This is a genomic window from Campylobacter sp. BCW_6465, assembly GCF_001762815.1.
Lineage (GTDB): Bacteria > Campylobacterota > Campylobacteria > Campylobacterales > Campylobacteraceae > Campylobacter_D > Campylobacter_D jejuni.
Map to the genome: position 1 here is coordinate 145,104 of NZ_MJXN01000112.1, position 56,886 is coordinate 201,989.

Annotated in this window: 60 protein-coding genes and 2 pseudogenes (1 of these 62 cut by a window edge); 40 read left to right on the forward strand and 22 right to left on the reverse strand. The window is 29.0% G+C overall.

The window, feature by feature from the left end:
• The 4 genes and pseudogenes from AJ886_RS10925 to argS all read left to right on the forward strand — a co-directional run.
• Positions 1–747: pseudogene (locus AJ886_RS10925) on the forward strand (highly acidic protein); the annotation flags it as partial.
• A gap of 2 nt (positions 748–749) precedes the next feature.
• Positions 750–1,367, forward strand: coding sequence for a guanylate kinase (gene gmk, locus AJ886_RS08875; protein ID WP_070286622.1), 618 nt, complete (start codon positions 750–752; stop codon positions 1,365–1,367).
• 1 nt (position 1,368) lies between these two features.
• Positions 1,369–1,608: a twin-arginine translocase TatA/TatE family subunit gene (locus AJ886_RS08880; RefSeq protein WP_002852866.1), complete on the forward strand. Its 240-nt coding sequence runs from the start codon at positions 1,369–1,371 to the stop codon at positions 1,606–1,608.
• Positions 1,609–1,619: 11 nt separating this feature from the next.
• Complete coding sequence (argS, locus tag AJ886_RS08885; RefSeq protein WP_070287573.1) at positions 1,620–3,212, forward strand: arginine--tRNA ligase; 1,593 nt, start codon at positions 1,620–1,622, stop codon at positions 3,210–3,212.
• A gap of 17 nt (positions 3,213–3,229) precedes the next feature.
• On the opposite strand, the gene AJ886_RS08890 is transcribed toward argS, so the two are convergent.
• Together AJ886_RS08890 and AJ886_RS08895 are read right to left on the reverse strand one after the other, a co-directional pair.
• Positions 3,230–3,538 (reverse strand): DMT family transporter, encoded by a 309-nt coding sequence (locus AJ886_RS08890; RefSeq protein WP_002861886.1) that lies wholly within the window; start codon positions 3,536–3,538, stop codon positions 3,230–3,232.
• On the reverse strand, positions 3,538–3,879 hold the full coding sequence (locus AJ886_RS08895; protein ID WP_002777281.1) for a DMT family transporter: 342 nt from the start codon (positions 3,877–3,879) through the stop codon (positions 3,538–3,540). Before AJ886_RS08895 ends, AJ886_RS08890 begins: the two co-directional genes overlap by 1 nt.
• A gap of 105 nt (positions 3,880–3,984) precedes the next feature.
• On the opposite strand from AJ886_RS08895, the gene AJ886_RS08900 reads away from it, so the two are divergent.
• From AJ886_RS08900 to AJ886_RS10355, 12 genes are all read left to right on the forward strand, one after another.
• Positions 3,985–4,692: a YebC/PmpR family DNA-binding transcriptional regulator gene (locus AJ886_RS08900; protein WP_002787769.1), complete on the forward strand. Its 708-nt coding sequence runs from the start codon at positions 3,985–3,987 to the stop codon at positions 4,690–4,692.
• Positions 4,693–4,702: 10 nt separating this feature from the next.
• Positions 4,703–5,176, forward strand: coding sequence for a peptidylprolyl isomerase (locus AJ886_RS08905; RefSeq protein ID WP_070287574.1), 474 nt, complete (start codon positions 4,703–4,705; stop codon positions 5,174–5,176).
• Between the two features lie 145 nt (positions 5,177–5,321).
• Complete coding sequence (locus AJ886_RS08910) at positions 5,322–6,770, forward strand: DUF3373 family protein (protein WP_070287575.1); 1,449 nt, start codon at positions 5,322–5,324, stop codon at positions 6,768–6,770.
• Between the two features lie 10 nt (positions 6,771–6,780).
• Positions 6,781–7,008: a hypothetical protein gene (locus tag AJ886_RS08915; protein ID WP_044779097.1), complete on the forward strand. Its 228-nt coding sequence runs from the start codon at positions 6,781–6,783 to the stop codon at positions 7,006–7,008.
• Between the two features lie 81 nt (positions 7,009–7,089).
• Entirely contained in the window at positions 7,090–7,689 is a 600-nt protein-coding gene (locus tag AJ886_RS08920; RefSeq protein ID WP_070276646.1) for a DedA family protein, read from the forward strand.
• 81 nt (positions 7,690–7,770) lie between these two features.
• Positions 7,771–8,547, forward strand: a complete 777-nt coding sequence (locus AJ886_RS08925; RefSeq protein WP_002881600.1) for a threonine/serine exporter family protein — start codon at positions 7,771–7,773, stop codon at positions 8,545–8,547.
• The gene (locus AJ886_RS08930) at positions 8,544–9,038 is read left to right on the forward strand and encodes a threonine/serine exporter family protein (RefSeq protein ID WP_002831613.1); all 495 of its coding nucleotides are present in this window, start codon (positions 8,544–8,546) and stop codon (positions 9,036–9,038) included. The genes AJ886_RS08925 and AJ886_RS08930 overlap by 4 nt, the downstream gene beginning before the upstream one ends.
• Positions 9,039–9,109: 71 nt before the next feature.
• On the forward strand, positions 9,110–9,373 hold the full coding sequence (locus tag AJ886_RS08935) for a zf-TFIIB domain-containing protein (RefSeq protein ID WP_002861877.1): 264 nt from the start codon (positions 9,110–9,112) through the stop codon (positions 9,371–9,373).
• A 74-nt stretch (positions 9,374–9,447) separates the two neighbouring features.
• On the forward strand, positions 9,448–10,398 hold the full coding sequence (gene czcD / locus AJ886_RS08940; protein WP_070286619.1) for a CDF family cation-efflux transporter CzcD: 951 nt from the start codon (positions 9,448–9,450) through the stop codon (positions 10,396–10,398).
• Complete coding sequence (locus tag AJ886_RS08945) at positions 10,388–10,582, forward strand: heavy-metal-associated domain-containing protein (protein WP_070233533.1); 195 nt, start codon at positions 10,388–10,390, stop codon at positions 10,580–10,582. The genes czcD and AJ886_RS08945 overlap by 11 nt, the downstream gene beginning before the upstream one ends.
• Entirely contained in the window at positions 10,582–12,681 is a 2,100-nt protein-coding gene (gene copA / locus AJ886_RS08950) for a copper-translocating P-type ATPase CopA (protein ID WP_070287576.1), read from the forward strand. The genes AJ886_RS08945 and copA overlap by 1 nt, the downstream gene beginning before the upstream one ends.
• 96 nt (positions 12,682–12,777) lie before the next feature.
• Positions 12,778–13,179, forward strand: a complete 402-nt coding sequence (locus AJ886_RS10355; RefSeq protein ID WP_261663033.1) for a DUF2165 family protein — start codon at positions 12,778–12,780, stop codon at positions 13,177–13,179.
• On the opposite strand, the gene AJ886_RS08960 is transcribed toward AJ886_RS10355, so the two are convergent.
• Positions 13,176–14,702 (reverse strand): DNA polymerase III subunit gamma/tau, encoded by a 1,527-nt coding sequence (locus AJ886_RS08960; protein ID WP_070287577.1) that lies wholly within the window; start codon positions 14,700–14,702, stop codon positions 13,176–13,178. The two genes, AJ886_RS10355 and AJ886_RS08960, sit on opposite strands and share 4 nt — an antisense overlap.
• 3 nt (positions 14,703–14,705) lie before the next feature.
• Complete coding sequence (rho, locus tag AJ886_RS08965; protein WP_002853705.1) at positions 14,706–16,004, reverse strand: transcription termination factor Rho; 1,299 nt, start codon at positions 16,002–16,004, stop codon at positions 14,706–14,708.
• 108 nt (positions 16,005–16,112) lie between these two features.
• On the opposite strand from rho, the gene AJ886_RS08970 reads away from it, so the two are divergent.
• Together AJ886_RS08970 and ccoS are read left to right on the forward strand one after the other, a co-directional pair.
• Positions 16,113–18,470, forward strand: a complete 2,358-nt coding sequence (locus AJ886_RS08970; protein WP_083267260.1) for a heavy metal translocating P-type ATPase — start codon at positions 16,113–16,115, stop codon at positions 18,468–18,470.
• On the forward strand, positions 18,467–18,673 hold the full coding sequence (gene ccoS, locus AJ886_RS08975) for a cbb3-type cytochrome oxidase assembly protein CcoS (RefSeq protein ID WP_002852798.1): 207 nt from the start codon (positions 18,467–18,469) through the stop codon (positions 18,671–18,673). The genes AJ886_RS08970 and ccoS overlap by 4 nt, the downstream gene beginning before the upstream one ends.
• A 22-nt stretch (positions 18,674–18,695) precedes the next feature.
• Here ccoS and AJ886_RS08980 read toward each other — a convergent pair whose 3' ends face one another.
• A complete protein-coding gene (locus tag AJ886_RS08980) occupies positions 18,696–18,998 on the reverse strand; it encodes a c-type cytochrome (protein WP_002870485.1) in 303 nt (100 codons plus the stop codon).
• Positions 18,999–19,078: 80 nt separating this feature from the next.
• Between AJ886_RS08980 and gmhB the strand changes: the two are divergent.
• The 4 genes and pseudogenes from gmhB to gmhA all read left to right on the forward strand — a co-directional run bounded on the left by gmhB (position 19,079) and on the right by gmhA (position 22,529).
• Positions 19,079–19,640: pseudogene (gmhB, locus tag AJ886_RS08985) on the forward strand (D-glycero-alpha-D-manno-heptose-1,7-bisphosphate 7-phosphatase).
• The gene (rfaD, locus tag AJ886_RS08990; protein ID WP_070287579.1) at positions 19,641–20,594 is read left to right on the forward strand and encodes an ADP-glyceromanno-heptose 6-epimerase; all 954 of its coding nucleotides are present in this window, start codon (positions 19,641–19,643) and stop codon (positions 20,592–20,594) included.
• Positions 20,587–21,972: a D-glycero-beta-D-manno-heptose-7-phosphate kinase gene (gene rfaE1 / locus AJ886_RS08995; protein WP_070287580.1), complete on the forward strand. Its 1,386-nt coding sequence runs from the start codon at positions 20,587–20,589 to the stop codon at positions 21,970–21,972. The genes rfaD and rfaE1 overlap by 8 nt, the downstream gene beginning before the upstream one ends.
• Positions 21,969–22,529 (forward strand): D-sedoheptulose 7-phosphate isomerase, encoded by a 561-nt coding sequence (gmhA, locus tag AJ886_RS09000; RefSeq protein WP_002868599.1) that lies wholly within the window; start codon positions 21,969–21,971, stop codon positions 22,527–22,529. Before rfaE1 ends, gmhA begins: the two co-directional genes overlap by 4 nt.
• Positions 22,530–22,532: 3 nt before the next feature.
• Here the strand turns inward: gmhA and AJ886_RS09005 are convergent, their stop codons facing one another.
• The 3 genes from AJ886_RS09005 to waaF are packed head-to-tail and all read right to left on the reverse strand — an operon-like array spanning position 22,533 to position 26,160.
• Positions 22,533–23,648 carry a hypothetical protein gene (locus tag AJ886_RS09005; protein ID WP_070287581.1) on the reverse strand — a complete coding sequence of 372 codons (1,116 nt, stop codon included), beginning with the start codon at positions 23,646–23,648 and terminating at the stop codon, positions 22,533–22,535.
• A gap of 9 nt (positions 23,649–23,657) precedes the next feature.
• Positions 23,658–25,157 (reverse strand): MBOAT family O-acyltransferase, encoded by a 1,500-nt coding sequence (locus tag AJ886_RS09010; RefSeq protein ID WP_070287582.1) that lies wholly within the window; start codon positions 25,155–25,157, stop codon positions 23,658–23,660.
• Positions 25,158–25,209: 52 nt separating this feature from the next.
• Positions 25,210–26,160, reverse strand: coding sequence for a lipopolysaccharide heptosyltransferase II (gene waaF, locus AJ886_RS09015; protein ID WP_070287583.1), 951 nt, complete (start codon positions 26,158–26,160; stop codon positions 25,210–25,212).
• Positions 26,161–26,218: 58 nt separating this feature from the next.
• Here waaF and AJ886_RS09020 point away from each other — a divergent pair, with 58 nt between their 5' ends.
• Entirely contained in the window at positions 26,219–27,037 is an 819-nt protein-coding gene (locus AJ886_RS09020; RefSeq protein ID WP_070287584.1) for a glycosyltransferase family 2 protein, read from the forward strand.
• A gap of 2 nt (positions 27,038–27,039) precedes the next feature.
• Here the strand turns inward: AJ886_RS09020 and wlaTC are convergent, their stop codons facing one another.
• Genes wlaTC through AJ886_RS09035 form a run of 3 tightly spaced genes read right to left on the reverse strand, consistent with a single transcriptional unit; the run spans position 27,040 to position 29,718 of the window.
• Positions 27,040–27,999, reverse strand: coding sequence for a class E lipooligosaccharide biosynthesis protein WlaTC (gene wlaTC / locus AJ886_RS09025; RefSeq protein ID WP_070287585.1), 960 nt, complete (start codon positions 27,997–27,999; stop codon positions 27,040–27,042).
• A complete protein-coding gene (wlaTB, locus tag AJ886_RS09030; protein WP_070287586.1) occupies positions 27,996–28,952 on the reverse strand; it encodes a class E lipooligosaccharide biosynthesis protein WlaTB in 957 nt (318 codons plus the stop codon). Before wlaTB ends, wlaTC begins: the two co-directional genes overlap by 4 nt.
• Complete coding sequence (locus AJ886_RS09035) at positions 28,945–29,718, reverse strand: glycosyltransferase family 25 protein (protein WP_002891857.1); 774 nt, start codon at positions 29,716–29,718, stop codon at positions 28,945–28,947. The genes wlaTB and AJ886_RS09035 overlap by 8 nt, the downstream gene beginning before the upstream one ends.
• 71 nt (positions 29,719–29,789) lie before the next feature.
• Between AJ886_RS09035 and AJ886_RS09040 the strand changes: the two genes are divergently transcribed.
• Both AJ886_RS09040 and AJ886_RS09045 read left to right on the forward strand, forming a co-directional pair.
• The gene (locus tag AJ886_RS09040; RefSeq protein WP_070287587.1) at positions 29,790–30,812 is read left to right on the forward strand and encodes a hypothetical protein; all 1,023 of its coding nucleotides are present in this window, start codon (positions 29,790–29,792) and stop codon (positions 30,810–30,812) included.
• A complete protein-coding gene (locus tag AJ886_RS09045) occupies positions 30,809–32,062 on the forward strand; it encodes a DUF2972 domain-containing protein (protein ID WP_057100367.1) in 1,254 nt (417 codons plus the stop codon). The genes AJ886_RS09040 and AJ886_RS09045 overlap by 4 nt, the downstream gene beginning before the upstream one ends.
• 33 nt (positions 32,063–32,095) lie before the next feature.
• On the opposite strand, the gene wlaRG is transcribed toward AJ886_RS09045, so the two are convergent.
• From wlaRG to waaC, 11 genes are read right to left on the reverse strand one after another with little or no spacing between them, the layout of a single operon-like run.
• Positions 32,096–33,181, reverse strand: coding sequence for a class E lipooligosaccharide biosynthesis aminotransferase WlaRG (wlaRG, locus tag AJ886_RS09050; RefSeq protein ID WP_070287588.1), 1,086 nt, complete (start codon positions 33,179–33,181; stop codon positions 32,096–32,098).
• Positions 33,178–34,254 (reverse strand): glycosyltransferase family 2 protein, encoded by a 1,077-nt coding sequence (locus tag AJ886_RS09055; protein ID WP_070287589.1) that lies wholly within the window; start codon positions 34,252–34,254, stop codon positions 33,178–33,180. Before AJ886_RS09055 ends, wlaRG begins: the two co-directional genes overlap by 4 nt.
• An 18-nt stretch (positions 34,255–34,272) precedes the next feature.
• On the reverse strand, positions 34,273–35,091 hold the full coding sequence (gene wlaRD, locus AJ886_RS09060; protein WP_002866154.1) for a class E lipooligosaccharide biosynthesis sugar-formyltransferase WlaRD: 819 nt from the start codon (positions 35,089–35,091) through the stop codon (positions 34,273–34,275).
• Positions 35,092–35,120: 29 nt separating this feature from the next.
• Entirely contained in the window at positions 35,121–35,555 is a 435-nt protein-coding gene (locus AJ886_RS09065) for an N-acetyltransferase (RefSeq protein ID WP_032603537.1), read from the reverse strand.
• Positions 35,545–35,949, reverse strand: a complete 405-nt coding sequence (wlaRB, locus tag AJ886_RS09070; protein WP_070287590.1) for a class E lipooligosaccharide biosynthesis 3,4-ketoisomerase WlaRB — start codon at positions 35,947–35,949, stop codon at positions 35,545–35,547. Before wlaRB ends, AJ886_RS09065 begins: the two co-directional genes overlap by 11 nt.
• Before the next feature lie 7 nt (positions 35,950–35,956).
• Positions 35,957–36,388 (reverse strand): class E lipooligosaccharide biosynthesis 3,4-ketoisomerase WlaRA, encoded by a 432-nt coding sequence (wlaRA, locus tag AJ886_RS09075; protein WP_070287591.1) that lies wholly within the window; start codon positions 36,386–36,388, stop codon positions 35,957–35,959.
• Between the two features lie 2 nt (positions 36,389–36,390).
• Positions 36,391–37,422, reverse strand: coding sequence for a dTDP-glucose 4,6-dehydratase (gene rfbB / locus AJ886_RS09080; protein ID WP_070274343.1), 1,032 nt, complete (start codon positions 37,420–37,422; stop codon positions 36,391–36,393).
• Positions 37,422–38,300, reverse strand: coding sequence for a glucose-1-phosphate thymidylyltransferase RfbA (gene rfbA / locus AJ886_RS09085; RefSeq protein ID WP_070274432.1), 879 nt, complete (start codon positions 38,298–38,300; stop codon positions 37,422–37,424). Before rfbA ends, rfbB begins: the two co-directional genes overlap by 1 nt.
• Positions 38,301–38,310: 10 nt before the next feature.
• Positions 38,311–39,012 (reverse strand): glycosyltransferase family 2 protein, encoded by a 702-nt coding sequence (locus tag AJ886_RS09090; RefSeq protein WP_070261248.1) that lies wholly within the window; start codon positions 39,010–39,012, stop codon positions 38,311–38,313.
• Entirely contained in the window at positions 39,009–39,887 is an 879-nt protein-coding gene (locus AJ886_RS09095) for a lipid A biosynthesis lauroyl acyltransferase (RefSeq protein ID WP_070287592.1), read from the reverse strand. Before AJ886_RS09095 ends, AJ886_RS09090 begins: the two co-directional genes overlap by 4 nt.
• On the reverse strand, positions 39,877–40,905 hold the full coding sequence (waaC, locus tag AJ886_RS09100) for a lipopolysaccharide heptosyltransferase I (protein ID WP_070287593.1): 1,029 nt from the start codon (positions 40,903–40,905) through the stop codon (positions 39,877–39,879). The genes AJ886_RS09095 and waaC overlap by 11 nt, the downstream gene beginning before the upstream one ends.
• Before the next feature lie 65 nt (positions 40,906–40,970).
• Between waaC and AJ886_RS09105 the strand changes: the two genes are divergently transcribed.
• From AJ886_RS09105 to AJ886_RS09175, 15 genes are all read left to right on the forward strand, one after another.
• A complete protein-coding gene (locus tag AJ886_RS09105; RefSeq protein ID WP_070276511.1) occupies positions 40,971–41,765 on the forward strand; it encodes a 3'-5' exonuclease in 795 nt (264 codons plus the stop codon).
• A gap of 58 nt (positions 41,766–41,823) precedes the next feature.
• On the forward strand, positions 41,824–42,810 hold the full coding sequence (gene galE / locus AJ886_RS09110; RefSeq protein WP_002874249.1) for a UDP-glucose 4-epimerase GalE: 987 nt from the start codon (positions 41,824–41,826) through the stop codon (positions 42,808–42,810).
• Positions 42,804–44,498 carry an ABC-type lipopolysaccharide transporter PglK gene (gene pglK, locus AJ886_RS09115; RefSeq protein WP_070210270.1) on the forward strand — a complete coding sequence of 565 codons (1,695 nt, stop codon included), beginning with the start codon at positions 42,804–42,806 and terminating at the stop codon, positions 44,496–44,498. Before galE ends, pglK begins: the two co-directional genes overlap by 7 nt.
• Positions 44,495–45,574: a GalNAc-alpha-(1->4)-GalNAc-alpha-(1->3)-diNAcBac-PP-undecaprenol alpha-1,4-N-acetyl-D-galactosaminyltransferase gene (gene pglH, locus AJ886_RS09120; RefSeq protein ID WP_079860516.1), complete on the forward strand. Its 1,080-nt coding sequence runs from the start codon at positions 44,495–44,497 to the stop codon at positions 45,572–45,574. The genes pglK and pglH overlap by 4 nt, the downstream gene beginning before the upstream one ends.
• Positions 45,567–46,496 (forward strand): GalNAc(5)-diNAcBac-PP-undecaprenol beta-1,3-glucosyltransferase, encoded by a 930-nt coding sequence (gene pglI, locus AJ886_RS09125; RefSeq protein WP_070276518.1) that lies wholly within the window; start codon positions 45,567–45,569, stop codon positions 46,494–46,496. The genes pglH and pglI overlap by 8 nt, the downstream gene beginning before the upstream one ends.
• Positions 46,484–47,581 (forward strand): N-acetylgalactosamine-N,N'-diacetylbacillosaminyl-diphospho-undecaprenol 4-alpha-N-acetylgalactosaminyltransferase, encoded by a 1,098-nt coding sequence (gene pglJ / locus AJ886_RS09130; protein WP_002861842.1) that lies wholly within the window; start codon positions 46,484–46,486, stop codon positions 47,579–47,581. Before pglI ends, pglJ begins: the two co-directional genes overlap by 13 nt.
• Positions 47,582–47,584: 3 nt before the next feature.
• Positions 47,585–49,726: an undecaprenyl-diphosphooligosaccharide--protein glycotransferase gene (gene pglB / locus AJ886_RS09135; RefSeq protein WP_070276520.1), complete on the forward strand. Its 2,142-nt coding sequence runs from the start codon at positions 47,585–47,587 to the stop codon at positions 49,724–49,726.
• A gap of 9 nt (positions 49,727–49,735) precedes the next feature.
• Entirely contained in the window at positions 49,736–50,866 is a 1,131-nt protein-coding gene (pglA, locus tag AJ886_RS09140) for a N,N'-diacetylbacillosaminyl-diphospho-undecaprenol alpha-1,3-N-acetylgalactosaminyltransferase (protein ID WP_002861840.1), read from the forward strand.
• Entirely contained in the window at positions 50,859–51,461 is a 603-nt protein-coding gene (gene pglC / locus AJ886_RS09145) for an undecaprenyl phosphate N,N'-diacetylbacillosamine 1-phosphate transferase (protein ID WP_002861839.1), read from the forward strand. The genes pglA and pglC overlap by 8 nt, the downstream gene beginning before the upstream one ends.
• A complete protein-coding gene (gene pglD, locus AJ886_RS09150; protein WP_032603433.1) occupies positions 51,448–52,038 on the forward strand; it encodes a UDP-N-acetylbacillosamine N-acetyltransferase in 591 nt (196 codons plus the stop codon). Before pglC ends, pglD begins: the two co-directional genes overlap by 14 nt.
• Before the next feature lie 97 nt (positions 52,039–52,135).
• A complete protein-coding gene (pglE, locus tag AJ886_RS09155) occupies positions 52,136–53,296 on the forward strand; it encodes a UDP-N-acetylbacillosamine transaminase (RefSeq protein WP_002880712.1) in 1,161 nt (386 codons plus the stop codon).
• A gap of 1 nt (position 53,297) precedes the next feature.
• On the forward strand, positions 53,298–55,070 hold the full coding sequence (pglF, locus tag AJ886_RS09160; protein WP_053872407.1) for a UDP-N-acetylglucosamine 4,6-dehydratase (configuration-retaining): 1,773 nt from the start codon (positions 53,298–53,300) through the stop codon (positions 55,068–55,070).
• Positions 55,070–55,963: a PDC sensor domain-containing protein gene (locus AJ886_RS09165; protein WP_053872406.1), complete on the forward strand. Its 894-nt coding sequence runs from the start codon at positions 55,070–55,072 to the stop codon at positions 55,961–55,963. The genes pglF and AJ886_RS09165 overlap by 1 nt, the downstream gene beginning before the upstream one ends.
• A gap of 113 nt (positions 55,964–56,076) precedes the next feature.
• Positions 56,077–56,469, forward strand: a complete 393-nt coding sequence (locus AJ886_RS09170) for a chemotaxis response regulator CheY (protein ID WP_032603349.1) — start codon at positions 56,077–56,079, stop codon at positions 56,467–56,469.
• Positions 56,470–56,491: 22 nt separating this feature from the next.
• Positions 56,492–56,886, forward strand: the 5' end (the start) of a protein-coding gene (locus AJ886_RS09175) for a 50S ribosomal protein L11 methyltransferase (RefSeq protein WP_002861833.1). It continues 454 nt past the right edge of the window; only the first 395 of its 849 coding nucleotides appear in the window; it begins with the start codon at positions 56,492–56,494; the stop codon falls past the right edge of the window.

The following is a 56,886-nucleotide window of genomic DNA, read 5'->3' on the forward strand; positions in this document are numbered from 1 at the left end:
TTAACTTTGGAAGATCGCGAAAGCGAAAAAGAAGACTTAAGCCAAGAACATACAGCTTTGGATTCTGAGCCTAGTATAGATGAACTAGATGATAAAAATGATGAAGATTTAGAAGATAACAAAGAATTGCAAGCTAATATAAGCGACTTTGATGATCTTCCTATGGTCGAAGAGCAAGAAAAAGAAATGGATTTTGATGATATTCCTGAGGATGCTGAATTTTTAGGTCAAGCAAAAGATAATGAAGAATCAGAGGAAATTTTAGAGGAGTTTACTCCTGTTGTGGAAGAAGATGTTCAAGATGAAATGGATGATTTTATTTCAAATTTGAGCACTCAAGATCAAATCAAAGAAGAACTAGCTCAACTTGATGAGCTTGATTATGGTATTGATAGTGATAATAGTAGCAAGATTTTAGAAGATTTTAAAGATGAGCCAATTTTAGACGATAAAGAATTAGGAACAAATGAAGAGGAAGTGGTTGTGCCAAATTTAAATATAAGTGATTTTGATGCATTGAAAGAAAGTGATATACAAGAAGCTCTTGGAGAGGAAATTGTAGAAAAAAATGAAGAGCCTATAGTAAGTAATGCAACTAAAGATGATAATAGTGAAGAGATAGTTAATGAGCTTAGCCAAAGTATAGTAGGAGCGATCACTTCAAGTATTAAGGATGATACCTTAAAAGCTGCTCTTAAGGGTATGAATATGAATATAAATATAAACATTAGTTTTAAAGAGGATTAAAATTGCAAGGTTTTATTTTGTTGATTTCAGGTCCTAGTGGAGCTGGAAAATCAACTCTTTTAAAAAAACTTTTTGATGAATTTGAAGATGAGCTTTATTTTTCTATTTCTTCAACAACTCGCAAACCAAGAGAGGGTGAAAAAAATGGAATACATTATCATTTTATATCTCATGAAGAATTTCAAAAAGGTATAGATGGTGATCATTTTTTAGAATGGGCTAAAGTGCATGAAAATTTTTATGGCACTTCTTTAAAGCACACTCAAGATGCTTTAGATAATGGAAAAATAGTTGTTTTTGATATTGATGTGCAAGGATTTAAAATAGCCAGACAAAAAATGGCTGATAAGATTGTTTCTGTTTTTATTACTACAAAAAATAAAGATGAGTTAAAAAAAAGACTTATTAAGCGAAATACTGATACAATAATACAACTAGAAAAAAGATTACAAAACGCTAGTGATGAAATGAAAGAGCTTAGCGAGTATGATTATCTTATCATTAATGATGAGCTAAAGCAAAGCTATGAAGCATTGCGAGCGATTTTAATTGCCCATAAATTTAGAATCAAAGGGCAGAATCTAGGACAAATTCAAAATATTTGGAATGAAGGAGAATAAAATGGGTGGTTGGTCAAGTCCAAGTCATTGGTTGATTATTTTATTGATTGTTGTATTGCTTTTTGGAGCAAAAAAAATTCCAGAACTTGCAAAGGGTTTAGGCAAAGGTATTAAAACTTTTAAAGATGAAATGAATAATGATGATGAAGTAGCAAAAAATACTCAAAAAATAGAAGAAAACAAAAACACAACTAATAATACAAATGCTGATGCAAGTATAGACGAAACAAAAAAAGCTTAAGGTTTAGTCTTTTGAAAAGTATTATTTTTAATGAAATTAAAAAGATTTTAGAGTGTGATTTTACACTTGAAAATCCAAAGGATAAAAATTTAGCACATTTTGCTACCCCTTTGGCTTTTTCACTGGCTAAGGAATTAAAAAAATCTCCTATGTTGATTGCTAGCGACTTAGCGAGCAAATTTCAAAATCATGATTGTTTTGAATCGGTTGAAGCTGTAAATGGGTATTTAAATTTTAGAATTTCCAAAACTTTTTTAAATGAACTTGCAAATCAGGCTTTAGCAAATCCAAATGATTTTTCTAAAGGAGAAAAAAAACAAGAAAGTTTTTTGCTTGAATATGTGAGTGCAAATCCTACTGGACCTTTACATATAGGACATGCAAGAGGCGCTGTTTTTGGAGACACCTTAACAAGACTTGCAAGACATTTGGGTTATAAATTTGATACAGAATACTATGTCAATGATGCGGGCAATCAAATTTATTTACTAGGGCTTTCTATTTTACTAAGTGTGAAAGAAAATATACTTCATGAAAATGTTGAATATCCAGAGCAATATTACAAAGGCGAGTATATAGCAGATTTGGCAAAAGAAGCTTTTGAAAAATTTGGTAAAGAATTTTTTAGTGAAGAAAATATCCCTAGTTTAGCTGATTGGGCAAAAGATAAAATGCTTGTTTTGATTAAACAAAATTTAGAACAAGCAAAGATTAAAATTGACAGCTATGTAAGCGAAAGATCGTATTATGACGCTTTAAATGCAACTTTAGAATCTTTAAAAAAACATAAAGGAATTTACGAGCAAGAAGGTAAAATTTGGCTTGCTTCTTCGCAAAAAGGCGATGAAAAAGATAGGGTAATTATCCGTGAAGATGGACGCGGGACTTATTTGGCAGCAGATATTGTTTATCATAAGGATAAAATGAGTCGTGGTTATGGCAAGTGTATTAATATCTGGGGAGCGGATCATCATGGTTATATCCCTAGAATGAAAGCTGCGATGGAGTTTTTGGGATTTGACTCTAATAATCTTGAGATTATTTTAGCACAAATGGTTTCCTTGCTTAAAGATGGAGAGCCTTATAAAATGAGTAAAAGAGCAGGAAATTTTATCTTGATGAGCGATGTGATTGATGAAATAGGAAGTGATGCTTTGCGTTATATCTTTTTGAGTAAAAAGTGCGATACTCATTTGGAATTTGATATTAGTGATTTGCAAAAAGAAGATAGCTCTAATCCTGTGTATTATATCAACTACGCACACGCTAGAATTCATCAAGTGTTTGCTAAAGCTGGTAAAAAAATCGATGATGTAATGAGAGCTGATTTACAAAGTTTAAATCAAGATAGCGTAAATTTGCTTTTTGAAGCTTTGAATTTAAAAGCTATTTTAAATGATGCTTTTGAGGCTAGAGCTTTGCAAAAAATTCCTGATTATCTTAAAAATTTAGCTGCAAATTTTCATAAATTCTACAATGAAAATAAAGTTATAGGCTCTGCAAATGAAAATGATTTACTTAAATTATTTTCTTTGGTTGCTCTTAGTATTAAAACCGCATTTTCTTTAATGGGTATTGAAGCGAAAAACAAAATGGAACATTAAAACAGCATTTTGCTGTTTTAATAATTTAGTAAAAATACTGCTATTATTACGATAATGATGCCTAAAATTCCTATTTTGTTTAATTTTTCTTTATATAAAATCCATCCACCAAGACAAGTTCCTATGATGCCTATAGCACCCCAAGTTGAGTAAGCTATGCTTAAAGGAACGTATTTTAAAGAAAAAGAAAGTAGAAAAAAAGCAAGTATAGCATTGACAATCGCAGCCAAGCCCCAAATTTTATGTTTAAAACCATCTGATTTTTTTAGCAATAAATTTGCTATGATATCTAAGAATGCTGATAAAACAATGATAAAAATATACATTATTCTTTAACCTCGCCTATATTAATCATGATAATTCCAACGATAGAAAGAACAATGCCTAGAATTTGAGTTAAGGTTAAACTCTCTTTAAAAACTATAAAAGAAACTAAAAGTATAAGAATAATCCCTAAAAGTTCCCATACAGCATAGGCTATGCCTACTTGAATTTTTTTAATTGCCTTGCCCATAAAAAAATAAGAAAAAGCTATAAATAAAGCCATAAATATATAGCCTAAAATTTGATTTTCCATTTTTAAAAAACTAGTACCTAAAACTTCAAATACAATAGCAGCAATCAAGAAAAACCAAGCAACAAAAAGTTCTTTTTTTGCGATATTCAAAAACTTCTCCTAAAATAAATGGTAAAATCATACCATTTAAAGCTTTAATTAGCCTTTTTAGTTTATACTTTTAAGTTTGAAAATCTTTAAAGAAAGTGAGAATTTATGGGACGAGCATTTGAATACCGAAGAGCTTCTAAAGAGGCTAGATGGGATAAAATGAGCAAGCTTTTTCCTAAGCTTGCTAAAGCCATACAAGTAGCTGCTAAAGAAGGTGGCACTGATCCTGATATGAATCCAAAATTAAGAAGCGCTATAGCTACAGCAAAAGCAAATAATATGCCAAAAGATAATATAGATGCAGCTATTAAGCGTGCGAGTGGAAAAGATAGTGCAGATATTAAAAACATTCATTATGAAGGAAAAGCTGCGCATGGAGCTTTAGTTATAGTTGAATGTATGAGTGATAACCCTACACGCACCGTGGCCAATGTAAAAGCTATTTTTAGCAAGAATGGTGGAGAAGTTTTACAAAATGGATCTTTAGGCTTTATGTTTACAAGAAAAGCGGTTTTTCATCTTGAAAAATTTGCAGGAGATTTAGAAGAATTAGAACTTGATTTGATCGATGCAGGGCTTGAAGAATTAGAACAAAATGAAGAAGAGTTGGTAATTAGCGGTGATTATACTGCATTTGGTGAGCTAAGCTCTGCTATAGAAACTAAGGGTTTAGTTCTTAAAAAAGCAGGACTTGAGTATATACCAAACAATCCTGTAAGCTTTAGCGAAGAACAGCTTAGTGATATAGAAAAACTTTTAGATAAGTTAGAAGATGATGATGATGTTCAAGCTGTTTATACAAATATAGATTAAGGAGAAAAATATGATAAAAACAATTGACACAAGCAAAGTAAATGAATACAAATTTGCTCTTATAGAAACTGAAAAAGGTACAATGAAGCTAAAACTTTTTGGTGATGAGGCTCCACAAACGGTTTGTAATTTTGCTACTTTGGCTATTGAAGGATTTTATAAAGATTTAAATTTTCATCGTGTGATTCCAAATTTTGTCATACAAGGGGGTTGTCCACACGGCAATGGTATAGGTGGGCCTGGATATGAAATCATTTGTGAATGTGATGAACAAGAACATAAGCATGAGCGTGGAACCTTATCTATGGCGCATGCAGGACGCGATACGGGTGGATCCCAATTTTTCATTTGTCATAGCCCTCAAGCTCATTTAGATGGGGTTCATACTGTTTTTGGGCAAATTGATCCAAAAGATGAAGAAAGTTTGGAAGTTTTAGACTCTATACGCCAAGGAGATAAAATTTTAGATATAAAAATTTTGTAATTAAATTTAAATCTTATAATGTAAAGCTAGTCATAAAATTTGACTAGCTAAAAATAATTAACACATAATTTTTTTTAAAGCTTTTTTTTCTATAATTATAATTTTATTTCAGTGAAATGTAACAAAATTACAAGGAGTTATGATTATGAAAACTAAGTTTTCACTTATTTTAAGTGCTTGTCTTCTTTCATCTTCACTTTTTGCTAAAAATACAGATGATGAAATAACCAAGCTTCAAAAACAGCTTGCACAAATTCAAGCTGAACTTGCACAAATCAGAAAAGAAAGGGAAGCTCAAGCTAAGCAAAATGAAGCTGTAAAAGCTGAACTTGCTGATCTTAATGATAGAGCTGATGAAACAGAATTTCAAGCTGCTTTAAGCAAGGTTAAATTTGGACTTGAGTTTTCAACAGCGGTTTCAAATACAAACTATAAAGTTAGCGGACAAGATTATAGTGCTAATAACAAATGGATGAATGAGCTTCATTTAAATATGAATGCTGATATTAATGATAAAACCAAATTCTATGGTCGTTTATCTATGGCTAAAAACTGGTCTCAAATGGGTTGGAGTGGTACTCCTTATGACTTAGATGCAGGAAGAAACACAAGAACAAGTGGGCCTGTACTTTATGTAGATAGAGCTTATCTTGATTACTATATCACACCTGAGTGGATTGCAACTATAGGAAGACAGCCAGGAACCGATGGTCCAGGAAGTAATCTTAGAAACAATGCTTTAAGACAATCCACTTATCCAGCCTTGGCAATCAACGCTCTAGGTGATGCAGCGGTGATCACTTATAAACCTGAAAGTTTGCAAGATCATAAGGTAGCTATCCGTGCAGCTTATGGTAAAACTTATCAATGGGATGAAGAAGGCAAGGTAAGAGACTGGATGAGTGATCAAAAAGATGCTGATGCAAATCTTTACTATGCTGCAGTAGAAGGAGAGCTTCCTATAGAAGGCATGGGAGATAATTTAATATTATTTAATATTGCATATTTAAGCGATTTTGCTTTGCCGCTTAACAATGGTCCAATTGCTTTACCACCTAGTGGTGTCGGTACTACTATTCTTGATGATGATGGTGTGGTAAATTTAGGAGATTTAACTATAGCAAATCTTCATTTTGAAAACTATAAAGCTTTTGGAACGAATTTTAATTATTTTCTATCTTTAGGTTATTCTCACGGGAATAACAATCAATTAAGTTCGACATTAAGTGCAATTCTTAAAAGTCAAGGTTATGGCGATGGCAAGTTTAATGAAGAAGATGGCTATGCTGTACATGTAGGTGGACGCTATGATTTTACCAAGGCTTTAAAAGTAGGATATGAGTTCTTCTGGGGAAGTAGATACTGGTATACTATGAGCCGTCCAAGTATCAATGATCCACTTAATATAAGAATGACAAGAGGAACAGCACATGATTTTTATGTGATTTATCAACTTGATAGATATCAATTCTTACGCTTAAGCTATACTAATATCCAAAACATTTGGGGCAATCGTGGCTTACCATTTGGTGGAGCGAAAAAAGATAAAGCAAGAGCTGATAATATCATGTTAATGTATAATGTAAAATTCTAAGGAGCAAAAGATGAGAAAAATACTTTTTGCAAGTTTATTACCTATCATTGCTTTGGCTGATTGTGCAAGTTTGATGGCAAAATACGAAGCTCCAGAGCCAGAGTCAAAAACAATGAAACAAGTTGAACGCTGGATTAGTAAAAAAGTTAGCGATCCAGCTGATGCTGCTATTTTAAAAGAGTGCATGATCGCTCGTGCAGCGGACAATCCAAATCAAGTTTCAGTTGCAGGTAAATAAAAAAAGCGGTGTAAAACCGCTTTTTACTGTTTAATCTTTTAAGCTACAATTTTTTAAAATTTTTCTTCAAATAAGGCTAATATGCAAGAAATCATTTCTTTTATTGTTGAGACGGCTAGCGCTTGGGGGTATTTGGGTATTATTATCTTAATGACCTTAGAGAGTTGTTTTATACCTTTTCCAAGTGAAGTTGTTATGATACCTGCTGGATATTTGGCACATAAAGGAGAACTTGATATTACTCTTTGTATACTTAGCGGGACTTTAGGTTCTGTTTTAGGGGCTTTGATTAATTACTATATTTGCTTTTTTTGGGGTAAAAATTTTGTATTAAAATGGGGTAAGTATTTTGGCATAAATGAAGCCAAATTTGCTAAATTTGAAGAATTTTTTAACAAACACGGGGAATTTTCAACCTTTACTTGTCGTCTTTTACCAGGAATTCGTCAGTACATCTCTATGCCTGCAGGTTTGGTAAAAATGAAACTTGTAAATTTTATACTTTTTACTGCACTTGGTAGTGCTATTTGGGTGGCTATACTTGTATTTTTGGGTTATTATATAGGACAAAATGAAGAGTTGATTAAAACTTATTTAACTCAAATTTTAATCATTATAATTGTTTTTGTGATTTTAGCAAGTTTAATTTATATCAAAATCAAAAAGCCTTTTAATAAATGATTTAAATTATAAATATTTTTTTCTTTATTATTTTCAAATTTGCTATAATTGTAATAAATTCAAGTTAAAGATGATCAAAATATGGAAAAACCTGATATACAAAGATTAACTAATTTTTTAATCATATATACTAAAACTTTGCTAGGTGCTGGAACTTATACAGCTAGGGTGGCAAAATGCGTAGGAAGAATAGCCGAGGTTTATGGCTATGAGATAAATATCAATTTCTTTTTTCATCATATTACTTTAAATGTTGTAGATATGGATGATAACTCCATTCAAAGAACTTATGTCATACCCAATCATCATGCCCATGTTAATTTCAAGCTTATTTTTGATTTAAGTGCTTTAAGCTGGGCTATATATGATCACAAATACGATCTTGAAAAAGCGCAAGTTGTTTTTGAGAAAATTTCTCAACAAAAAAAGCATTCTTATTTGCTTAATCTTTTGTTTGTTTCTATGGCAAATTCGGCTTTTTGTAGGCTTTTTGGCGGTGATTTTGGCGCTGGAAATTTAGTGTTTTTTGCAACTTTCGTGGGATTGTTGTTAAGATATATTTTAACTAAAGCAAAGATTGATTTAAGAATTCAATACATTCTTTGTTCTTTTATCTCATCGTGGTTTGTATTTTTTGGACTGGATATGGGATATACCAATACTTCTGATGTGGCTTTGGGTTCTAGTATTTTATATCTTATACCAGGGGTATTTTTTATAAATTCTGTGATTGATATATTAAAAGATCATATTTTAATGGGGCTTAGTCGTATTATCAGCGTGGCTATTTTGATTTGTTGTATAGCACTTGGAATTTACATGACGCTTAGTATTTCGGATTTTGGGATTTTAAGATGATTGAATTTATTTTAAGAGATATGTTTTTTGCTGCTGTGGCGGGATTTGGCTTTGCTTATGCTTGCAATCCACCTTTAAAAACCCTTATTTTATCTGCTCTTTTAGCAGCAATTGCGCATGGGCTTCGTTTTACTTTGGTGGAATATTTTCATTTTCAAACTTTAGCAATTGCAACTTTTGTTGCTTCATTTTGTATAGGATGTTTAGGAATTGTTCTAGCAAAAATCATCAAAACCCCTGCTGAAATTATCGCTTTTCCTGCTCTTATTCCTATGATACCTGGAATTTATGCTTATAAAGCGATTTTGTATCTTATTTCTTTTATACGCAGTGATGATTTGAAGGCTAAGTCTGAATTTTTGGTTCAATTTTTTGATTATTTTTTTACAACTGTTTCTGTGACTTTGGCTTTAGCTATAGGAGTGAGTGTTACTTTGCTTATATTTTTTGAACAAAGTTTTATGATGACTAGACATGCAAAAAAACATTAAAACTTGTTGTAAAATTGTTTAACATTTCTTTTTATAATTTTAAATCAAAAATTTAAAAAAGGCGGTATTGTATGTTATGTCCAGTTTGCAATGTGGATTTGGTTATGAGCGATAGGAGTGGAGTTGAGATTGATTATTGTCCAAAATGTCGTGGCGTTTGGCTTGATCGTGGAGAACTTGACAAAATCATAGAACGCAGTGTCCCTAATGCAGCAAATTTTAACCAAGTTTCAAGACAAGAGTCAAGATATAATAACTCAGCTTATCATCAGCACAATGATTACTATAAAAAGAAAAGGAAAGAAAGTTGGCTAGGCGAACTTTTTGACTTTTAATTTTTATAAGAATAACAAATATTTATATTCTTTTTAACTTAATATCTTAAAATGTCAAGCAAAAAGGATATAAAATGTATAAATTTTTATCACACGAGCCTTTAGTTAACAAATCTTGTAATCATAATCACGAAGAACATTCTCATGAACATCATCATTCCCATGCTGATGCAAGAAGTGTGGATAAAAAGATTTTAAAAATTTCTCTTTTAATGACTTTTTCTATGATGCTTGTGCAATTTATTTATTCAATCCTTTCAAATTCTTTAGCACTTTTAAGTGATACTTTGCATATGTTTTCTGATGTTTTTGCCTTAGCTCTTAGTTTTTTAGCCATTATAGCTGTAGAAAAATGGCAAGATCATCAAAAGACCTTTGGGTATTTTCGTCTTGAAGTTTTAGTGGCTTTTATTAATGCTTTAACTATTATTTTATCGGCTTTATTTATCATTTATGAGGCTATAGAAAAATTTATTAATCCAAAAGAAATTGACGCTAAAACCATGATAATTGTAGCTATTTTGGGCTTTTTGGTAAATGGGATTAATGCTTTGATGATGTTTAAGGGTGCAAATTTAGAAAATGTCAATATGAAATCTGCTTTTTTACATATGATGAGTGATTTATTGGGTTCTTTAGTGGTTATTATAGGTGGGATCGCGGTGTATTTTAGTGGTATTGTTTATATAGATACGATTTTAGCTATTGTATTATCAATCTTGCTTTTAAGATGGGCAATTATCTTGCTTAAACAAAGCGCTAATGTCTTGCTTGAAAGTTCTCCTGTGGATATAGAAAAAGTAAGACAAGTTTTACTTTTAAATCCTAGTGTGGATGAGGTGGTGGATTTGCATATTACTCAAATTACCAATAAAATGTTAGTAGCTTCTATGCATTTAAAAGTGAAAGTTTGCGATCTAAAGGAATTTGAAAAACTATCTCAGGATTTATCCCATAAATTACTACATGAATTTGAAATCGGGCACATTACTATACAACCTATAAGGAGTGAAAATGAAATTTAAAGTAAAAAATGTTAATTGCATGAATTGTGTAAATTTGATCAAAAATTCTCTTGAAGATGAATTTGGAAATATAGAAGTGGATTTGGAGCAAAAAATTTTAAGTTTAAATTTAGAAGAGAATCAAGTATCAAATTTTTCAAAAGAATTTCAAGATTTAGGTTTTGAAATCATAGAGCGTTTATAATGGAAGAATTGCGTATAAAAATAGGTAAAATGACTTGCGTTAATTGTTCTAACGCTATAGAAAGAGCTTGTAAAAAAATTGATGGTGTTAAAGATGCTAGTGTTTCTTATGTGAATTCTAGCGGAGTTTTTTTACTTGAAGATCAAGAAAAACGCAAAGATATCATCGCAAAAATTAAAAATTTAGGCTTTGAAATTTTAGAAGATGAACAAAGCTTGAACGCATACAAGGCAAAAAAACACTTAGAATTAAGAAAAAATTTGCTTTTAAGTATAGTTTTGAGTGTGATTATTATGTATTTTGAAATGTTTGTTAAAACTTCTTTTTCGCAAAATATCCAAATGGCTTTGAGTTTTTTTGGGATATTTTATTGCGGGAGAGACTTTTTTTCTCATGCTTTTTTAGGACTTAAAAGTAAAAATTTAGATATGAATACCCTTGTAGCTTTAGGGACTTTGAGTGCTTTTGTGTATTCTTTTTTAGTGTATTTGCAAATTTTTAAAGAAGAAGATTTGTATTTTAGTGGTGCAATGATGATTATTTCCTTTGTGCTTTTAGGAAAATATCTTGAAAGTAAAGCTAAATTTAAAGCACAAGATTATCAAAGAATTTTGGAAAATATAGATACAAAAAAGACAAAAATTTTGCTTGAAGATGAAAGTATTAAAGAAATTCCAAGTTCTTTTGTCAAAAGTGGCGATGTGCTTTTGGTAAAAGAAGGAGAAAGCATTGTTGCAGATGGGGTGGTGCTTTTAGGGAGCGCAGAGCTTGATATGAGTTTTTTAAATGGGGAGTTTTTACCTGTTTTAAAAAAAGAAGGCGATGAAGTTCAAGCAGGAGCAGTAGTTTTAAATGGCGCTTTAAGGATCAAAGCAAACAAAAAGGCTATGGATAGTACTTTAGAACAAATCAAAAATCTAGTTTTTGAAGCAGGAAATATCAAAAGTCCTTTGGCAAATTTAGCAGATCAAATTTCTAAATACTTTGTAGGGGGTATAATATTTTTTGCTTTTTTAGTTTTTGTTTTTTGGGCGCTAAAAGCGGATTTAAATACAGCTTTTTTACACGCTTGTGCTGTGCTTTTGATTTCTTGTCCTTGTGCTTTAGGGCTTGCAACGCCTATAGCTTTGGTTGTGGCAAGTGCAAATGCGGCAAAAAATTTCATTCTTATTAAAAATCCTGCTGCTTTAGAAAAATTAGCCTTAGTTAAGTACGCTTTTTTTGATAAAACAGGTACATTAACAAAGGAAAATTTGAGTATTTTTAAGCACAATCTTTCTAAAGATGATTTTGATAAATTATGTCAAATTGAAAGTTTAAGCTCTCATCCTATAGCCAAGGCTTTGCATAAAGATCAAATTTTTGATTTAAAGGGCGAGGGAAGAGTGATTGTGGGTTCTGGTATAAAATACAAAGAAGATAATGATATTTATCTTGTAGGTAGTGCGGAGTTTTTGCACGAAAATGAAATTGACACAAAAGAAAGCGATATCTTTTTTGATTCTTTTAAAGAATATGTTAGGGTGTATTTTGCTAAGAATAAAAAGTGTTTAGGCGGTGTTTTATTAAGTAATGCTTTAAAAGATGGGGCCAAAGAGCTTGTGTTAAATTTAAAAGGGCAAAATCTTAAAACTTTTATTTTAAGTGGTGATCATATAAAAAATGTAGAAAAAATAGCTAAAGAATTACAAATAGACGAATTTCATGCCCAACTTAAGAGTGAAGAAAAACTACAAATCATTCAAAAATTTAAAAAAACTCTTTTTGTAGGAGATGGGATCAATGATGCGGCGGCTTTATCTGCTGCAAGCGTGAGTATGAGTTTTTCAAAGGCAAATGAACTTGCAAAAAAAACAGGAGATTTTATCTTGATAAAAGATGATTTATCAGCGATTTTTAAATGTTTTAAACTTGCTAAAAAAACACGCAGGATTATTAAGCTAAATCTTTTTTGGGCTTTTATTTATAATGTACTTTGCATTCCTATCGCAGCAGGATTTGTACCTTTTATCACTTTAAGTCCTCATATAGCAGCACTTGCAATGTGTTTTAGTTCTGTTGCTGTGGTACTTAATTCTTTAAGGCTTAAAAGAATTTAAAAATTTAATTTTTATTAATAATATATTATTAAAATGGTATAAATGTAACAAAAATGTTTTTGCATAAGTAAAATGATTTGATTTTCAAAAATTATTATTTTGCTTACCGTTGCATCGTTAGCAGGTATAGTGGTTTTTAGAAATGTGACAGATTATAATTCTAATTTCCAATTTGTTTCGCATGTGATGAGTGCGGATATAAAGTCTGATTATTTAGGTAATGCTATAGTTTATGGGGTTATTACTTCTCCTGTGATTCATCATATAGGCTATATAATAATTATTCTTTTTGAAATTTTTATTACCTTAACAGCCCTAAAAGGTGCTTATGATATGTTTAAAGCTAGAAATTTAGATGCTCAAAGCTTTCTTAACGCTAAGATTTTTGGGATTATTTCCTTAACTTGTTGCTGTATTTATGGTTTGCCTGGTGCTACAAGATTGGTAACTTATATGTTTTTAGCTTTGATTTTCATCTCTCTTAAAAATGATGATTAATTTTCTATACTAGGCTCCCCAAAACAATCTTTAAGAGCCTCTTTAAGATCTTCTTGTGGGTCAAATTTTTTAGCTCCTTCTTTAAGCATATTAATAGAACTTTGAATATTGTTTTTATTTTCACTGTTTGGTAATTCTTGAGTTAAGGATTGAAGCTTATTTTCATCAATTGTTAGTGCTTTTTGCACATTAATTTTTGCATTTTCTCCAAATTTAGCTTTAAAAAGTTCTTGTATAAGTTTAAAGCCTTTATTGAGTATATCGCGATTTTTCCCTTGGGCATTTGAACTTATACTTAAAGTATTGCTTTCAAAACTAATAAATTTTGTGCTTTGTTTAAAGCATTCTGCAAGATCAAAATCCCTATCATAAATACTATCAAGCAAGATTTCATAAGCATTTTTTTCTATTTTTTTCTCAAGATTAGGCATGATAGGAGAAGGTGTGATCTTAGGTGTAGTATTTGTTATATTTTCTTGTTTGATTTCTTGGATTTGTGCGTCAATTTCTTTTAAATGACTTGCTTCCATCATCATAAAAGCCATAACACAAAGCGTAAAGCCATCATCATCGCAAAGCATATTTTTAGCTTTTGATAAAATACGGAAAAATCTTTCATAAATTAAAGTAGAAAATTCTGTACTTTTTGCAAAAAAACTTTCTTTTAAATAAAAAAGCATTTCATCAATCACGCTTGAAGCTTCATAGTCTTGCAATTCTTCTAAATATGCAAAAACTTTTTCTTTGTCTTTTGTTAAAATAGCCTGATAAAAGGCTTTGATTTTTTGAGGATCTAAAAAGCCTAACATATCTGTAATTTTACTAATGCTGATTTCATTTTGACAAAAAATAATGGCTTGATCAAGCAAGGTTAAAGTATCTCTTAAAGATCCATTGCCACTTCTTGCTATGAATTTTAAAGCTTCTTCTTCAAATTTAACATTTTCTTTAAGTAAAATTTTTTTAAGATGATTTAAAATTTCACTTTGTGGAATTTGTTTAAAGCGAAAATGTTGTGTTCTAGAAAGCACAGTAGCTGGGAGTTTTAAAGGATCTGTTGTTGCAAGTATAAATTTAACATAACTTGGTGGTTCTTCTAAGGTTTTTAAAAGCGCATTTGCAGCTTGCGGGGTAAGCATATGCACTTCATCGATGATGAAAATTTTAAATCTTGCCATGGAAGGGGTGTATTTGGTTTGTTCGATTAAGGTTTGTATGTCTTCAAGTCCACGGTTGCTTGCAGCATCCATTTCTATAATGTCTATATGTTTGCCTTCAAGTGCTGCAAGACAGTGCTTGCAAGTGCCACATGGAGTATCACTTGGCCCTTGTTCGCAAACTAAAGCACGAGAAAAAATTCTAGCACTCGAAGTTTTTCCACTTCCTCTAAGTCCTGAAAAAAGATAAGCATGAGCTAAGCGATTATGATTTAGAGCGTATTTTAAACTTACGCTAACTGTCTTTTGTCCTATGAGTTCATCAAAGGTTTTTGGTCTGTATTTAATCGCTAAAGCTTGAAGCATTTTCTACTCGTTCATTATAGATAAAAGTTCTACATTGTCTTTGGTTTTAAGCATTTTAGAATATAAAAATTTCAATGCCTCAACATCATCCATTTGAGAAATCGCCGAACGGATCGCCCAAATTTTTTGAAGATTTGCTACGCCTTGGAGTAATTCTTCTTTTCTTGTTCCTGATTTGATGATATTAATCGCAGGATAAATTCTTCTATCAGCGATATTTCTATCAAGAACTATTTCGCTATTTCCTGTGCCTTTAAATTCTTCAAAAATTACATCATCCATCCTTGAACCTGTGTCAATTAAAGCCGTAGCAACTATGGTTAAAGAGCCTCCATTTTCTATATTTCTAGCTGCACCAAAGAAGCGTTTTGGTTTGTGTAGGGCATTAGCATCCACCCCACCGCTTAGGACTTTTCCACTGCTTGGAGTTGCAGTATTGTAAGCACGTGCAAGTCTTGTGATGCTATCAAGTAGGATAATAACATCTTTACCTGTTTCTACCATTCTTTTGGCTTTTTCTATCACAAGTTCAGCTACACGCACATGATTATAAGCAGGCAAATCAAAAGTAGAACTAAAAACTTCGCCTTTTACGCATCTTTGCATATCAGTAACTTCTTCAGGTCTTTCATCGACTAAAAGCACGATTAAATGCATTTCGGGGTGGTTTTTTGCAATAGCAGTAGCAAGTTCTTTCATAAGCTCTGTTTTACCTGTGCGTGGTGGAGCAACGATGAGCCCACGTTGTCCTTTTCCTATAGGGGTAAAAAGATCTAAAACACGACCCGTAAGCTTCATCGCATCGTATTCGAGTTTGATTTTTTCTGTTGGAAAAATAGGGGTTAAGTTATCAAATAAAGGTCTTTCTTTGGCTTCTTGTAAAGGCAGATAATTGATCGCTTCAATTTTTAAAAGAGCGTAGTATTTTTCTTGATCTTTAGGTTCTCTAACTTGTCCTGTAACGATATCGCCTACACGCAGAGCAAATTTTCTAATTTGTGAATTTGAAACATAAGCGTCATTAACACTATCGCTAAGATTAGAGTCCATGCCTCTTAAAAAGCCATAACCTTCAGAAGAAATTTCTAAAATCCCTGTAAAAAGTATGAAACCGCCTTTTTTTGTTTGTGCTTTTAAAATTTCAAAAATAAGTTCTTGACGGCGAAATTCTCTTGGGTTTTCGATTTCACATTCATTAGCGATTTTAACTAGATTTTCTAAATCTAATAATTTTAATTCTTCGATTTTATAACCTTCCACTGGAACGTGGGTTCTTTGATGTTGTTTTTTTTCTTTTTCCATGAGTCCTCGTAAGATTTAGCAGAATAATTTTTGTAAAATGTGATTTTAGTAAAAAAATGCACTTTTTGTCAAATTTGTCTATAATTATAAAAAATATTTTTTTAAAGAATGATTATGAAATGTGAACATTGTAGACTTGATTATAAACAAGCCCAAATGATAAAGTATAAGGGTAAATTTTTTTGCTGTAAGGGTTGTGAGAGCGTTTGGGAAATTTTACATGAAAGTGGATTAGATGAGTTTTATGAAAAGCTTGGAAATCAAACTTTAAGCCCTGTAAATTTTCAAAATGAAATGAAAAATTATGATGAGTTTATTACTAAAACTAAAGAAGGATTTAGTGAAATTTATCTCATGATACACGGTATAGAATGTGCAGCTTGTGTGTGGCTTAATGAGAAAATTTTAACGAAGCAAGAAGGAATTTTAGAACTTGATATCAATCATTTAAACCATAAAGCACGCATTGTTTTTGATGAACAAAGCATTTCTTTGGTGCAAATTTTAAGACTTATTGAAAGTATAGGCTATAAAGCGAGTGCTTATGATGCGAGCAAGGCTTCAAAAAAAGCGGATTTACTAAAAAGAGAATTTTATTCTAAGCTTGTTGTGGCTATAGCTTGTGTGATGAATATCATGTGGATAGCAGTGGCAAAATACGCAGGATTTTTTAGCGGTATGGATAAGGATACTAAGGATATTTTAAATTTTGCTGAATTTATCCTTTGCTCTCCTGTGCTTTTTTATACGGGATCTCATTTTTATAAAAGCGCTTTTAAAACTTTAAAAATGCATAGTTTAAATATGGATGTATTGGTGATTAGCGGAGCGAGTTTAGCTTATGTTTATTCTTTATGGGCTATGTTTTTTAGGGTGGGGGAAGTGTATTTTGACTCTGTGGCGATGATAGTTTGCTTTGTATTTATAGGAAAATATCTTGAGATGTTTAGCAAAAAGCGTGCTTTAGATACCATAGATGGGCTTAATGATTTTTTGCAAAATGAAGTTTTGGTTTTTGATGGTAAAGAATTTGTTCCTAAAGAAGTGCAAAAGGTTTGTTTAGGGGATAGAATTTTGCTTAAAACTGGAGATAAAATTTTAATCGATGGGATCTGTAAAAGTGGTGAAATGAGCGTGGATACTTCTTCTTTAAACGGAGAAAGTATTCCAAAACTCATACAAAAAGAAGATGAAATTTTTTCAGCTTGTATAGTGCTTGATGGAAGTGTGGAGTATGAAGCAACAAAGCTTTACAAGGATTCAAAACTCAGTCAAATTATCCAGCTTTTAGAACTTGCAAGTTCTAAAAAAGCAAAACTTGAAAGTTTGGTCAATAGTCTTTCGGCTTATTTTTCTAGAACGGTTTTATTGATCGCTTTTGTTTGTTTTGCTTTTTGGTTTTTTTACAAGGAAGAGAGTTTTGAAATTTCTTTAGTCAATGCGATTGCAGTTTTGATTATCGCTTGTCCTTGTGCTTTGGCTTTAGCAACGCCAGTGAGCAATCTTGTAGCTTTAGGTAGAGCTTTGAAAAAACATATTTTGTTTAAAAGTTCTAGCGTGATAGAAGATTTAAGCAAATGTGATTGCGTGGTGTTTGATAAAACGGGTATTTTAACCAAAATAGAGCTTGAACTTAAAGAGGTTTTTTTAGATGAAGCGCTTGATTTAAATGAGCTTTATAATTTTGTAAAACTTTCTAAACATCCTATCTCTCAAAATATTGCGTCGTATTTAAAGCAAAAAGGAGCTAAGGAATTAAATTTAGATTTTAAAAAGCATTCAAGTATTCAAGCTAAAGGTTTAAGTGCTGAGTTAAATGAAGAGTTGCTTTTAGGCGGAAGTTCTAAATTTTTGCAAGAAAAGGGTATTGTGGCTAAAGAATTTGATAATACACATTTTATTTTTGCTAAGGAAGGTAAAATTTTAGCTTCTTTTGAGTTTGATAGTGTTTTAAGAGAAGGTGCAAAAGAGCTTATCGCTTATCTTAAAAAAGAAAAAAAAGAATTAATGATACTAAGTGGCGATCATCAAAAAGCAGTGGAAAAAATCGCTAAAAAGTTAGAAATTCAAAATTATCAAGCTTCTTGTTTGCCAGAAGATAAAATGAAAACTATAGAAAATTTAAGCAAAAATTACAAAGTTTTATTTGTAGGTGATGGGGTAAATGATGCACTAGCTTTAAAATATGCAAGTGTTTCGATGACTTTAAGAGAAGGAAGTGATCTAGCTATAGAAAGTAGTGATGTTTTACTTTTGAAAAATGACTTGCTTTCTTTAAAAAAAGCCATCAAATTATCTAAAAATACCTTTAAAATTATCAAGCAAAATCTTGCTTTTTCTTTGTTTTATAATGCTTGTACCATACCTTTGGCTTTTTTGGGTATGATTAATCCTTTATTCGCTGCTATTTCTATGTCTTTTAGTAGTATAATAGTTATTTTAAATGCTTTAAGGATTAAAGAATGAATAGTATAATCATGATGATGATAGGGGTTTCTATCTTAGCGTTTTTTATCATTTTGGCAACTTTGCTTTGGGGGATTAAAAATAAACAATTTGATGATGATTATAAATTTACTACTTTAAATGATGATGAGGATTCTTTGCGTGATGCTATAGAATTAGAAAGGCGTAAAAAAGAAGCTTTGGATAAAAAAAGGCTTTCTTAAAAAGAAAAGCCTTTTTTAGAAATTATTTTAAAGTTTCAATATGAGCTTCGATAGCTTTAAAATCTTCTTCAGTTAAACCTTTAAGGTTAAGTTTCATGATCGCACCTTGACCATAAGCATTTCTTTTGCCTTCTGAATATTCTTTCATGTATTGAAGTCTTTCAGCAGAAGAAAGAGTTTTTAAAGCTGGAACTTTGTTTAAATAAACTTTATCTGCTTTTGCACCATGGCATACTGCACATTTTTTAAAAAGTGTAGCACCATCTGCAGCAAAAGCAGAAACACCAAGACATGCCAAAGCAGAAACTACTAATAATTTTTTCATTTGTTTTCTCCTTAGTAAAAATTAGATTGCTAGGTATTATATATCTTTATTTTTATAAAAATCTTAAGAAATTAAAGATAATGTTTATTTTCTTTTTAAAAAAGCTATATTATAATTTTTTTTATGAAAACAAAAGCATTATTTTTAGATAGAGACGGTGTGATTAATATAGATAAAAAATATGTTTATAAAATAGAAGATTTTGAATTTTGTGATGGAATTTTTGAGCTTTGTAGATATTTTTTAGCTAGAAATTATTTGCTTTTTATAGCGACAAATCAATCAGGCATTGCAAGAGGATATTACAAGGAAAGTGATTTTTTTAAGCTTTGTGATTATATGCTTAAAGAATTTGCCAAACAAGATATAAAAATTGATAAAATTTATCATTGTCCACATTTAGAAGGTTGTGAGTGTCGCAAACCTAAAATAGGAATGCTTTTAAAAGCAGAAGATGAGTTTGATTTAGATATGAAAAATTCTATCTTTATCGGAGATAATCTAAGCGATATGCAAGCAGGATTAAATGCTGATATTGGCACTTTGATTTTAGTCAATGAAGAAAAAAAAGAAGGCGATTTTTTTAAGCAATTTAAGAATTTAAAAGAAATTTTAAGCTTTTTTAAAGAAAAGGACATTTAAATGAGAATAGCAATCACAGGTGGTGCGGGATTTATAGGTTCGCAGCTAGCTTTAAACTTGCAAGAAAAACATGAAATTTTAATTATAGATAAAATGCGTAGTAGTGCGACTTTTGAAAATGGAAATTTGCAAAGTTTTGGACATTTTAAAAATTTACTTGAATTTGATGGAGAACTTTTTACAGGTGATATTAACGATGAAAAAGTTTTAAAAAAGATTGAAGATTTTAAGCCAGAGATTATTTTTCATCAAGCAGCAATCTCAGACACTACGGTTTTTGATCAAACCAAGGTTTTACAAACTAATTTAAATACTTTTAAAGATTTTATAGAATTAAGCATTAAACTTAATGCAAAGCTTATTTATGCAAGTTCGGCTTCAGTTTATGGTGATGCAAAAAGCCCACAAACCGTAGGTAAAGATGAAGAACCAAAAAATCCTTATGCTTTTTCAAAATTGATGATGGATAAGTTAGCGAAAAAATACTACGATAAAGCTCATTTAGTAGGACTTAGATATTTTAATGTTTATGGAAAAGGCGAATTTTATAAAAATAAAACTGCTTCTATGGTTTTGCAATTTGGCCATCAAATTTTAGCAGGAAAAAATCCACGCTTGTTTGAAGGAAGTGATAAAATTTATAGAGATTTTACCTATATCAAAGATGTTATTAATGCCAATTTAATCGCTCTTGATTCAAAATGTGGGGTTTATAATGTAGGCAGTGGTAAAGCAAGAACTTTTCAAGATATAGTTGATATTTTGCAAAAAGAGTTAAAGACTGATTTGCCTTGCGAATATATCCCAAATCCTTATGTAAAATCTTATCAATTCCACACTGAAGCAAAGCTAGATCAAACTTGGGATTATCAGCCAAAATTTAGTCTTGAAGAGGGTATAAAAGATTATTTAGGTGAGATAAAAAGACTTTTTGAAAAGGAAGTAAATGCTTGAGTTTTTAAGTCAGCAAAAACCTAAAATTTTGATTATAGGGGATTTTATGGTGGATAATTATACTTGGTGTGATTGTTCGCGTATCAGCCCTGAAGCCCCTGTTTTGGTAGCTAAAACTCTTAAAGAAGATAAAAGATTAGGCGGGGCTGCGAATGTTTATGCAAATTTAAAAAGCTTGGAAGCTGATGTTTTTGCACTCGGTGTTGTGGGTGATGATGAGAGTGGGAAATTTTTACAAGAAAATTTAAAAGGAGAATTTTTGATCCAAAAAGGACGCAAAACCCCTTTTAAAAATCGCATTATGGCGCACAATCAGCAGGTTTTAAGACTAGATGAAGAAGATATAAGTGAAATTTTACTTGAAAATGAACTTATAGCTTTGTTTGATGAAAGGATCAAAGATTTTAAAGCTGTGGTTTTAAGTGACTATGCTAAGGGTATTTTAACGCCTAAGGTTTGCAAGGCTGTGATAAAAAAGGCTAAGGCTTTAAATATCCCTGTTTTAGTTGATCCTAAGGGGAGTGATTTTAGTAAATACAGTGGTGCAACTTTACTTACACCTAATAAAAAAGAAGCTTTAGAGGCTTTGAAATTTGAAAATTTAAAGGGTGAAAATTTAGAAAAAGGGATTAAAAAATTAAAAGAAGATTTTGCTTTGCGTTATTCTATCATCACTCTTTCAGAAGCGGGAATCGCACTTTTTGATGAGAAATTAAAAATCGCCCCTGCTAAAGCCTTGGAAGTTTATGATGTAACAGGAGCGGGCGATAGTGTGATTGCGGTTTTAGCTTTTTGTTTGGCAAATGGGATTGAAATTTTTAAAGCTTGCGAACTTGCCAATGAAGCTGCAGCTGTTGTGGTAAGTAAAATAGGTAGCGTGAGTGTGAGTTTTGATGAGATTAAAAGTTTTAAGCGCGTGGATTTTGAGAAAAAAATCAAAAGCAAAGAAGAACTTTTGGTACTTTTGAAACAAAATAATAAAAAGATTGTTTTTACAAATGGTTGTTTTGATATAGTGCATTTTGGACATATAAAATACCTTGAAAAAGCTAAAAGATTGGGTGATGTTTTGATTGTAGGTTTGAACTCAGATGCGAGTGTGAAAAGACTCAAAGGTGAGAGTCGTCCTGTAAATTCAGAGTTTCAAAGAGCTTGTATGTTGGCAGCTTTTTATTTTGTAGATTTTGTAGTGATTTTTGATGAAGATACGCCTTTGGAACTTATAAGCTTTTTAAAACCTGATATTTTGGTTAAAGGAGCTGATTACAAAGATAAGCTTGTTGTGGGTACAGATATTGTTTCAAAAGTTAAATTAATTGACTTTGAAGAAGGATTTAGTACGAGTAAGATCATAGAAAAGATTAAGGATAAAAAATGATAAATTTAGTGGAAAAAGAATGGCAAGAACATCAAAAAATCGTTCAAGAAAGTGAAATTTTAAAAGGACAAATCGCTAAAGTAGGTGAGCTTTTATGTGAATGTCTTAAAAAAGGTGGCAAGATTTTGATTTGCGGAAATGGTGGAAGTGCAGCTGATGCCCAACATTTTGCAGCTGAACTTAGTGGGCGTTATAAAAAAGAACGCAAGGCTTTAGCAGGTATAGCACTTACAACCGATACTTCAGCACTTAGTGCTATAGGAAATGACTATGGTTTTGAGTTTGTTTTTTCAAGACAAGTGGAAGCTTTAGGAAATGAAAATGATGTTTTAATCGGCATTTCAACGAGCGGAAAAAGCCCTAATGTTTTAGAAGCTTTTAAAAAAGCAAAAGAACTTAATATGCTTTGTTTAGGGCTTAGCGGAAAGGGTGGTGGAATGATGAATAAGCTTTGCGATCATAATCTTGTTGTACCAAGCGATGATACGGCTAGAATTCAAGAAATGCATATTTTGATCATACACACACTTTGTCAGATTATAGATGAAGGTTTTTAATTTTCAAAAATTTTGATTTTTTATATACCCTACAAATGGTGTTAAGTCAAATTCTTTAATTTTCCTTTCCATTGTATTAAGATATTTAACTATATTTTGGATATTTAAAATATGCGTATTATCTCTTATGGCATTAAGTTGCATAGAGTTCATATCAGTATTGTAATGTGCAGGATCTTTATAATTTTTTATGTTGTCAGCGTAGTCCAAATCATCAAATCCATATATTTTTACATTAGGATATTTTTGAGTTTCTTGTATAATCCAACTTAAAATAGCATAATAGTTTGAAAATAGAGCACTATCTTTATTATAATATTCCCCATAACTGAGTTTTCTATAGTTTAATCTTGAATAACTTGGTATAATAAGATAAAACTGCGTTTTTTGATATTTTTTAATAAAACTTAAGAGATATTTTTTTGTATAATTTTTAAAATGTGAAATATCTATATCAAAATTTGGTTGAAAATTTTGAGCTTGTAAAATTTCATTTTGAAAATTTTTATCATGCCACCATTCTTTACTCCAGTATTCAATACCTCCAAAGTGGTTTTTATTTTCTAAAAACCAATTTGTTAAAGTATCTAAATTATCTTTTCCTATACATTTTTCTTTTTTTGAAAAAAATATAGCACAATTAATAAAACGACTTGAGAGATATAATTTAAATAAATCAATAGTTTTATCATTGTAGAGTGAAATAAAGTTTTTGTCTTTGGGTGTTTCAAGTTCATTTAAAGCTCTAATGTCTAAAGAATAAATAATGTTTTTAATATCTTTATGTTTAAATAAATAATCTAAAATTACCGCTCTTAATGCAAATGTGCTTCCACCTAAAGATAGATTTATCCAATTACCTCCTAGTTTTTTGTTTGCTTCTTTAGCAGAGGTATTTTCAAGCATAGAAGTGCCTATTATGGCAGAATCAAAATCTTTGTACAGAATGAGTCCTCTAGCTTGCATTCTCATATCTTTCATGTAAGTTTCTTTTCTAAAATATGGTGGATGAAAGAACCAAAAAGGATCGCGAATATAAAGCAATGTAAAAAGAATTATTACGAGAGGCAAAGGACATAATAAAGAAAAAAGAATGAATTTTTTATCAGAAGTAAACAATATTTTTCCTTAAAAATTAAAATAGATAAATTCGGTATATGGTGTAGCAATAAGAGTAATTAAAGCTATATAAAATAAAAACATTATAATAAGGGAATTTTTAAAGCTCGACTTAAAATCTTGAAGCATATTAATGCTATTTTTAAAACAAATACATAGTATAAAGGAGACTAAAATAAAACCTACCATTGTATCATTTCCGCCTATTTTTTTAAATAAAAGCCCTGCTTTGAATTTTAACGGCAATTCCACCCAAACTACCCCAAACATTGATTTTAAGAGGTTTATAGCCCCTTGTAAATTTTCACTTCTAAAGAAAATCCAAGCTATATTGATAAAATTGAAAGTGATAAACCAAGATATAATTTTATAAATTTTCGAATTTAAAAAAGTTTTGCCTTTAGTCCAAAAACTATAAATTCTATGGCTTATCATAGCTATAGCGTGCAAAATTCCCCATATAACAAAACCCCATCCGGCTCCATGCCATACTCCGCTTAAAAAAGCTACGATAAAAAGATTTCGTAGATTGATAAATTTTCCAAAGCGATTTCCTCCAAGAGGGATATATAAATAATCTTTTAAAAATCTTCCTAAAGTAATATGCCATTTTCGCCAAAAATCAGCTATATTTAAAGCTTTATATGGAGAATTAAAATTTATAGGTAAAGCTATGCCGAAAAAAAGAGCTAATCCTATGGCCATATCACAATATCCACTGAAATCAAAATAGAGTTGAAAAGTATACGAAAGGCTTGTTGCCCAAGCCTCAAAAATATTTAAAAAATTTCCATTTTGCACAACTGTAAATCCTGCATTTGCCCAAGAAGCAAAACTATCAGCTATGTAAACTTTTTTAAAAAGTCCTATAGAAAATATAAACAAGCCCTTTGCTATTAATTCCCAATCGATTAAAGCTTTTTCTTTATTAAGTAAAGAATGAAATTGTGGCATCATTTCTTTATGATGGACTATAGGACCTGCGATAAGTTGCGGAAAAAAACTGATAAATAAGCAATAATCTATAAAATCAACTTTTTTATTTTCCAATAAATCCTCAATATTACTTTTTTTATAACAGTCCACTAAAAATGCAATTTGTTGAAAAGTGAAAAATGAAATTCCTAAAGGTAGTAAAATATGTGGTAAAGGAATATTAAAGTCTAAATGAGCAAGTTTGGAAAAAAGATTAAAATTTTCCAAAAAAAAATCTGTATATTTAAAGATTGCTAGCAAGCAAAGGTTGAAGATAATACCTAGATAAAGTAAAGTATATCCTGCTCTATTATTTTCTTTTCTTAAGATAAGGTTTGCAAGAAAAAAATTTATCAAGGTTGAAAAGGTTAAGATGAAAATATAATCAATTTTAAAATAGGCATAAAAAAATAAACTAGCTAATATTAGAAATATTTTTGCACTTGTATAATATTGCAAAGCTTTTAATACATAAAAGCCTAATAAGGTTAAAGGCAGGAAAATAAAAATAAAAACAAAAGAGCTAAAAAGCATAAGCAACCCTATAAAATTTTTGCAATAAATTTTTATTCTAACTAAAATTTTTTTATGGAGTGCTTAATTTTTTAATTTCTTCTATCACCTTTTCAGGCTTTAAATCTTTCATGCATTTGTGGTGCTTTAAAGGACAGGTTTTTTGCATACAAGGCATACAAGCTAGATCTAAATGTACTAATTTTGCGTTTTCATTTTTCCAAGGTGAGGTTTGGGTAAATTTCGTAGGACCAAAAATAGCCACGGTTTTTACCTTATAAACCGCACTTATGTGCATAGGTCCACTGTCATTTGTGATGAAAAGATCGCAAAAAGCTATATTTTGACAAAGGGTTTTGATGGTGGTTTTATTGCAAAGATTTTTTACTTTTATGTTTTGTTCTTTTAAAATTTGATAAATTTCATTACAAAGTTCTTGTTCGGCTTTTCCTGCACCAAAGATTAAAATTTCATGACTTTGGCTAAAATTTAAAGCCACTTTAGCAAAATAACTCGCATCCCATCTTTTTGCACTTCCAAAACTTGCACCAGGGTTGAGTCCTAGAATTTTTTTACCATTTTTCAAGATAAGAGGGTTTTGAAATTTTAGCTTAAATGGAAGTTTTAAGTCCTTAAAATGAGCTTTTATACCAAGTGAGTTTTCTATAAAATAAAGGTATTTTAAAACTTGATGTTCTTCTTTGTACTTGTTTTTGTCAAAAAAATATCTTTGTTCTGTTTTGAGAATATGCAAGATAATCTTAGAAGAAAACGCAGATCTAAAAGCAAAGCTAAGATCGATTTTATCAAGTTCTTTGCGTAAAGATAAGGCTTGTTTATAGCGGGATTGTTTATTTTCTATGATGATTTTAGAATTAGGAAATTCTTTAAAAAGTGCTGTAGAAACCAAAGAGCCATAAAGGATAAATTGAGCATTTTTAAAGTGTTCTTTTATGGTGTATAAAGCAGGCGAAGCCATCACTGCATCACCTAGCCAAGTGGGAAGGTGTATAAAAATTTTCATAAATTTCCTAAACTTTGATAGAATTGTTTTTATTATTTTAACAAAATTTAGGAAAAATATGCCACAACTTTCGATCATAATCCCGCTTTTTAATTCTTGTGAATTCATATCAAGAGCTTTGCAAAGTTGTATAAATCAGACTTTAAAAGATATTGAAATTTTGATTATCGATGATAAAAGTAAGGATAATAGTTTAAATATGGTTTTAGAATTTACTAAAAAAGATCCAAGGATAAAAATCTTTCAAAATGAAGAAAATTTAGGCACTTTTGCAAGTAGAAATCTAGGAGTTTTGTGCTCTAGTTCCGATTTTATAATGTTTTTAGATAGTGATGATTTTTTGACTCTTGATGCTTGTGAAATAGCATTTAAAGAGATGAAAAAAGGTTTTGATTTGCTTTGTTTTGATGCTTTTGTACATAGGGTAAAAACCAAGCAATTTTATCGTTTTAAACAAGATGAAGTTTTTAATCAAAAGGAATTTTTGGAATTCTTAAGCAAACAAAGGCATTTTTGCTGGTCGGTTTGGGCGAAGTGTTTTAGAAAAGATATCATCTTAAAAAGTTTTGAAAAAGTTAAAATAGATGAGCGTTTGAGCTATGGCGAAGATGTGTTTTTTTGTTATGTTTATTTTATGTTTTGTGAGAAAATAGCTGTTTTTAAAACTTGCATTTATCATTATGAATTTAATCCAAATGGAAGATATGAAAACAAAAATAAAGAAATTTTATGGCAGAATTATCAAGATAAAAAGAAAGGTAATGAAATCATAAAAAAACTATCCAAAGAGTTTTTACATGATGAATTTCATCGAAAATTATTTGAAGTTTTGGAGAGAGAGGAAAAGAGTTTATGTATGAGAGCAAATAAGATTTAGCTTTACAATACTTTATGATTTTTATTTATAAATTTAAAATAGCAATATTTAATTAAATTTATAAATATATTTTTTATATTTTTATTATTAAAATCTTCTTTTAATTTTTCTTTGATTATTTTATAATACTTAATTTGATTTGTATTTATTTTTAATTTTTTTGTAATATTTTGTGGTATAAAATGATATAAAGAATCAAACCAAAAATAAACTTTTATAATGTTATAATTTTTTCGATAATTTCTAGCACACCATAAAAGCATTATTTGATCGTCATCAATTATTCCAAATGAGGTAAAATGTTTTATACATTTTTGCATATGATGTTTAAACAAGAGCCAATTTTTTGATTTTGCGAATATAATACCACCCATTAAAAATGTTTCCATGGAAAAGTAAATGTTTGCTAAAGTTTGTTTATCATCATTTTTTATTGAAAAGAGATTAATTTTATTTTCATCTATACTATCTTGTTTTTGTAGATAAAAGTTAAATTGATCTTTATCTACGAAAAAATTTCCTCCATGATTAAAACCAAAATCAAGCCACATTATATTCCCATCAGTCAAACCTCTTTGTATAGCATCACATACAAAAAAAGGTTTTAAATACATAAGGTAACAATACATAGGAGAAATACATTCTATATTGTTTGGATTTTTTCTATTTATACTTTGATCATAGTTTCTAAAAGTATCTATTATTTTTTTATAACCTTGCTTATCAAATTCTTGTAATTCTTTGGTTATTATTATGGTTTTGTCTTCTAAATTATGTTTTTTTCTTGTATCTAAAATTTTTTCCTTTATATTTTCTTGGGTGTATATAATCATTTTATTTTTGATACCTGCTAAAAATTCAAAATAAGATAAATATTTATCATTATCTCTTTCAAAATTTTTAATATCTTTTCTACCTATATCATAAAAAGCTGTTACTATCGTAATTTCATTATCGATCATATTGTATCCTTAAATAATATTTTATCTATCATGGAATGTTTACTAATTTTTTTAAAAATTTTTAATGAATGTATGCTTGTTTTATTTTTTATATCATTCCATAATTTATCACTATATTCATCTTTTGCATGATATTGCAAGAGATGAATATCTGTATCATTTGTTATGTATAAATTTAAATTTAAATACTTTTTCTTTAAGGTGTCAAACAATATTTGAAACATAAAATAATATACTAATTTATTCTCATATTTCCAATAATTAATCAATATATCTTGCATTATCTTCATAATCTCATTATTTTTATTTGATAATATAAAACCATTTACAATATTAACTTTAAATTTCTCATCCCAAGAGAAAAAATTATAATTAAAATTTATCCAATTTTTGTAATCTTGCGGTTTTTTTGTAGATCTATGAAAAATAAAAAAATCTTGATCTAAAATTTCTTTTTGAATTTCTCCGCTTAAAAACATACCAGCGTCTAGCCAAATTCCACCATAATTATTGAGCAAAGAAACTCTTAATAAATCAGAAAAAATAGTTATCGTTTTTTCTCCAAATTTTTTATCATCAATTTTTTGATAGATAAAATCAGGAAATATTAAATAATCTTTTATATTATCTTTATCAAGCAAAACAACTTCATAATTACCTTTATATTTTTGAACAGATTTAAAACACTTTTTTATAATGCAAGGTGCATTATCAATACCTTGATACCAAAATTGCCATATTATTTTTTTACCATTTATATTCTGTGTTTTTTTTATCTGTATGTCATCTAATTTATTTTCAAAGTATTTTTTTATATAAGTATTTTCCAAATAATTAGCTATATTCTCATGTTCTTTTTGATATAAGATCTTACCTTTTATAATTCTTCTATATTTATTTAAGAAAAATGCAGAATAAATAAAATACAAGCTATATAATACAAAATTATTCATATTTTCTCAATTTTTTTAAACTAGGTATAAAAAATATGATTTTATTTTTTATCTTTTTTATATATTTTGAAATTTTACTTCTTTTTCTATATCTTCTTTTATTATCATCTTGCACATAAGTTTGGGCTCCAAATATCTCATCAGTAGTTATAACAACAGGATATAAAGCATATACATTTATTATATTATCATTACTAGTACAATGATCATATGGAAATATTATTTTTTCTAAGTATTTATACATTTTTAAGGCACCATTTTTATTGATATAATATCCATGGGTTCCATTGCCACCACCAACTAATCTTTTTGCATGATAAAAATCATCTATTTTATAATCATATCTTAAAGAAAATGGGCTTTCTATACGAAATCCATCGTCTAAATAAACTTGCCTATAATGACCAAGTAAGAATAATTCTAAATCTTTTGGAAATTTATCTTTTAAACTTAAAATATAATTTAATTTTTCATCAAAATAAGCATCATCTTCTAGTATTAAACACTCATTTAAATTTAGCTCAAACATTCTTTCAAAACATTTTTTATGGGATAAAGCACACCCTATCTCACCAAGACTTAAAGTTCTACCTAAATATTTTTCCGATAAAGAAAAATCACTGATATTTTTTACAAAATCACTATCCAACTCTTTTCCATCAACAGCTTGTATGATTTCATAATCTAAATTATGCTTTAAACATAAATTCTGCATATATTCTTTTCTATCTTCGGCTATTTTTAAATTGATTATAAAAAATTTCATAAATAAAAACCTATCATAATAATTTATAAGATAAAATTATACTATAATATAAATAAAAAAAGGTTATGGCAATGATATATTATCCGTATTATTTAAAAAAATATTTAGCGAAGATTGTATGCTTGTTTATACCAAATAAAAATATAAGAGCAATAATTAGAGAAAAATTACTCAATCAATTTATGCAAATAAAACTTGATAATTTAAATTCGTATATTCCAAAAGATATAGTAGATAATATAGAAAAATATGATAATGAACATTTTTATAAAATAAATCACATTATAAAATCTAAACACAAAGGATTTTTTGATTTTGATGAAAATTCGAAAAATCCAAAATCCCCTTTAAATCCATGGGCTTATATAAGAGTAAAAAATGAAGCATTAACTTTGAAAGCTTCGTTAAAAAGTATACTTCCGGCTATACAAAGAGGGATTATAGGATATAATGATTGCAATGATGGAAGCGAAGAGATAATCTTAGAATTTTGCAAACAGTATCCTTCTTTTATACCAGTAAAATACCCTTATGAAGTACAAATTGAAAATCCGCAAAGCGAAAAGAATAAATTTTACCAATTTTGTAATTATGTAATGAATTATATCCCAAAAAACGAATGGCTTATAAAAATAGATGTTGATCATATTTATGATGCTAAAAGATTATACAAAAGTTTTTATATACCTAAAAAAGACTATGATATACTTTGTTATTCTCGAATAGATTTTTATTATAAAGATGATGATAGAGCTGAGGTATTTATAGTAAAGTATAAGAGTATCAATAATATCTTGAATAACAAGAGTAATGATCAATGGTTGATAAAAAATAATCATCTTAAATGGGCAGAAAGTATGCATGAAGATAGGTATTGTATGGAGTATTTGGATATAAAAAAGTTAAAAATTTATCAAACAGAATTTTTAAATTATCATTTTCCATATTTTAAGAGAAGCTTAGATAAAAATAAGATAGAATTAATTCCCATAGATGATTTTAGTATCAAAGAATATAAAGATATCATATCACCTGATATGGTAACTAAAGAAAAATTGCTATATTTAAAAAAATATATAAAGGAAAATCAATGAAAAAATCGAAATCCATACAAATAATCAAACAACAAGGAATAGCTGAATTTATAAAATATAAAAAAAATAAAATATACACTAAATATGAGAAAAAATTTAATATCAATATTTTTACTCCTTATTTATTAAAATTTTGTAAACCTTTAAAAGATGATTATAAATTTATATTATTTAGCTATGGTGTAAGTGGGCATTGGGCTTTTAAAAGTTTTTTAAAATATTGCGAATTAGATGACTTTGTCTTATATCAGAATAATTATAGTTATTATAAAGAATATAAGAATTTTAATAAAAAAAATTATTATGTAGAAATAGCTTGGTATCAAAGTATGCAGCCAAAATATAAGCATATAAGTAAAATTTTAAATAAAAATAAGCCTGTTGTAATTTTGACAAGAGATCCTATATCTAGATTAAAAACAATGGTTAATCATGGTTCTTATAAGATTGAAGAACTTGGTAAAAATGAATTAAAAAATTTTTATATAAATGAAGATATATTTGAAAATTTAGATAGAATAAGATATACAGATAAAAATGGACATAATGCTAATCTTAAAAAACCTGATTTATCATCTATCTATTTTATCGTAAACGAAGAGCTAAGTTTTAGCTATTTTTCAAATATAAATTTGATTAAAAACAAAAATATATTATATGTAGACACGAAATCAATTTCAAAAGATAATGCATTTGCCACTATAAAAACTCTTGCTAAAGAGCTTAATTTTAAAGAACCAAATGATAATGATGAATATAAATTTAAGCAGAAATTTTGGAACGAATTGTATTATTTGCTACCTTATAGACTTATTGTCAATAATGATATTTTGATAATAGTATCTGATGAAAATAAAGTATTTTTAGACAATGATAAGCATTATAATGAGATAAAAGATGATTTAATTGATATAAAAAAAGAACTTGTAAACACAAAAAGCAAGTTATTTGATAAAATTTCGATTAATATAGAAAATAAAAATTGGACCATTATTAAAGATGATAAAGCTTTAATCAATGATCTTAGAGAATATTTTGAAAAATTTATGATTATTTTAGAGAAAAAAGCGAATGAAAGACTTGAAAATATGGTAAAAGAAGAAGATGTTTTAAATTATTTAAAGGAGCATCAAGATTTAGGAAAAAAAATTAAAAATATTTTGGATTATGAATTACAACATATAAAAGAGCATAGACCAGATATTATTAATAGTTGGGAATACTATAAAAAATTTCTTGAAATTTTTTAAAGAATAAGTGAATAAAATAGAGAGAGCGATCTATCAGACTTTCCATTTGTTTAATATATCAGCCACTTTTTTAAAATCATTTTCTTTCATGGTTGGCGATATAGGTAATGACAAAACTTCTTGATGGATGTTTTCTGTTATGGGTAGTTGTAAATGATTTAAATCTTTATAGCATTTTTGCTTATGAGGAGGGATAGGATAGTGTATAATAGTTTGAATATCATGATTATTTAGATAGTGTTGTAATTTATCTCTAAGTTTTGTTTTGACTACAAATAGATGCCAAACATGATCAAATTTATTACTAGGTAATATAATATTTTCATTTTTTATATTTTGTAGATAAAAATTTGCTATATTTTTTCTTTTATTATTGTCTTCATCTAAATATTTTAATTTTATATCCAAAAAAGCAGCTTGTATCTCATCTAATCTAGAATTTAATCCTGTATATAAATTTTCATATTTTTTATGAGAGCCATAGTTTGCTAAAGCTCTAATTTTAGATGCAAAATTATCATCATTGGTGCAAATACACCCAGCATCCCCTAAAGCACCTAAATTTTTACCAGGGTAAAAAGAAAAACCGGCGGCATCTCCCAAATTTCCAACTCGTTTATCTTTATAAATAGCGCCATGTGCTTGAGCACAATCTTCTATAATTTTTAAATTGTATTTATTAGCTAACAACTGAATTTTTTCCATATCACAAACTTGACCATAAAGATGAACAACCATGATAGCTTTAGTTTTTTTTGTGATCTTTTCTTCTATTAAATCAGGATTTATGTTGTAAGTATTGATATCAGGCTCTATCAGTATAGGTTTGCATTTATTATCAGTTATAGCTAAAATTGATGCTATGTATGTATTTGCGGGAACTATGATTTCGTCATTTTCTTTAAAGTCATAAGCTTTTATGATCAATCTTAAAGCATCAAGCCCATTTGCAACGCCTATGCAATGTTTAACCCCACAATATTTTGCAAAATTATTTTCAAATTTTTCACATTGCTTTCCAAGTATATACCAACCACTTTCTAGAATTTCTTTAAATTTTGTTATAAATTCAGTATTAAATCTATCATTTATTTGTTTTAAGTCTAAAAATTTTATCATTTGATTTCCATTATTATAAAATTAAAAATTAAAATAAATACAATTATACCTAATAATAAAGCTGTATAATTAAACATTTTTTTATATTTTCTATATTTTTTTATAAAAATATCCCCTGTATCGCATTTTTTTGCTAATTGCAGATAGTCTTTAAATGTAAAATTATATTTTTCATATAAAATTTTAGCATTAGCATCATTTTTATAAAATTCCATTATTTTATGATAACCCCAATATTTTTTATATATGTTTTCAGATTCTAAAGCCATTATTCCTAAAAAAAAGGGTAATGTCTCTTGATAAGGTTTTATGTTTGTTTTATTTATTTCTTTATGAAAAATTTGTTCTAATAAAAATATATTATCAAATTTTAAGTAAGTATCTAAGAGCATTTCTGTTTCTAGGTTTTCTCGAGTTGTTGTGATGCTATTATGAGCACTTATATTTGTTTTGTCCCTAGTTCTTCTGTATCTTATAAGTTGTGTTTCAAGTATTTTAATTTCGCCAATATTTAATATATCAATATGCATCTTCATATCTTGATAGTTGCACATTGAATTTGGTAAAGGATATAATTTTTCAAAAACATCTCTTTTTAAAGATAATCCAACTGATGTTAAGCAGTTGTATCGCATAAATAAATAATATAATAATTCAACCTTATTTCTTTGTTTTAATGGATATAAGTTCCCTAAAATTTCATTATTTTCATCTATACAAATCAAATTTGGATATACAGCTATAATATCATTATCTTTAAATGTTTTATAGATAATTTCTAAAGCATTTTTTTCTAATATATCATCACTTGCACAAAATACTATGTATTCTCCATTTGAGTTTTCAAAAGCTGTATTTAATGTGGCATTTATACCTTTGTTAAATTCATGTTTTATAAGTTTTATTCTTGGATCTTTAAATTTTTGAATTTCTTTTGTGCTATTATCATTTGAACAATCATCTACTATAATGAGCTCAAAATCACTAAAACTTTGCTCTAAAACACTTTGTAAAAAATAACTCACATATTTTTCATGATTAAAACATGGGGTTAGAATAGAAATTTTTGCCATTACTTTATCCTTGTAATATTATAACTTATTTAATTTTTGAGCGATAATTTTAAATCCATCAATACCTGAAATTATAAAATAGTTTTCAAATTCTTCAAAGACATTATATCCTATAAATTCGTTTGCTAAAATAGATTTAATAATTTTACTATTATTGATAATGGGAAGTTGATATTCTTGAAAAATAAATGCTCGAATTTGATTATGTATTTCAAAGCTTGTTTTTTTAAAATTAATTTTATGGACAAGATTTATATCTTTTCGTGAAAAATAACTTGAATTGATGTTGGTTTGTTTAAGATCTTTATATGAATTATTTATAATTGTTTGTATATTTTTCTTAAAGATAGATTCTCCATATTTTAAATAATTAAAATAGAGATCTCTGGCTGTATCATTAATATCGATTGGAAAACAGTGTTGATCAATAATATTTCCAGTATCTATGCCGTTATCTATACGATGCAAAGTAACTCCAGATTCCAATTCATTATTTAAAATTGGTGTAATTGAGGTAAAAACTCCTTTATACTTAGGTAAAGCGGAAAAGTGTATATTGAACAACCTGTCTGATTTAAAATTTTCTATTTTAATAATTTGATCAAATTCTAAAGAAAAAAATATTATTTGTTCAATATTATATATTTCATCTAAAGTTACAATTTTTATATTATTATCTAAGGCAAATTTTAATAGTGATTTTTGCCAAGAGTCTATGCCCTTGTCATTTTTATTGGGTATAACAACAATTTGATCTGCTTCAAAGTAATTTTTCAAAATAAACTGTAATGAATTAACGGCAATATTGTTTTTTCCAGCTATACATATTTTAATCATGATAATATAACTTTGTTTTGCATAAAGAGTTAGATAATTTTGCAATAATAAGTTGTATTGGCTGCAATATCTTTTGTAACGATAGCCCCCCCCCCTACAACTGCATTTTCTCCTATAACCACACCTGGTAAAATAGTAGCATTTGCACCAATACTCGCGCCTTTTTTAATTATAGTTTTTAAAAATTCTTTTGGATATTGTTTTGATTTTGGATATTTATCATTACAAAATGTTACATTTGGCCCTATAAAAACATTATCTTCTATTGTTATACCATCCCATATTTGAACCCCGCACTTAATCGTAACATTATCTCCAATCACAACATCATTTTCTATAAAGCAATGAGAACATATATTGCAATTATCTCCTATTTTAGCATTAGGTAAAACTACGCAAAATTGCCATATATTTGTATTTTTACCTATATTACTACTTTGTACATCTGACATTTTATGTATCATTAATATTCCTTAAAAACTCATCATAATTTCTTATATACTCTTTTTCATCATAAAAATCACTTGCCAAAACTAGCAATTTTGCTCCATAAGAAAAATTTTTCATTTCTCTCCACATATTTTTACCTATATAAAGACCCATATCAGGACGTTTTAAACAAATTTTTTCACAATTTTTTCCATCATTTAGTATTATATCACAAGAACCACTCATCATTATAAGCACTTGCTCTAAATTTTTATGTGCATGTGCTCCTCTTGGAAAATTTGGATCTGTATCAAATATATAATACACCCTTTTTATCTCAAATGGAATTTCTTTATTGCTTTCTAAAGCTACTAATTTACCTCTATCATCTTTTATGGCATCTAACTTTAAAATTTTATAACTTTTCATGCCGCTTTTAAGGCATGGTTTTTATAGCATACCCCCCCCCCATATTATTTTTTAATTCACAAAAATACTTATAATCATAAATATACTCTTTTTCATCATAATAAGTATTTGTTAATACCAATAAAATACAATCTTTAGAAAAATTATACATTTGTTTCCATATCATTTTATCTATATATAAGCCTTTGGTTTTGTTGTTTAATATTATTTTTTGTTTTGTTTTTCCATCGTCTATTAAAATTTCGCAACTTCCATTTAAAGCTATAAAAATAAATTCTGAATTTAAATTAGCATGATCACCTCTTATTGAATCATCTAAAAAATCATATATATAAAAAATTCTTTTAATTTCAAATGGACAATTTACATCTTTTTGATGGACATTTAATATTGAATTTTTACTATTTATGGCTTTGAATTTTAATATTGTATAGTTCAAATTTAACCCCTGTATTTTTTAATGTACCATTGTATAGTTTTATCTAAACCGCTATTAAAATTTTCTTGTGCTTTCCAATCTATAACCCTTTGTAATTTTGTCGAATCTATGGCATATCTTCTATCATGACCGACTCTATCCTTTACAAAAATAATTTGTTCTTTATAAGAAGTCTTTTTTGGCAATACATTATCTAAATAAGAACAAATTTTATTAGCTATGTCTATATTTTGCCATTCTTCATTTGTTCCTATATTAAAGGAATCAAAAAAAATATCATTTTTGTTTATTTTTTCAAAAGTATATTTATAAATATTTTCTATAGCTATGCAATGATCTTTTACATATAGCCAATCTCTTATATTTTTACCATCTCCATATATAGGAATCGGAGTCCCATTTAAAGCATTTCTTATTATAGTGGGTATAAGTTTTTCATCGTGCTGAAAAGGTCCATAGTTATTAGAACAATTAGAGATAACAGCATTTAATCCATAAGTATAATGATAACTTCTAACAAGCATATCAGCACTTGCTTTTGAAGCTGAATAAGGGGAATTTGGAGCATAAGCGTTATCTTCTGTAAATTTTCCATTTTCTCCTAAAGATCCATAAACTTCATCTGTACTTATTTGATAAAAGAAACTTTGTTTAAATTCGTCTTTTTTAAGAAAAGGTTCGAGAAACCAAGTTTTATAAGCTGAGTTTAATAAATTCCAAGTTCCGTATATATTTGTTTTTATAAAAATATCTGGATTTTTTATGGAATTATCTACATGTGATTCTGCTGCAAAATTTATAACCGCATTTATTTTATATTTTCTGAAAATTTCATTAATCAAAAAAACATCACTAATATCTCCTTGAATAAATATATAATTAGGATTATTTTTTAATTCATTTAAATTTGATATATCGCTAGCATATGTTAAAAAATCTAAATTTATAATTTTAGCATCTGGATTTTTCTCAAAAAAATATAATAAAAAATTACTACCTATAAAACCAGCTCCGCCAGTAACTAAAATATACATTATTTTCCTTGACTAAGTATTTTATATAAATATTGACCATAATTACTTTTTGAAAGTAACAATGCTCTTTTTTCTAGGACTTCATTATCTATCCAGTTGTTATTGTAGGCTATTTCTTCCAAGCAGGCAATCTTATAACCCTGCCTTAATTCTATGGTTTGCACAAACGAACTAGCTTCTATAAGACTATCGTGAGTTCCTGTGTCAATCCAAGCAAAACCTCTTCCTAAATGTTGTGATTTTAGCTTATTTAACCTTAAATATTCTATATTTACATCTGTTATTTCAAGTTCTCCTCTTGCACTTGGTCTTACATTTTTTGCAATATCTATAGCATCATTATTATAAAAATATAAACCAGTTGCCACATGGTTGCTTTTTGGATTTTTGGGTTTTTCTTCCAGGCTTAAAACATTTCCATTTTGATCTATTTCTACCACTCCAAATCTTTCTGGATCTTTTACATGATAAGAAAAAATACTAGCAAATCCTTTTTTTAAGTCATCTTTTGCATTTTCCAAAATATCACTAAAGCCTTGTCCGTAAAAAATATTATCTCCTAAAATTAATGCAATATCATCATCTTGAATAAAATCTTGCGCCAAAATAAGTCCTTGTGCTAAACCTTCTGGACGCTCTTGAATTTTATACTGAATTTGCATTCCAAGAAAAGAACCATCTTTGAATAGCTCTTTAAATCTATCAATATCTTTTGGAGTAGAAATAATCAAAACTTCTTTAATTTTTGCAAGCATTAAAACAGACATAGGATAATAAATCATTGGTTTATCGTATATAGGTAAAAGTTGCTTGCATAAAGTTAATGTGCTAGGATAAAGTCTAGTTCCACTACCTCCAGCTAAAATAATGCCTTTCATTGTTGCACTCCTATTTAATATATTTCCAAAAAGTATATTGTGCATAAAGCTTTGCTATGATAAAACCTCTTTTGCCTTCTAAAAAACCTAATTTTACAAAATAAAGTTTAAAAAAAGTCCAATAAGGATTTATTAAAGCTTTAAGAAGGTTATTTTTTTTAGGATTTAGACTTGAGTATTTGTTTTGCTTATCTATAAATTGCTCGATGTTTTCATAAGCATAATGTAAAAAATGATGTTTTAATTTCCCTATTTTTTCTTGACAGATTATGCTTTCGTGAACTTCTCTTTCATTAAATTTGGCATATTTTTTATGAAATAATCTTATGTTATAATCAGGATATAGCCCCATTTTTGTTATTGCTTCTCCAAAGAAAAAATTTAATCTTGCTACTTTGTATGCTTTAAATGGTGGATTTTTAATTATTTGTAATACTTCCTCTTTTAATTCTTCAGTAAAAACTTCATCACTATCTAAAACAAATATCCAATCATTAGTTGCTTTTTCAACTCCAAATTGTTTTTGCTTTCCAAAACCAAGCCAATCTTGATGAAAAATTTTGACGTTTTTAAAAGCTTTTGCTATTATTAGACTATCATCTGTGCTTCCGCTATCTATTAAAATAATTTCATTGGCAAAATTAACACTTTGTAATACTTCTTGAAGATATTTTTGGCTATTAAAAGTTAGTATTACTATTGAAATATTCATGAGTATATTCCTTGATTATAACTTGCAAAGCGTCTATGGAAAAAAAAGTATTCCCAAGGTCTTTTTTTAATCATTTCTTCGCAACTTTGTGCTTGATAAAGTGTCAGTTCTTCTAAACTTGCATTTTGAGAATCTTTTGCTTTAAAAAACTCTATGCAAAATTTACCGTCTTCTTTATAGGCATAAACAGGGATGATCAAAGCATTAGTTTTTTGAGCGATAAAACTTGCTCCCATTTGATAGTTTACTTCTTTGCCAAAAAATTTTAGCTTCACGCTTTCTTTATCAGTGCAGTCTTGATCGGTTAAAATTCCTAAAGTTCGCTCTTTTTTTAGAGCACTTAGCATTTGTCTTATACCGCCTTTTTTGTCAATAAGTTCTATGTTAAATTGAGTGCGACTTTGGCTTAAAATTTCATACATAATTTCACTTTTTAACTTTTTTCCCACTATGGAAATCGCACCATATTTAGCTGCATAAGCAAGGCTTAAAATTTCCCAGTTTCCATAGTGTGCAGTTGTGAAGATAATAGGACGCTTTAAAACTAGAGCATCTGTAAGAAAATTTTCATTGATAAAATTTACTTTATCGAGAATTTTTTCTTTGGTGGTGTTTTGATTTTGTAAACAATCAATTCCAAATTGAGCAAAATTTTCATAAATTTTCAAAGACAATTTATCGCGTTCTTTTTGAGCGTATTGAGGAAAACAGATTTGCAAATTTGTATCAATGATTTTGCGATGTTTTTTGTTAAGATGAAAAGTGATTCTTGCTGCAATCAAAGCTAAAAAATGCAAGATACAATCAGGCATAAAAGTAACAAAAAATTTCAAAATATAATAAAGACTAAGATATATTCTATCACTATTTTTCATTAAGTAAGCCTTTGGCAAGTTTGAAGATATCTTCTTCTTCTATACGCGTGATACAAAAATCACTTTTATCGATATGCTTGGAATTTTGGATTTTTTTACCTGCATCAATGATTTTATTGATATGAGTTTGAAAAGCATTGCGGTAGCTTGGTGTTGCACCAAAAATCGTAATAGATGCTTTGTTTAAAGCAAAAGCCAAATGTGTTGGGCCACTATCATTTCCTATGATTAAATTCATCATTTTTGTAAAAGCCATTAGTTCTTCAAGACTGAATTTTGGCGCTAATTCTATATGTGTTTCATCAATACCACTAAGATTTAAAACCTCTTTGGCAAATTCGTATTCTTTTACATTTCCCCAAGCGAGCCAAATTTTTGCTTGTTGAAATTTATTGATTAAAAGTTTGCAAAGTATAGCAAGTTTGGTTTTAGGATAGATTTTATTTTCTACACTTGAACCTACATGTATGAGTATGTTTTTTTCGTTTTTGTCGAGCTTGAGTTTATTGTTTAAGAGTTGTTTTAAATTTTCATCTACGCTAAAAATATCTTGTTTAAAGGCTAAATTTTTGACATTAAAATCAGTATTTAACATAAAGGAGGTAAGACTTAAGTATCTTACAAATACATTTTCATTGTAATCTAACTCAAGTTTTTGGTTATAGAAATTATGAGCAAAACTTTCTTTAAGGCTATTTTTATCAAAACCAAAATTATTTCTACTTAAAATTCGACTTACAATAGCAGATTTTATAAGCCCTTGTAGATCTATTACTGCATTATAGTTGTTTTTTCTTGCTTTAAGAAGAATTTTTAGGCTTTTTAAAATTTTTTTGTCTTTTAAGGGTAGGGCATAGAGTTTGTCTATGAAAGGATGGTTTTTAAGTATGCCTTCAAATTTTTCATCTACAAACCAATGAATTTCTATATCTTTTTTAAAATTTTTGATAAATTGCAAAACCACGGCACTTTGGATAATATCGCCAAGTGCTGACAAACGAACAATTGCTATTTTCATTAAAAGCCTAATATTTTAAAATTTTTGCTATGATTTTAGCGAAATTATTTAAAAAAAGGTTAAAAATGGCAAAAAATGAAGGTTATATTTGTGTTTTTGATTGTGAGAGTGTGCCAGATGTTGAGCTTATCCGCAAAACTTTAGGTTTTGAAGGAAGTGATTTAGAGGTAAGTTTGAAAGCACTTCAGTGGCAAAAAGAACAAAGTGGGAGTGAGTTTTTGCCTTTGCCTTACCATAAAATCATCAGTATTTGTGCGGTTTTAAGCGATAATTTTGGAAAATTTATCAAAGTAAATAAAATTGATGGGCAAAATGAAAAAGAAATGATTGAGATTTTTTTTAATTTTATAGAAAATTATGAGCCAAAATTAGTCAGCTTTAATGGTAAAAATTTCGATATGCCTGTTCTTGTTTTAAGGGCTTTAAAATACAATTTAAAAGCAGCAACTTATTTAGATACTCAAAGCGATAAATGGAATAATTATAAAACAAGATTTTCAGAATTAAAACATTGTGATTTATTAGAATCCTTAGGATCTAATGGGCGTGGAATAAAGCTTGATACACTTTGCTCTATGGTGGGTTTGCCAGGAAAATATGATGTGCATGGCGATGAGGTGATGAAACTTTTTTATGAAAATGAACTTGAAAAAATTCACGAATATTGTGAAAGTGATGTTTTAAATACCTATATGCTTTTTTTAAAATATGAACTTATTAAAGCTAATGTTAGTGAAGAAGATTATGTTGATTTTCTTTCTTATATGAGAGATTTTTTGCGTGAAAAAAAATCAGATCGTTCTTATACAGAAGTTTTTGCAAAAGCTTGTGAGAGTGAAATTTCAAAAGTTCGATCTTAAGTATTTAAGAAAATATATTAAAATTTATTTTTGACATTTTTAGAAAAAAGGAATGATGATGAAAATTCTTATTAGTGGTGGTGCAGGTTATATAGGTTCTCATACTTTAAGACAATTTTTAAAAACAGATCATGAAATTTGTGTTTTAGATAATCTTTCTAAGGGCTCTAAAATCGCAATAGAAGATTTGCAAAAAATAAGAGCTTTTAAATTTTTTGAACAAGATTTAAGTGATTTTCAAGGCGTAAAAGCATTGTTTGAGAGAGAAAAATTTGACGCTATTGTGCATTTTGCAGCGAGTATTGAAGTTTTTGAAAGTATGCAAAATCCTTTAAAATATTATATGAACAACACTGTTAATACGACAAATCTCATCGAAACTTGTTTGCAAACTGGAGTGAATAAATTTATATTTTCTTCAACGGCAGCCACTTATGGCGAACCACAAACTCCTGTTGTGAGCGAAACAAGTCCTTTAGCACCTATTAATCCTTATGGGCGTAGTAAGCTTATGAGCGAAGAAGTTTTGCGTGATGCAAGTATGGCAAATCCTGAATTTAAGCATTGTATTTTAAGATATTTTAATGTTGCAGGTGCTTGCATGGATTATACTTTAGGACAACGCTATCCAAAAGCGACTTTGCTTATAAAAGTTGCAGCTGAATGTGCCGCAGGAAAACGTGATAAACTTTTCATATTTGGCGATGATTATGATACAAAAGATGGTACTTGTATAAGAGATTTTATCCATGTAGATGATATTTCAAGCGCGCATTTAGCGGCTTTGGATTATTTACAAGAGAATGAAAGCAATGTTTTTAATGTAGGTTATGGACATGGTTTTAGTGTAAAAGAAGTGATTGAAGCGATGAAAAAAGTTAGCGGAGTGGATTTTAAAGTAGAACTTGCCCCACGCCGTGCGGGCGATCCTAGTGTGTTGATTTCTGATGCAAGTAAAATCAGAAATCTTACTTCTTGGCAGCCTAAATATGATGATTTGGAGCTTATTTGTAAATCTGCTTTTGATTGGGAAAAACAGTGTTAAAAAAACTTTTTTTTATTTTAAGCAAGGAAGATAAAAATTTTTTATTTTTCTTGCTTGTTTTTTCAGTATTTGTTTCTTTTATAGAAACTTTTGCAATTTCTTTGGTAATGCCTTTTATCACTTTGGCTAGTGATTTTTCTTATTTTGATCGTAATAAATATTTAATCAGCCTAAAAGAATATCTTAATATCCCTGTTTTTGAAATCATTGTTTATTTTGGAGTGGGGCTTATTGTTTTTTATGTGTTTAGAGCTTTGTTAAATGCGTATTATTTCCATCTTTTGGCAAGATTTTCTAAGGGGCGTTATCACGCGATTGCTTATAAGGTTTTTTCTAAATTTTTAAATATTAATTATGAAAAATTTACTCAAAAAAATCAATCTGAAATTTTAAAGTCCATTACAGGAGAAGTTTATAATCTAAGCACTATGATTTCATCATTTTTACTTTTGATGAGTGAAATTTTTGTAGTGCTTTTGCTTTATGCTTTAATGCTTTTGATTAATTATAAAATCACTTTATTTTTAAGTATTTTTATGGTGTTAAATGCCTTTATTTTAGTGAAAATTTTAAGCCCTATCATTAAAAAAGCAGGACTAAGACGCGAAGAAGCGATGAAAAATTTCTTCGAAATTTTAAATACAAATTTAAATAATTTTAAATTTATCAAGCTTAAAACCAAAGAAGATGGAGTATTAAGCCTTTTTAAAGCACAAAGTGAAGTTTTTTCTAAAGCAAATATTACCAATGAAAGCGTAGCTGCAGTGCCTAGAATTTATCTTGAAGGAATAGGTTTTTGTGTACTTGTTTTTATCGTGGTATTTTTGGTTTTGAAAAATGAAAGTGATATTTCAGGTATTTTATCCACGATTTCTATTTTTGTTTTAGCGCTTTATCGCTTAATGCCAAGCGCAAATCGTATTATTACAAGTTATCATGATTTGCTTTATTATCATTCTTCTTTGGATATTATTTATCAAAATTTAAGACAAGAAGAAGAAAATTTGGGCGAGGAAAAATTAAGCTTTAATCAAGAGCTTAAAATTTGCAATCTTAGCTTTGGTTATGAGGGAAAAAAACATTTATTTAAAAATCTTAACTTAAACATTAAAAAAGGCGAAAAAATCGCTTTTATAGGGGAGAGTGGTTGTGGAAAAAGCACCTTAGTAGATCTTATCATAGGACTTTTAAAACCCGAAGAAGGGCAAATTTTAATTGATAAGCAAGAATTAAATGCAAGCAATGCAAAAAATTATCGCCAAAAAATAGGCTATATCCCACAAAATATCTATCTTTTTAATGACAGCATAGCTAAAAACATCACTTTTACAGATGCGGTTGATGAAGAAAAACTTAACAGGGTTATCAAACAAGCAAATTTAGAGCATTTTATAAAAAATTTACCTCAAGGAGTGCAAACAAAAGTAGGTGATGGGGGGAGTAATTTAAGCGGGGGACAAAAACAACGCATAGCTATAGCAAGAGCTTTATATCTAGAGCCTGAAATTTTAGTGCTTGATGAAGCAACTTCTGCGCTTGATACTCAAAGTGAAGCAAAAATCATGGATGAAATTTATAAAATTTCTAAAGATAAAACCATGATTATTATCGCACATCGCCTTTCTACGATAACGCAATGTGATAAGGTTTATCGTTTAGAACACGGTAAGCTTAAAGAGGAGAAATGATGAAAATAAGCTTTATTATCGCAACTTTAAATTCAGGAGGCGCTGAGCGTGTTTTGGTAACTTTAGCTAATGCACTTTGTAAAGAGCATGAAGTAAATATTATTAAATTTCATGCAGGAGAATCTTTTTATAAGCTTGAAAATGAAGTTAAAGTTACAAGTTTAGAACAATTTAGATTTGATACACTTTATCATAAAATCGCAAGTCGTTTTAAGAAATTTTTTGCTTTAAGAAAGGCTTTGAAAGAAAGTAAGGCTGATGTTTTTATTTCTTTTTTGGACACGACTAATATTGCTTGTATTGCTGCGAAAATAGGGCTTAAAACTCCACTCATTATAAGTGAGCATAGTAATGAAGCGTATTTAAAACCTAAAATTTGGCGTTTTTTAAGAAGGGTAAGTTATCCTTTTTGTGATGCTTTAAGTGTGCTTGGAAGCAGTGATAAGGTGTATTATGAAAGATTTGTAAAAAGGGTTAAGCTTTTATTAAACCCTTGCCATTTTAGCGAAGAAATTCCTTTTGATTCTAGTTTTGAAAAAGAAAATGTAGTTCTTTTTATAGGGCGTTTAGATCACAACAAAAACCCTGCAATGTTTTTAAAAGCTATAGCGCATTTGGATAAAAATTTGCAAGAAAATTATAAATTTGTTATAGCAGGAGATGGAGAGTTAAGGCAAGAACTTGAATATAAGGTAAAATCTTTAGGAATAAAAGTTGATTTTTTAGGACGTGTTGAAAATGTCAAGGCTCTTTATGAAAAAGCAAAAGTGCTTTGCCTTTGTTCTTTTGTAGAGGGTTTGCCAACGGTTTTAATTGAAAGTTTGTATTTTGAGGTTTGTAGAATTTCAAGTTCTTATTATAATGGTGCTAAGGATTTAATCAAAGATAATCATGATGGGCTTTTGGTAGGTTGTGATGATGAAATAGCACTTGCTAAAAAACTCGAACTTGTTTTAAATGATGAAAATTTTAGAAAAGAACTTGTAAATAGTGCCAAACAAAGGTGTAAAGACTTTGAAATTTCTCATATCAAAGAAGAATGGCTTAAGCTTATAGCCGAGGTTAAAAATGCCTAAACTTTCTGTTATAGTACCAACTTTTAATCGTCAAGCTTTGTTGGAAAAGGCTATTAAAAGCATACAAAATCAAGATTTTAAAGAATTAGAAATTATTATAAGTGATGATAATTCTAGTGATGATACTAAAAGTGTGGTGCAAAATTTACAAAAAGATGATGATCGCATTAAGTATTTTTTAAATCAAAATTACAAACAAGGTCCAAATGGCAATAAAAACAATGGCTTAGATCAAGCAAGTGGCGAGTTTGTAACTTTTTTAGATGATGATGATGAGCTTTTATCCGGGGCTTTAAGTACCTTGATGCAAAAAGCAAATGAGGGTTATGCTCATGTTTTTGGAAATTGTTTGATAGAAAAAGAAGGAAATTTAAGCAAGGAATTTAGCGGCAAGGGCTTGGAAAAAGATAGTGAAATTTCTAAAAAAGATTTTTTAATGGCTAAATTTAGCGGAGAGTTTTTTTCTGTTTTTAAAAAATCTCTACTTGAAAACAAGCGTTTTAATGAAGAATTTTATGGCAATGAAGCCACGCTTTGGGTAAATTTATACAAGGAAAAAAGTTTTTATATCCATAAGGCTTTTAGGATTTATAGGATTTTTAGGCAAGATAGCGTGACTTTAGGGGCGAGTAAAAATGCTTATAGGGTGTATTTAGGATATTTAGAGCTTGCTAAAATTTTAGAAAATGAACTTAGAATGAGTAAGGATAAAGATTATAAAAAAACTTGTGCGAGTTATTATAAAATGGCAGCTTATTATGCAAAACTTGCAAAAAATTATAAAGCTCTTTATAAATGTTTGTTTAAAAGCCTGAGTATAAAAATCAACGCTCCTGCTTTGATATTACTCATTTTAAGTATAATTCCAAATAATATGATTGAAAAATTATCAAAAATTCGGGTGGCTTTATGCAAAAATTAGGCATTTTTATTTATTCTTTAGGAAGTGGTGGTGCTGAAAGAGTTGTGGCGACTTTATTGCCTATTTTAAGTTTGAAATTTGAAGTGCATTTGATCTTGATGAATGATAAAATTTCTTATGAAATTCCAGAGTGTCAAATTCATTTTTTAGAATGTTCAAAACCTAGTGAAAATCCTATTTTGAAATTTTTAAAACTACCTTTTTTGGCTTTAAAATACAAAAAACTTTGCAGAAATTTAGGCATTGATACAGAATTTGTTTTTTTAAATCGACCTAATTATATAGCTTTAATGGCAAGAATGTTTGGAAACAAAACTCGCCTTGTGATCAATGAATGCACTACACCAAGTGTGATGTATATGAAAAATAATTTTAATTCTTTGGCAAATAAATTTTTAATTTCTTTACTTTACCCAAGGGCTGATTTAATCTTGCCTAATTCTAAAGGAAATTTAGAAGATTTAGTGCAAAATTTTAGTATAAATCCAAAAAAATGTGAAATTTTATACAATGCCATCGATTTAGAAAACATAGAGCAAAAAGCTCTTGAAGATATAGCTTTAAAAGATAAATTTATTTTAAGTGTAGGCAGGCTTGATAAAGGTAAAAATCATGCTTTATTAATTCGTGCTTATGCGAGATTGAAAACAGATTTAAAGCTTGTGATTTTAGGTGAAGGTGTGCTTAAAGATGAGCTTTTGGCTTTGATTAAAGAGTTAAATTTAGAAGAAAAGGTTTTGCTTTTAGGATTTGATAATAATCCTTATAAATACATGGCTAAATGTGAATTTTTTGCTTTTGCTTCTGTGTTTGAAGGTTTTTCAAATGTTTTAATTGAAAGCTTAGCTTGTTCTTGTGCGGTAGTTTGCACTGATCATAAAAGTGGTGCAAGAGAGCTTTTTGGAGATGATGAATTTGGACTTTTAGTAGAAGTAGATAATGAAAACTCTATGTTTCAGGGTTTAAAGACTATGCTTGAAGATGATAAATTAAGAAAAGCGTATAAAAATAAGGCTAAAACTAGGGCTAAGGCTTTTGATAAAGTAAAAATTGCACGTGATGCTTTGAAATATTTATTAGGATAAAAGATGTTGAAAAAAGAGTATTTAAAAAACCCTTATTTAGTTTTGTTTGCGATGATTGTATTAGCTTATGTTTTTAGTGTATTTTGCAGGTTTTATTGGGTTTGGTGGGCAAGTGAGTTTAATGAGTATTTTTTCAATAATCAATTAATGATCATTTCAAACGATGGCTATGCCTTTGCTGAGGGCGCAAGAGATATGATAGCAGGTTTTCATCAGCCTAATGATTTGAGTTATTATGGATCTTCTTTATCTACGCTTACTTATTGGCTTTATAAAGTCACACCTTTTTCTTTTGAAAGTATCATTTTATATATGAGTACTTTTTTATCTTCTTTGGTGGTGATTCCTATTATTTTGCTAGCTAATGAATACAAACGTCCTTTAATGGGCTTTGTAGCTGCTCTTTTAGCAAGCATAGCAAACAGTTATTATAATCGCACTATGAGCGGGTATTATGATACGGATATGCTGGTAATTGTTTTACCTATGTTTATTTTATTTTTTATGGTAAGAATGATTTTAAAAAAAGACTTTTTTTCATTGATTGCCTTGCCGTTATTTATAGGAATTTATCTTTGGTGGTATCCTTCAAGTTATACTTTAAATGTAGCTTTAATTGGACTTTTTTTAATTTATACACTTATTTTTCATAGAAAAGAAAAGATTTTTTATATAGCTGTGATTTTGTCTTCTCTTACTCTTTCAAATATAGCATGGTTTTATCAAAGTGCCATTATAGTAATACTTTTTGCTTTATTCGCCTTAGAGCAAAAACGCTTAAATTTTATGATTATAGGAATTTTAGGTAGTGCAACTTTAATATTTTTGATTTTAAGCGGAGGGGTTGATCCTATACTTTATCAGCTTAAATTTTATATTTTTAGAAGTGATGAAAGTGCGAATTTAACACAGGGTTTTATGTATTTTAATGTCAATCAAACCATACAAGAAGTTGAAAATGTAGATCTTAGCGAATTTATGCGAAGAATTAGTGGTAGTGAAATTGTTTTTTTGTTTTCTTTGTTTGGTTTTGTATGGCTTTTGAGAAAACATAAAAGTATGATTATGGCTTTACCTATATTGGTGCTTGGGTTTTTAGCCTTAAAAGGGGGGCTTAGATTTACCATTTATTCTGTACCTGTAATGGCTTTAGGATTTGGTTTTTTATTGAGCGAGTGTAAGGCTATATTGGTTAAAAAATATAGCCAATTAACTTCAAATATTTGTATTGTTTTTGCAACTATTTTGACTTTAGCCCCAGTATTTATTCATATTTACAACTATAAAGCACCAACAGTTTTTTCTCAAAATGAAGCATCATTATTAAATCAATTAAAAAATATAGCCAATAGAGAAGATTATGTGGTAACTTGGTGGGATTATGGTTATCCTGTGCGTTATTATAGCGATGTGAAAACTTTAGTAGATGGTGGAAAGCATTTAGGTAAGGATAATTTTTTCCCTTCTTTTGTTTTAAGTAAAGATGAACAAGCTGCAGCTAATATGGCAAGACTTAGTGTAGAATATACAGAAAAAAGCTTTTATGCTCCGCAAAATGATATTTTAAAAACAGACATTTTACAAGCCATGATGAAAGATTATAATCAAAGCAATGTGGATTTGTTTCTAGCTTCATTATCAAAACCTGATTTTAAAATCGATACGCCAAAAACTCGTGATATTTATCTTTATATGCCCGCTAGAATGTCTTTGATTTTTTCTACGGTGGCTAGTTTTTCTTTTATTAATTTAGATACAGGAGTTTTGGATAAACCTTTTACCTTTAGCACAGCTTATCCACTTGATGTTAAAAATGGAGAAATTTATCTTAGCAATGGAGTGGTTTTAAGTGATGATTTTAGAAGTTTTAAAATAGGTGATAATGTGGTTTCTGTAAATAGTATCGTAGAGATTAATTCTATTAAACAAGGTGAATACAAAATCACTCCAATTGATGATAAGGCTCAGTTTTATATTTTTTATTTAAAGGATAGTGCTATTCCTTATGCACAATTTATTTTAATGGATAAAACCATGTTTAATAGTGCTTATGTGCAAATGTTTTTTTTGGGAAATTATGATAAGAATTTATTTGACTTGGTGATTAATTCTAGAGATGCTAAGGTTTTTAAACTTAAAATTTAAGGGTTGAAAATGAGAATAGGATTTTTATCACATGCAGGAGCGAGTATTTATCATTTTAGAATGCCTATTATAAAAGCGTTAAAAGATAGAAAAGACGAAGTTTTTGTTATAGTGCCGCAAGATGAATACACGCAAAAACTTAGAGATCTTAGCTTAAAAGTAATTGTTTATGAGTTTTCAAGAGCTAGTTTAAATCCTTTTGTGGTTTTAAAGAATTTTTTTTATCTTGCTAAGGTTTTGAAAAATTTAAATCTTGATTTTATTCAAAGTGCAGCACATAAAAGCAATACCTTTGGAATTTTAGCAGCAAAATGGGCAAAAATTCCTTATCGTTTTGCTTTGGTAGAAGGCTTGGGATCTTTTTATATAGATCAAGGTTTCAAGGCAAATTTAGTGCGTTTTGTTATTAATAATCTTTATAAATTAAGTTTTAAATTTGCACACCAATTTATTTTTGTTAATGAAAGTAATGCTGAGTTTATGCGGAATTTAGGACTTAAAGAAAATAAAATTTGCGTGATAAAATCTGTAGGGATCAATGTAAAAAAATTTTTTCCTATTTATGTAGAATCGGAAAAAAAAGAGCTTTTTTGGAAAAATTTAAACATAGATAAAAAACCAATTGTGCTTATGATAGCAAGAACTTTATGGCATAAGGGTGTGAAAGAATTTTATGAAAGTGCTGCTATGCTAAAAGACAAAGCAAATTTTGTTTTAGTTGGCGGAAGAGATGAAAATCCTTCTTGTGCAAGTTTGGAGTTTTTAAACTCTGGCGTGGTGCATTATTTGGGTGCTAGAAGTGATATAGTCGAGCTTTTGCAAAATTGTGATATTTTTGTTTTACCAAGCTATAAAGAAGGCTTTCCTGTAAGTGTTTTGGAGGCAAAAGCTTGCGGTAAGGCTATAGTGGTAAGTGATTGCGAAGGTTGTGTGGAGGCTATTTCTAATGCTTATGATGGACTTTGGGCAAAAACAAAAAATGCTAAAGATTTAAGCGAAAAAATTTCACTTTTATTAGAAGATGAAAAATTAAGATTAAATTTAGCTAAAAATGCCGCCCAAGATGCTTTACAATACGATGAAAATAATATCGCACAGCGTTATTTAAAACTTTATGATAGGGTAATTAAGAATGTATGAAAAAGTTTTTAAAAGAATTTTTGATTTTATTTTAGCTTTAGTGCTTTTGGTGCTTTTTTCTCCGGTGATTTTAATCACTGCTTTACTTTTAAAAATCACTCAAGGAAGTGTGATTTTTACCCAAAATCGCCCAGGGTTAGATGAAAAAATTTTTAAAATTTATAAATTTAAAACCATGAGCGATGAAAGAGATGAAAAGGGTGAGTTATTAAGCGATGAATTGCGTTTGAAAGCTTTTGGAAAAATCGTTAGAAGCTTAAGTTTGGATGAGCTTTTACAACTTTTTAATGTTTTAAAAGGGGATATGAGTTTTGTTGGACCTAGACCTCTTTTGGTTGAGTATTTACCTCTTTACAATGAAGAGCAAAAATTACGTCATAAAGTGCGTCCAGGTATAACAGGGTGGGCGCAGGTAAATGGTAGAAATGCTATTTCTTGGCAGAAAAAATTCGAACTTGATGTGTATTATGTGAAAAATATTTCTTTTTTGCTTGATTTAAAAATCATGTTTTTAACAGCTTTAAAGGTTTTAAAACGAAGCGGGGTAAGCAAAGAAGGCCATGTTACAACAGAGAAATTTAATGGCAAGAACTGAAAAAATTTATATTTATGGTGCTAGTGGTCATGGGCTTGTTTGTGAAGATGTGGCTAAAAATATGGGTTATAAAGAATGTATTTTTTTAGATGATTTTAAAGGAGTGAAATTTGAAAGCACCTTACCTAAATATGATTTTTTTATAGCCATAGGAAACAATGAAATTCGAAAAAAGATTTATCAAAAAATTTCAGAAAATGGCTTTAAAATTGTTAATCTTATCCATAAAAGTGCACTTATAAGTCCTAGTGCAGGTGTGGAGGAAAATGCAGGAATTTTAATCATGCCTTATGTAGTAGTTAATGCTAAAGCCAAAATAGAAAAAGGCGTGATTTTAAATACTTCAAGTGTGATTGAACATGAATGCGTGATAGGGGAATTTTCTCATGTGAGTGTAGGGGCTAAGTGTGCGGGCAATGTAAAAATCGGTAAAAATTGTTTTTTAGGGATTAATTCTTGTGTTTTGCCTAATTTAAGCTTAGCAGATGATAGTATTTTAGGTGGTGGAGCAACTTTGGTTAAAAGTCAAGATGAAAAAGGTGTTTTTGTGGGAGTGCCTGCAAAAAGAAAAATATGAAATGATTATAAAAAGATTTTTGTTTGATTCTTTGTAAATTTTTTTAGGTAAAATAGAGTCAATTTATAAAAATTTTGTTTTATACAAAGGATAAATCATGAGATTTTTTCTTTCTCCTCCGCATATGGGTGGCAATGAATTAAAATACATAGAAGAAGTTTTCAAAAGCAATTATATAGCACCTTTGGGTGAATTTGTAAATCGCTTTGAGCAAAGTGTAAAAGATTATAGCAAAAGTGAAAATGCCTTAGCTTTAAATTCAGCCACAGCGGCTTTGCATTTAGCTTTAAGGGTGGCAGGGGTAAAACAAGATGATATCGTTTTAGCTTCTTCTTTTACTTTTATCGCTTCAGTAGCACCTATTTGTTATCTTAAAGCAAAGCCTGTATTTATAGATTGTGATGAAACTTATAATATTGATGTAGATTTGTTAAAACTCGCCATTAAAGAATGTGAAAAAAAACCAAAAGCATTGATTTTAACTCATCTTTATGGCAATGCTGCAAAAATGGATGAGATTGTTAAAATTTGCAAAGAAAATGAAATTGTTTTAATCGAAGATGCTGCCGAAGCTTTAGGAAGTTTTTATAAGAATAAAGCTTTAGGAACTTTTGGAGAATTTGGAGTTTATTCTTATAATGGTAATAAAATTATCACCACTTCAGGTGGAGGTATGCTTATAGGAAAAAATAAAGAAAAGATTGAAAAAGCAAGATTTTATAGCACTCAAGCAAGGGAAAATTGTTTGCATTATGAACATTTAGATTATGGTTATAATTACCGTTTAAGCAATGTTTTAGGAGCTATTGGCGTAGCACAAATGGAGGTTTTAGAACAAAGAGTGCTTAAAAAAAGAGAAATTTATGAGTGGTATAAAGAATTTTTAGGAGAGCATTTTAGCTTTTTAGATGAATTAGAAAATTCAAGAAGTAATCGCTGGTTAAGTACAGCTTTGATTGATTTTGATAAAAATGAACTTAATGCTTGTCAAAAAGATATAAATATCAGTCAAAAAAATATCGCTTTGCATCCAAAAATTTCAAAACTCATAGAAGATTTGAAAAATGAACAAATAGAAACAAGACCATTATGGAAAGCTATGCACACTCAAGAAGTATTTAAAGGAGCTAAGGCTTATCTTAATGGCAATAGTGAGCTATTTTTCCAAAAAGGAATTTGTTTGCCAAGTGGCACGGCGATGAGTAAAGATGATGTTTATCAAATTTCAAAACTGATCTTAAAGAGCATAAAGGCTTAAAATGATTTTTTATAAAAGCAAAAGATTAGCATTTTTTTTAACTTCAGATATTGTTTTAATTTTACTTAGCGTTTATCTGGCTTTTTCTTTGAGATTTAGTGGAGATATTCCGAGTATTTTTTATCATGGTATGATGATTTCTGCTATTATTTTGCTTGTTTTAAAACTTTTATTTTTGTTTGTTTTTAGAATTTATAAAGTAGCTTGGAGATTTTTTTCTCTCAATGAAGCAAGAAAAATTTTTATTGCTTTGCTTTTAGCTGAGTTTTGTTTTTTTCTTATTTTTTATTTTTTTAGTGATTTTTTTAATCCTTTTCCAAGAAGTGCTATTGTGATAGATTTTGTTCTTTCATATATGTTTATAGGTACTTTAAGAATTAGCAAAAGAATGCTTGTGGATTTTAAACCTTCTAAAATGAAAGAAGAAGAAACTCCTTGTATTGTAGTAGGGGCAACTTCTAAGGCTTTGCATTTGTTAAAAGGCGCAAAAGAAGGTTCTTTAGGGCTTTTTCCTGTGGGTGTAGTTGATGCGAGGAAAGAGCTTATAGGGACTTATTGTGATAAATTTATTGTAGAAGAAAAAGAAAAAATAAAATCTTATGTAGAACAAGGGGTAAAAACTGCCATTATTGCTTTAAGACTTGAACAAGAAGAGCTTAAAAAACTTTTTGAAGAACTTGTAGCTTATGGTATTTGCGATGTAAAAATATTTTCTTTTACAAGAAATGAAGCAAGAGATATCAGTATAGAAGACTTGCTTGCTAGAAAACCAAAAGATTTAGACGATAGTGCTGTGGCGGCTTTTTTAAAAGACAAGGTAGTTTTGGTAAGTGGAGCAGGTGGAACTATAGGCAGTGAACTTTGTAAGCAATGTATTAAATTTGGCGCTAAGCATCTTATCATGGTTGATCATAGTGAGTATAATCTTTATAAAATCAATGATGATTTAAATTTATATAAAGAAAAAATTACTCCTATTTTGTTAAGTATTTTAGATAAGCAAAGTTTAGATGAGGTATTAAAAACTTATAAACCTGAGCTTATTTTACATGCAGCCGCTTATAAACATGTGCCTCTTTGCGAACAAAATCCACATTCAGCAGTAATTAATAATATTTTAGGAACTAAAATTTTATGCGATAGTGCTAAAGAAAATAAAGTAGCTAAATTTGTGATGATAAGTACAGATAAAGCAGTACGACCAACAAATATTATGGGTTGCACTAAGAGAGTTTGCGAGCTTTATACTTTAAGTATGAGTGATGAAAATTTTGAAGTTGCTTGTGTGCGTTTTGGTAATGTTTTAGGTTCTAGTGGTAGTGTGATACCGAAATTTAAAGCACAAATTGCCAATAATGAGCCTTTAACTTTAACACACCCTGATATAGTGCGTTATTTTATGCTTGTGGCTGAGGCAGTGCAACTTGTTTTACAAGCTGGAGCTATCGCAAAAGGGGGAGAACTTTTTGTTTTGGATATGGGTAAGCCTGTGAAAATCATAGATTTAGCTAAAAAAATGCTTTTACTTTCTAATCGCAATGATTTAGAAATTAAAATCACAGGCTTAAGAAAAGGTGAGAAGCTTTATGAAGAGCTTTTGATTGATGAAAATGATGCTAAAACACAATATGAGAGTATTTTTGTAGCAAAGAATGAGAAGGTTGATCTTGATTGGCTTAATAAAGAGATAGAAAATTTACAAATATGTGAAGATATTTCAGAGGCTTTATTAAAGATTGTGCCTGAATTTAAACACAATAAAGAAGGTGTATAATGTATATAAAAGATATACAAAGATTTGAAGATAATCGCTATCGTGCTAGAGCTTATATGAGTTATATTTTAACAAGAAATTTACCTAATAAACTTCCTGATATTCACCTTGAAACGATTAAAACAGCTTTGGATAAAATAGCTCATGAAGTTGTTGTTTTTGATGCTTTGTATATTTTAGATATTTCAGGCATGCAAATAGAAAATGCGATTTCCTTAAATAAGGCTCATGAAATAGGGCAGGGTGAGGATAGAAGTACTCGTTCTTATTTTTATAGAGCTGTAAAATTAAGACGATGCGTTTTAAGCGATCCTTATCCTTCGGTTTTAAACAACGAACTTTGCGTGACAGCTTCTATGCCAATTTACGATGATAAAAATAACTTGCTTTTTGTTGTTTGTATCGATATCAAGCTTGAAGATATTTTAAGGATTATTCAAGCAGGAAAATTTGAGTTTATTTTTACTCAATTTAGTCGTTTGGTATATTTTTGTTTCGCACTGGTTTTATTTGTGATTACTTGCTTTTTATTTCAAAAAGGTTTTTTTAGTCTTTTTGATAATCAAGCTATAGGTATAGAACATATGTTTGAAAGTACTATTGCTATAACTTTAGCTTTAGCTATTTTCGATTTGGCAAAAACTTTGATCGAACAAGAAGTATTAGGAAAAACAAAAAAAGAAGAAGGCGGAATTCAAAAAACTATGGTGAGATTTTTAGGTTCTATTATCATTGCTTTGGCTATAGAAGCTTTGATGTTGGTATTTAAACTTGCTATTGGTGATTTTTCTCAGATGATTTATGCGATTTATCTTATCGGTGGAGTGAGCTTGCTTCTTTTAGGTTTAAGTGTATATTTATTTACGGTTAAGTATAAAAATAATAATATTTGAGTAAAATTTTAAATAAAAGATGATATAATGCTATTTTTTAAAATTTTTTTAGCTTGATTAATAAGGCTAAAAAGGGTAAAATAAAACTATAAAAACTTTGAAAGGACGAAATTGTGAAATTGTTAGTTGTTGATGACAGTTCTACTATGAGAAGGATTATTAAAAATACCCTAACAAGACTTGGACACGATGATGTTTTAGAAGCTGAGCATGGCGTTGAAGCTTGGGATTTATTAACTAAAAATGAAGATGTAAAAGTTTTAATTACAGATTGGAATATGCCAGAAATGAATGGCTTGGAGTTGGTAAAAAAAGTAAGAGCAGAGAAAAAATATGAAGATATGCCCATTATCATGGTTACAACTGAGGGCGGAAAAGCTGAAGTGATTACTGCTTTAAAAGCTGGCGTAAATAACTATATTGTAAAACCTTTTACTCCACAAGTTTTAAAAGAAAAGCTTGAAGATGTTTTAGGAATAGGAAGTGGAGAAGGTGCAGCTGAGTAAAGGCTGATTTTTAAAATTCTAAATGCAAAAAAAATATTACGAATTGTTCTTTATCGTAGAAGAGCAGTATAAAAATTTATTTCTTGATTTTGCTTTTGATTTAGGTATAGAAGCTATAGAAGAGAAAGATAATGGTGTTTATATTAGATCCCATGAGAGTTTAGAAGAGCTTTCATGGGCACTTGAAATATTTGCTCAAAAACTTACAACTACTTTCAATTTAAACCATAAAATTATTTCTAATTTAAGTCTTGTAGAGAAAGAAAACAAGGACTGGATACAAGAATATAAAAACGGCATAAAACCTATTTTGGTGGATAATGTTTATATCCATACCACTTGGCAAGAAGAAAAAAAGAATTATATAAATATAAAGATTAATCCAGCCTTAGCCTTTGGCTCAGGACATCATGAAAG

Bases quoted from the DNA above. Each gene is read 5' to 3' on its own strand.
- AJ886_RS08915 (WP_044779097.1), top strand. From the start codon at position 6,781: ATGAGAAAAATACTTTTTGCAAGTTTATTACCTATCATTGCTTTGGCT.
- AJ886_RS08970 (WP_083267260.1), top strand. From the start codon at position 16,113: ATGATTATGAAATGTGAACATTGTAGACTTGATTATAAACAAGCCCAA.
- AJ886_RS09090 (WP_070261248.1), bottom strand. From the start codon at position 39,012: ATGAATATTTCAATAGTAATACTAACTTTTAATAGCCAAAAATATCTT.
- wlaTB (WP_070287586.1), bottom strand. From the start codon at position 28,952: ATGAATAATTTTGTATTATATAGCTTGTATTTTATTTATTCTGCATTT.
- AJ886_RS09010 (WP_070287582.1), bottom strand. From the start codon at position 25,157: ATGCTTTTTAGCTCTTTTGTTTTTATTTTTATTTTCCTGCCTTTAACC.
- gmhA (WP_002868599.1), top strand. From the start codon at position 21,969: ATGATAAATTTAGTGGAAAAAGAATGGCAAGAACATCAAAAAATCGTT.
- AJ886_RS09105 (WP_070276511.1), top strand. From the start codon at position 40,971: ATGGCAAAAAATGAAGGTTATATTTGTGTTTTTGATTGTGAGAGTGTG.
- wlaRD (WP_002866154.1), bottom strand. From the start codon at position 35,091: ATGATTAAAATATGTATAGCTGGAAAAAACAATATTGCCGTTAATTCA.
- AJ886_RS09095 (WP_070287592.1), bottom strand. From the start codon at position 39,887: ATGAAAAATAGTGATAGAATATATCTTAGTCTTTATTATATTTTGAAA.
- AJ886_RS08920 (WP_070276646.1), top strand. From the start codon at position 7,090: ATGCAAGAAATCATTTCTTTTATTGTTGAGACGGCTAGCGCTTGGGGG.
- pglF (WP_053872407.1), top strand. From the start codon at position 53,298: ATGATTTTTTATAAAAGCAAAAGATTAGCATTTTTTTTAACTTCAGAT.
- AJ886_RS09020 (WP_070287584.1), top strand. From the start codon at position 26,219: ATGCCACAACTTTCGATCATAATCCCGCTTTTTAATTCTTGTGAATTC.
- pglD (WP_032603433.1), top strand. From the start codon at position 51,448: ATGGCAAGAACTGAAAAAATTTATATTTATGGTGCTAGTGGTCATGGG.
- AJ886_RS08890 (WP_002861886.1), bottom strand. From the start codon at position 3,538: ATGTATATTTTTATCATTGTTTTATCAGCATTCTTAGATATCATAGCA.
- AJ886_RS08935 (WP_002861877.1), top strand. From the start codon at position 9,110: ATGTTATGTCCAGTTTGCAATGTGGATTTGGTTATGAGCGATAGGAGT.
- pglJ (WP_002861842.1), top strand. From the start codon at position 46,484: ATGCAAAAATTAGGCATTTTTATTTATTCTTTAGGAAGTGGTGGTGCT.
- rfbA (WP_070274432.1), bottom strand. From the start codon at position 38,300: ATGAAAGGCATTATTTTAGCTGGAGGTAGTGGAACTAGACTTTATCCT.
- pglA (WP_002861840.1), top strand. From the start codon at position 49,736: ATGAGAATAGGATTTTTATCACATGCAGGAGCGAGTATTTATCATTTT.
- AJ886_RS09055 (WP_070287589.1), bottom strand. From the start codon at position 34,254: ATGGCAAAAATTTCTATTCTAACCCCATGTTTTAATCATGAAAAATAT.
- AJ886_RS09040 (WP_070287587.1), top strand. From the start codon at position 29,790: ATGATATATTATCCGTATTATTTAAAAAAATATTTAGCGAAGATTGTA.
- wlaRG (WP_070287588.1), bottom strand. From the start codon at position 33,181: ATGATAAAATTTTTAGACTTAAAACAAATAAATGATAGATTTAATACT.
- rho (WP_002853705.1), bottom strand. From the start codon at position 16,004: ATGGAAAAAGAAAAAAAACAACATCAAAGAACCCACGTTCCAGTGGAA.
- AJ886_RS08980 (WP_002870485.1), bottom strand. From the start codon at position 18,998: ATGAAAAAATTATTAGTAGTTTCTGCTTTGGCATGTCTTGGTGTTTCT.
- AJ886_RS08960 (WP_070287577.1), bottom strand. From the start codon at position 14,702: ATGCTTCAAGCTTTAGCGATTAAATACAGACCAAAAACCTTTGATGAA.
- AJ886_RS08880 (WP_002852866.1), top strand. From the start codon at position 1,369: ATGGGTGGTTGGTCAAGTCCAAGTCATTGGTTGATTATTTTATTGATT.
- waaF (WP_070287583.1), bottom strand. From the start codon at position 26,160: ATGAAAATTTTTATACACCTTCCCACTTGGCTAGGTGATGCAGTGATG.
- waaC (WP_070287593.1), bottom strand. From the start codon at position 40,905: ATGAAAATAGCAATTGTTCGTTTGTCAGCACTTGGCGATATTATCCAA.
- AJ886_RS08930 (WP_002831613.1), top strand. From the start codon at position 8,544: ATGATTGAATTTATTTTAAGAGATATGTTTTTTGCTGCTGTGGCGGGA.
- AJ886_RS08905 (WP_070287574.1), top strand. From the start codon at position 4,703: ATGATAAAAACAATTGACACAAGCAAAGTAAATGAATACAAATTTGCT.
- copA (WP_070287576.1), top strand. From the start codon at position 10,582: ATGGAAGAATTGCGTATAAAAATAGGTAAAATGACTTGCGTTAATTGT.
- AJ886_RS09165 (WP_053872406.1), top strand. From the start codon at position 55,070: ATGTATATAAAAGATATACAAAGATTTGAAGATAATCGCTATCGTGCT.
- wlaRB (WP_070287590.1), bottom strand. From the start codon at position 35,949: ATGAAAAGTTATAAAATTTTAAAGTTAGATGCCATAAAAGATGATAGA.
- AJ886_RS09045 (WP_057100367.1), top strand. From the start codon at position 30,809: ATGAAAAAATCGAAATCCATACAAATAATCAAACAACAAGGAATAGCT.
- AJ886_RS09035 (WP_002891857.1), bottom strand. From the start codon at position 29,718: ATGAAATTTTTTATAATCAATTTAAAAATAGCCGAAGATAGAAAAGAA.
- AJ886_RS09065 (WP_032603537.1), bottom strand. From the start codon at position 35,555: ATGATACATAAAATGTCAGATGTACAAAGTAGTAATATAGGTAAAAAT.
- pglC (WP_002861839.1), top strand. From the start codon at position 50,859: ATGTATGAAAAAGTTTTTAAAAGAATTTTTGATTTTATTTTAGCTTTA.
- AJ886_RS08925 (WP_002881600.1), top strand. From the start codon at position 7,771: ATGGAAAAACCTGATATACAAAGATTAACTAATTTTTTAATCATATAT.
- AJ886_RS08945 (WP_070233533.1), top strand. From the start codon at position 10,388: ATGAAATTTAAAGTAAAAAATGTTAATTGCATGAATTGTGTAAATTTG.
- rfbB (WP_070274343.1), bottom strand. From the start codon at position 37,422: ATGTATATTTTAGTTACTGGCGGAGCTGGTTTTATAGGTAGTAATTTT.
- ccoS (WP_002852798.1), top strand. From the start codon at position 18,467: ATGAATAGTATAATCATGATGATGATAGGGGTTTCTATCTTAGCGTTT.
- pglI (WP_070276518.1), top strand. From the start codon at position 45,567: ATGCCTAAACTTTCTGTTATAGTACCAACTTTTAATCGTCAAGCTTTG.
- galE (WP_002874249.1), top strand. From the start codon at position 41,824: ATGAAAATTCTTATTAGTGGTGGTGCAGGTTATATAGGTTCTCATACT.
- AJ886_RS08900 (WP_002787769.1), top strand. From the start codon at position 3,985: ATGGGACGAGCATTTGAATACCGAAGAGCTTCTAAAGAGGCTAGATGG.
- rfaE1 (WP_070287580.1), top strand. From the start codon at position 20,587: ATGCTTGAGTTTTTAAGTCAGCAAAAACCTAAAATTTTGATTATAGGG.
- pglE (WP_002880712.1), top strand. From the start codon at position 52,136: ATGAGATTTTTTCTTTCTCCTCCGCATATGGGTGGCAATGAATTAAAA.
- pglH (WP_079860516.1), top strand. From the start codon at position 44,495: ATGATGAAAATAAGCTTTATTATCGCAACTTTAAATTCAGGAGGCGCT.
- pglB (WP_070276520.1), top strand. From the start codon at position 47,585: ATGTTGAAAAAAGAGTATTTAAAAAACCCTTATTTAGTTTTGTTTGCG.
- wlaTC (WP_070287585.1), bottom strand. From the start codon at position 27,999: ATGATCGATAATGAAATTACGATAGTAACAGCTTTTTATGATATAGGT.
- rfaD (WP_070287579.1), top strand. From the start codon at position 19,641: ATGAGAATAGCAATCACAGGTGGTGCGGGATTTATAGGTTCGCAGCTA.
- czcD (WP_070286619.1), top strand. From the start codon at position 9,448: ATGTATAAATTTTTATCACACGAGCCTTTAGTTAACAAATCTTGTAAT.
- AJ886_RS08910 (WP_070287575.1), top strand. From the start codon at position 5,322: ATGAAAACTAAGTTTTCACTTATTTTAAGTGCTTGTCTTCTTTCATCT.